This window comes from Actinophytocola sp. (genome assembly GCF_035634895.1).
Classification (GTDB): domain Bacteria; phylum Actinomycetota; class Actinomycetes; order Mycobacteriales; family Pseudonocardiaceae; genus Actinophytocola.
In genome coordinates this window covers 1-57671 of the sequence record NZ_DASQCC010000209.1, presented here as the reverse complement: position 1 = coordinate 57671, position 57671 = coordinate 1, and the positions used below count along the sequence as shown (strand labels likewise).

Sequence of the window (57671 nt, the reverse complement as noted above, 5' to 3'; positions counted from 1 at the left end):
GCCACCAGGTCCGCCCGCACGCCGGGCAGCGGCTCACCCAGCGGGAGCGTCTCCCGTCGCTCGTCGGTGGGGTCGAGCTCGTAGCGGAAGCTGTCGTTGGTCTCGGTGCAGCCGTAGATGTTGTGGAAGCGGGAGTGGGGGAACAGGTCCCGCAACGGGGGAAGCCGGTGGGGGTTCATGGCGTCCCCGGTGAAGATCACGTGCGCGACCGACGGCAGCGTGTGCGTGCCGCCGGCCGCTTCCGTGAGAAGCTGGTAGAACAGCGGCACGGCCTGGACGACGTGCGGCTGTGTCTCTTCGAGGAACGCGAGCAGCGTGTCGCAGTCGGCCGCGATCTCCGGGTCGACGAGCACGGCGCAGCCGCCGTGCCGCAGCGTCGCCCAGATCTCGAACAGGCACAGGTCGAAGTTGAGCGGCGCGTAGTTGAGCACGCGCCGGCCCGGACCGACGTCGAACTCGTCGTGGACCCACCGCGTGAACCGCTCGATTCCCTGTGCCGGCAGGGGAACGAGCTTCGGCACCCCGGTCGAGCCGGACGTGGTGAGCATGAACGGGACGTCCACTTCGGACGGTTCGGCGTCGCCGTCCGTGAAGCGTGCCAGGCCGTCCGCGTCGACGACGGCGCCCGCGCCCGCCCGCTCGAACAGCGCGTCGAGGGTCTCGGGCGGCAGCGTGGGGGAGGGGAGCACGACCGTCCGGCCGGCGGCCAGGCAACCGAGCACGAACGTCACCGCTCGTGCGGACTTCTTGGCGTTGACGCCGATGGGACCGGCCGGGAGCGTCGCCACCCCGGCGGCCGCGGCACGCATGCCCTGGGCCAGCTCGCCGTAGCTGACCACGGTGTCCTGCCAGATGAGCGCCGGCGCCGCCGGCTGGCTCCTGGCGAGCCGGTTCACTGCGCCCGCAAGGGTTTCCGTCATGACCACGCGCCTCCTTGGTAGCCGTCGGTCGCTGGCAGCGCGCCGGCCGGCACGCCGAGCCCGTGCCGCAGCGCGGACTGGTAGAGCTGGTGGGTGAGCCAGACGCCGCCGGCGCCGACGCCGAGCAGGTCGACGAGCAGGACGTCGTCGTGGGCCTCGCGGCCGGGGTGGGTGCCGGCGAGCACCTGGCCGAGGTCCGCGGCGCCGCGCGCGCTGCTCGGCAGCAGCCGCCGGTCGTCGACGAACACCTGGTCGACGGTCGCCTCGAGCGGCACGGCCTGCCCGGTGGCGTTGATGACGACCGCGCCGGTCGGGAGCCGCCAGTTCGCCCGGGGCTGCGGTCCAGCGAGCACGACGAGGTTGGCGCCGAAGACCGCCTCGGCACCGCATTCGGCGACGGTGAGGCCGATCCCCGCGTCGTCGAGCTGCTCGGCGAGGTTGCTCGGCAGCCGGCGCGGCCCGTGGACGGCGACGTGGCTGACACCGGGGACGTGGTTGGCGAGCGCGGTGATGTGCAGCCGAGCGGCGAGTCCGGACCCGAGCACGGAGACGGTGACGACCCGTGGCGAGACGAAGAGCTGGGCGGCGGCCGCGGTGAGCGCGGCGCCCCTGACCGCCTTCAGCCCGGCGGCGGGGAGGAGGAGTCCGGAGTCGCTGCGCTCGCCGTAGAGGAGGGCGAGGTCGTCGCCGACGTCGCCGTGGAGCTGCCAACCGCCGACGTGGCGACCACAGAGGACCGGGTTCGCGGTGGCGATCTCACGCCAGAGGAGCTCGTCGACCACGGCCCGCGGCGCGTTGGAGCCGGCGAGCGCCTCGGGCAGCTCGTGGGCACGCAGTCGCAGCAGGGTGCTCATTCGGGAGTCCTCGTTGGTCGTCGTTCCACCGACGAGACCAACGATGCGGGGACCCGCTTCTGGTCGGCTTCTCAAACGTTTCTCGGCGCGGGCAACTCGCCGCGAAGGCGAAGGGAAGCAACCGAGAAGCCGCGACTCCCTCGTTCCCCGGGAACGTCGATCTCGCAGTGTTGATCTCGCGGCGTCGGTCTCTTGGTGTCGGTCGACGGTGGCGCCTTCGCGGCGATCTATCACCGCCGGTCCGGTCGCCGTCGCGGCGGCCGTGGCCGCGTTCGCCCAGCAGCTCCTCACCTTTGCCTGCGAAGCAGAATCCTCTAGTCGCTATATGGATGTCCGGTTATCTGGTCTGGGTCGGCGAGGCCCGGGGGAGGGAAGGTGAGAAGTTCCCACAGGCGCAAGGAGAGGGGGCAGGCCGTGGCCGGTTCGATCGTGACTTTGTTGGCTCAAGGGTTGGAGCTGGGTGGCGGTGCCGTCCAGGCAAAGGCGAGAAGTTCCCGCGGACGCAGGGAAGGGGAGATCGGGCCGCCGGTTTGATCGTGATTCTGGTGGCGGTGAAGGGTTGAGTGGGTGGCGGTGCCGTCCGCGGGAAGGGCGAGATGTTCCCACGGACGCAAGGAAAGGGAGGGCGGGCCGCGCCGGTTCGATCGTGAGTCTGTTGGCGGTGAACGGTTTGAGTGGGGGTGGCGGTGCCGTCCGGGTGGTGGTCAGGCGGCCCGGTGATCGGTCGGATGGGTGTCGCCAGGGTGGGGTGTCTGCTCAGCGGGAGCGTGGTCGCCGGCGAGGCGCCCGCGGGCCTTCGCGAGCAGGTCCAACGTCTTCTCCTCCCACACGCCCGACTTCAGCTCGACGAACAACACCCGCGCGGCTTCGAGGTGGGTCGCCGCGTCCGCGTAGTCACCTCGGGTCAGCCGGATTTCCCCGATCGTGTGGTGGGCCTTCGCCTCCACCATCCGTTCGTGTACGTGTTCCGCCAGCTCCAACGCGTGCACCAACGTCGTCGAGGCGTTCTCCAGCCGTCCCTCCCGCCGGCGCAGCACCCCCAACGCGTACAACGCGTGCGTCTCGCCGATCTTGTCGCTCGACGCGCGCACGATCCGCAGCACCGAATGCAGTGCCTCCCGCGCCCGGTCGAACTCTCCGGCGGTCAGGTGCAGCTCCGCGAGCGTGTGGACGGCCTGCGCCTCCGCCCGCCGGCACCCCTCCTCCCGGCAGATCACCAGCGCGTCGTCCAGCAACCCCCGCGCCCGCTCCACGTCGCCGCCGTCCAGCCAGTGCCGCGCCTGGTTGCGCAGGATGTGCGCCTCCCCGATCCGGTCGCCCACCGCGCGCATCGTCGCCAGCGCGATGTCGTACTTCGTCAGCATCGCGTCGTGGCGCCCGCAGAGGCCGTCCACATGCGCGGCGTTGCGCAACGCCAATGCGCCGCCGTGCTCGTTTCCCGCCAGGGCGAACGCGTCCACGGCGTCGGCGAAGCACTGGTCGGCCTCGGCCAGCCGCGCCTGGAACATGCACCACGTCCCCATCGAGTACCGCATCGCGCCGACGCCGTTGTGGTCGCCTGCCCGCGCCGACACGTCGTGGGCGAGCAGGGTGACCGCCTTCCAGTCGTCGAAGTAGCCCTTCACCTCGAACAACGTCACGCACGTCAGCGCGAGGTCCCAGCACTGCGCGACGAACCCGGTCCGCGCCGCCTGCCGCACGGCGGCGACCAGTGCCGTGCGCTCCGCGTCCCACCAGGTCAGGGCGGTGCCGATGTACAGCGCGGGGTCGGCGTCGGACGGGCACCAGCGCGCCGCGGAGCTGTGGACGACCGTGTAGTCGCCGCCGTACTCCGCGCGGTGCGCCGCGTCGACCAGCGTCAGCCAGCCGCCGAACATCCGCCGCAGTGCGGCGTCGCGCTCGAACGGGGTGGTCGGCAACTCCTTGGCGTACACCCGGACGAGGTTGTGCAGCCGGTACCGCACGCGCCGCGCCTCCGGGTACTCGACGGCGTCGAGCAGCCGCGCGTCGACCAGGCTCTCGAGCACGTCCTCGGCGTCGGCGAGGCCGGTGTCGAGCAGGGCGGCGGCCGTCCACGCGTGCAGCTCCGGCATGTCGACGAGCGCGAGCAGCCGGAACAGCCGACGCGCGTCGGCACGCAGGTTCTCGCAGGTCAGCGCGATGCTGGAACGCAGGGTCCAACTGCGGTGGGACAGCTCGTCGAGGCGGCGGCCCTCGTCGCGGAGGCGGTGCACGAGCCCGCTGATCCGCCAGCTCGGCCGGGACGCGAGCCGCGCGCCGCCGATGCGCAGTGCGAGCGGCAGCCCCTCGCAGAGGCTGACCAGCTCCTCGGCGTCGGCCTCCTCGGCACGCACCCGCCGGTCGCCGACGATCCGGTTGAGCAGCGCGAGCGCCGTCGCGGTGTCGAGCGGGTCGAGGTCGACGTGGTACGCGCCGGGCAGGTTGCCGAGCCGGACCTGGCTGGTCGTGATCACCGCGCAGCCGGGGCTGCCGGGCAGCAGCGGCAGTGCCTGCTCCTCGGCGGTGACGTCGTCGAGCACGACGAGCACGCGCTTGCCGGCGAGCGTGCTGCGGTACAGCGCGGCCCGCTCGTCCAGCGTCTCCGGCACGGCCCGCCCGGCGATGCCGAGGGCACGGAGGAACCGGGCGAGCTGGGCGGCCGGGTCGCCGTCGCTCTCGCGGAGGTCGGCGTAGAGCTGCCCGTCGGGAAAGCGCGCGGCGACCTCGTGCGCGACCCTGACCGCGAGGCTCGACTTGCCCACCCCGCCCCGCCCGGACACCGCGACGACCGGCACCGCGTAACCGGCCGCCTGCTCGGTGAGGATGGCGACGATGCCCGCGACCTCGGTCTGCCGGCCGGTGAAGTCGGCGATGCTGGCCGGCATCTGCTTGGGCACGGTGGCGACGATGCTCGGTTCCGTGGCCGCGCCTCGCCCCGGCTGGTGCTCGCTCCGCGGGGTCCGGTCGAGCTTCAGCGCCGGGTCCCGGTTGAGGATGGCCAGCTCCAGGTCACGCAGCTCCTGACCGGGCTCGACGCCGATCTCCTCGATGAGGACGTCACGGGCGTGCCGGTAGGCGGTGAGCGCCTCGGCGGGGCGCCCGGAGCGATAGAGCGCGATCATGAGCAGTTCGTGGAGGCGCTCGCGCAGGGGGTGTTCGCCGACCAGGGCGTGCAGCTCGGACACGAGCTGCTGGTGCTGGCCGAGCTGGAGGTCGAGCCGGATCCGCTCCTCGATGGCCGTGAGCCGCCGCTCGTCGAGAGCCGTCGCGCCGCGGCGGACCAGCTCACTGTCGAGCCCGGCGAGTGCTGGCCCACGCCAGAGCGCGAGCGCGGCGTGCAGCCCCGCGACCGCGTCGGCGGTGTCGCCGTGCCCCGCGGCCTCCTCGGCCGTGGCGACCAGGCGGGTGAACTGCGAGGTGTCGATGTCCTCGGCGCCGAGTTCGAGCCGGTACCCGGGCGAGACGGTCCTGATGGACTCCGGATGGCCGGCCTCGGCGAGAAGCTTGCGGAGCCCGGAGATGCACACCTGGATCTGCCCACGCGCCGTCTCCGGCGGATCGTCCCCCCACACCGCGGCGATCAACGCGTCGAAGGAGGTCACCCGCTCGACGTTGAGGCCGAGCATCGCGAGCACCGTCCGCTGCCGAGGCCCACCGACGTCCAACGACCGCCCCCCGGCGACGACCTCGATCGGACCGAGAAGCCGTAGCACGTTGCCACCCCAGTCCCCGACTTGATGTGATTGTCCCTGGCCACACAGAACCCCTCTGGATCATCGGTCCCCGAGTCCGTCTCGAAAAGCCTCCTCGCGGGTATGTTCTGGGAAATTCGAGGTTCGGGTTACCAGACGGTGGGTTGTCCGGCTACTTATGATGCTTGTGAACGTCATCGTGTCTGGTCTGACGGCCGCCGGTAAGACAACACACGCGCTCCTGATAGCGAAGTGGCTGGGGTACGACTACGTGTCGGCGAGCAGTCTCATGCTCGACCGCCTTCGCGTCGAGCACGACGAGACGAACACGCTATGGGCAACCAGGTTCGATGATGTGGAGATGCGCCGGGACCAGGGGCCGGTCGACCGGGACCTGAACGAACATCTCAAGGTGGAGTTGCGCCGGCGAGACCGCACCGTCTTCGACTCGTGGTCCGCCGCCTGGCTCGACCAGACGCCGCGATGTCTGCGAATCTTCATCGAGTCCGACGGAAATTCCAGGGCACGCAAGGCCCGTGTTTCACAGGAACCGCAGGGACCGTATCTGTCCATATCGGCCTGCCGGCAACTGATAGATCGTAAAGATGAGTCCACTGCGGTCAGACTAAATCCGCTGCTCGGCACCGATATTCGCCGCGACAGGTCACCTTTCGACCTTGTTCTGGACAACTCCGCGTTGATCCGGGAGCCCACCGTGGTGTCAGCCAGGCGGGGGATCAAGGTGTTTCACGACCTGCTGGTTCATGGAATCACCAGCCGCTTGGCCGCGCCGGCCGGTCTTCCATGAGCTACGATGCTCCGCTATTATCGGCTTGGAGTGGAGGATCGGCTTTGTGGCCATCAATCAGACTGGCGGGATGTGTAATAAAGGACGATCAAGACCGAGTTCTGCTGCTGCACCGAAACACGCCTAAGCGGAAGCATTGGGAAATTCCCGGCGGAAAGCTGGATCCTGGCGAGGATGAGTCGGAGACTGCCACGCGTGAGCTTCGTGAGGAGACCGGGGTGGAGGTCAATCTGGAACGGGAGCTCGGCAAGGGAATTTTTGTCCAGGATGGTTACATAATGGTGTACACCTGGTTTCTGGCGACCATAGCCAGCGGCACACCCCGTGTTCGGGAGCGGAATATACATGATCGTTGCGAGTTTCTGAAGATCGCCGATCTGAAGGCGATGACCGATGAGTTGTCTCCCAATGCACGGAACTTCGTGGAAGAACTCGATGGTGGGCGCATAAATATATAGCTGTGAGGCATCATGGAGATAGTTACCGAGCGAACCTCGTCGGCGGCGCTTGCCGGGCTGATCGCCCGACAGGTTCATGGTGACTACGTCTACATGTACCCACCGAGGCAGGCGTATCGCTCGTTTGTCGATGATGACGCGCGGCGGCTGCAGGACCTCGTATCCAGTTCGCTCGCGCACTTTCATGATCTGAATCTCTACATCCATGTGCCGTTCTGTCGACAGATATGTAGTTTCTGCAACCTGTACGCGGTGAGCGGTAGCCGTCGGGATCTTGACGGTTACGTGGACGCGGTGCTGGCGGAGGCGGCCAGATACGCCGACCTCATCGACCCCAAGTCGGTCCAGACCCTCTACCTGGGTGGGGGAACTCCGTCGATACTGAGCGCCGGACAGCTCGAGCGGTTGGTCACGTCGATCCTGCTGCTGTTCGCCGTGAACCCTGATGTCGTTCCGCCTGAAACGGCGTTGGAGGTCGACCCGGCGACCGTAGACGTTCGGAAGCTGCGAGACATCCGCGGGGCGGGTATCAACCGCATCAACCTGGGGTACCAGTCGATGGTGCGGGATGAGGTGGTGCATTTCGGGCGCGAGCGGCCTGCCGAAGCCGGAATCGAGTTGCTGGAGCAGGCGCTCGGTGTCGGCTTCGACAACGTCTGCGTCGACCTCATCTACGGCCTGGAAGGTCAGACAGATGAGCGCTGGCGTCGATCCGTGAGTCAGGTGGCGGCCGTCGGGCCGCCGACGGTGTGCGCCTACGCGCTCACCCTGCGGCCGTTCACCGGGTACAGCCGTCGCGGCTACGCCGAGGTGGATGGCGCGATGCTCTACCGCCGGTATGACATCGCGGACGAGACTCTGAGGTCCGCGGGATACCGGCGGGAGAATCACGTACGTTGGGTTCGCGACGGCGGTGGCTATGTGCAAAAGGTCAACCACTGGTCTCTGCGCAACGTGCTCGGCCTCGGCGCGGGCGCCCGCAGCTACCTGTGGGATGTCGATCTTCGCAACGGGTATTCGGTACGGTCCCGCACACGACCACTTCGCGACTATCTCCGGCGTGTCGACGAGGGTGGCTCACCGGTCACCAGTGGATATGTGATGACGCCGGAGGAACGGCGCCGCAAGGCGGCGATACTGAACCTCGTGTCGATGGATCGCGCCTGGTTCACGGACATGACCGGCGGGGATCCGGTAGACATCTTCTCGGACGAGTTCGCGGCGCTCCAGGAACTTGGTCTGTGCGATATCGGGCCGAGTCGGGTCGCGCTCACGGACAACGGGGTGAAATACCGGGATCTGATCGCTCAGTCGCTCTTCAGCCCGGAAGTGCGGGAACGAGTTCGATGGTTCGACTATTCCGAGTGATTCAGAGTCGGCGTCGGACCACGTCGGTGACCTCACGGAGTACGTCGTCGAGTCGCTGGTTCGTGTCGATCGTCACGGCGTGCAGTACATGGGTCCGTGCGAGGTGCGCCTTGTTGGCCGCCGCTGCCCGCGCGATGAAGGCCAGGCGTGCCGGATCACAGTGTCCGTCGCGGGACAGGAGTCGCTCGTACAGGCAGCTTTCCGGTGCGGTGAGATGAATCGTCAACGACGGCGAGGGTAGGTGTGCGAATATCTCGTCCAGCAGACGGCGTGTCGGCATGGGGCCCAAGGTGTTGGACAGGACGACTTCCTGATAGGAATATTTGCTGAGATAGCCTCGGTCACTGACGACGGACACACCCAGATCGAGGCGTGGCGCTACGCTCGACGCGTGAACTTCGAGGAAGTCGGCGAGAAAGACCAGCGACTGACCGAGCGGACTTGACGAGATGTAGTGCGGACTGGCTGCCACCGCGCCGCGAAGGGCACTCCCGAACACGGAGTCCGAGAACTCCGGCGCCGGCTCGACGGGAAGAATCTGAGCCAGATGCGTGGCAATGGTGGTCTTGCCCGTGCCCTCGACACCGTCAACGCTGATCCACGTGCCGAGCCTACCTTTACCAGTCACGAGCCGACACGTCCCCCCACGATGTGTTGACCAACCTGGCGTAACCCATCCGTGCAAGATAAGCCCATTCTGCTCGTTAAGATGGAGTGTCGCAGCACCGAGGAGTGGACAGGTCGTGGGAGGGTGGGGACCACATGGCCAGAGGGGAGAACCCAGCGGTGCACAGACAGCTCGCATTGGAAGCAGCCCTGCAGGCATTCGAGGCAATTCAACTCCGCGACGCGATCTACGTCGCGTGTCCGGTCAGCTCCGGTCGCCGGGAGCTCGCGCTCATGGCGGAATTGCGTCTCTACGACCGCGAGGACGTAAGAAACCAGCATGCCGACCGGTGGCGACGCGAGGTACTCGAACCGAACAAGGCCGACGCGGCGAAATCGGTCACGTCGGCGCGATCCCGACACGCCGGCAGGCTGGTGATCAACCCGGCGACCTTCGAACTCAAGGGGCTCACACAGCACGACTACGACGCATTGTGCGGCAGGATCATCAAGTCACACGTCGGTCACCTCGTGCTCGCGGATGGCTGGCAGTACAGCCGAGGCGCCCGCATCGAGGCGATGCAGGCCATCGAGCAGGGCCTCCGCATTGAGGACGGCGTCGGCGATCCGCTCGACGCCGATGAGATCATGGCGCTGATCGATGGTGTCGTGCCAAGCATGTGCGGTTTGGGGATCCCCCGCAGAGCCGCACAGACGCTGATGCCGGACGTCGTCCACGCGCCAGCCACCGCTCTGGCCTAGGCTGGACAAGCCACCGCGTGCATGGCCTGCAATTCGTGCAGGAACGAGCCTTCGATGCTCGGCTCGTGCCACAGCACGTCGAGCATGGCGGCCGCGATGTGGGCGTCTTCTGTGGACAGTGTCTCCTCGCGCCATATGGCGTAGTCGTACAACAGGTAAAGGTCCAGAAACCGACGCTGAGGTGCAACCGCGTGCAGGTAGTCGGGCTCCGACATCATGTCTATCGTTCGTTCACGGGTGCGCCCCCAGCTTCGCCGCCTTTCATCGTTGTAGGGAGGCGGCACTCGTCGGTCGATGTCGCCGTAGTAGTACATGACGTAGCCGCGGTTCCATGCCCGCCATTCCGCCGATCGCCTGCTTTCCCGTACGAATCTCGCGAGTGCGTCGCGATCGCCCAGGTGGCACAGTCCCCACAACAGCGACTGCTGCAGGAACATGTCCTCCTCCTCTTCGAGCAGCCGGTGCAGGGGTTCGCGTCCGTTCTTGGCCGCCCTGGAGAGCAGGTATGCGATGAGGTTGCACATCGTGCGGGCAGTCGTGGTGCGAGCCGCGGCCGTCCGCATCTGGAGGTAGGCGCGGACCAACGAGTCCACCAAGCCAGAAGCCTGGTGCTCCCGTAGTTCGGCGACGAGGAAATGGCGGATCTCCGGGGAGGGATCGACGCTGAGGCACTTCGCCAGACGGTCGGCCGTGGCGGGCGTCGAGTCGTGCAGCTGCTCGACGTAGTAGCGGCTCACCAGGTACTCGAAGAACGAATAGTGCACAAAACGGCCGCGGACACGACCGCCAGTGCGCCACTGGTCGCAGATCTGGCTCAGTGCCCTTGACAGGCATGGAGCCCGCTCATCGAACGTACCTTCCAAATGTGTCGTCACGGGCTGAAGGTCGAACCGGTCTTCGGTCAGAAGACCGCTACTGAAGATGTGCCAGGCCGCGTCGGTCCAGATCTCTCCTGACCTCGCACGCATGCGGCATCCTGCGCCGGCCAGCGCGGTGTCACTCGCCACCGCGAGTTTGTCGATGTACTCGGCGTAGAGGGACGAGACATCGGTGACAGCCGGCAGCCCTTCCTGGCCGAGGAACGTGAGCATACGCGCGTACAACGGACGCGCGACCATACGCTCCAGGTCGGGTGATCGCGCGATGACGCCGAGCAGTTCGGCCGACTCGAGAAAGCCGGCCGTGACCAGTCGCTGGACGAACTCGGTGAACTGTCCGCGAACGGTCCAGGTGTCGATCGAGTAGATCGCGTCGAAGGCGCCGCTGTCGACCGACGCCGCGAGATTGTCCTCGAACTCCCGGCGCCGACACGTCACGATGATCGAGAAGCGGTCGGACAGTTGAGCCAGCAGCTCCGACAGATCGGCGGCCGACTCGAACTCGTCGAGGGTCTCGTCAAGACCGTCGACAACGAGGACCGGGCGGGTCCCGTCATCGGACAACGTGCCGCGCAGGGCATCGGCGAGGTCGCTTCCCGGCGTCGGATACCCAAGGGCGTCGCGCAGTTTGGAAGCACGTGCCGTGATCGCCGGGATGTGCTGTCGGAGACGGCTCAGGAGCGCGTACGACGCCACGCTCTTGCCGCTGCCCGGCTCGCCGAGGATCAGCAACGACGACCCGCTCTGGACCTGGTCTGCGAGATGTGCGACGCCGACCGCCGTGGCGTTGCGGTCGAGGGTGGAGAAGGTGGCCGGGACGTAGAGGCCGCGGTTGTGCAGTTCCGCGATACTCAGATCCAACGGATAGGCCGTGCGACGGGCACCAAGCCGTTGTACGGACCGTTCGGACGCCGCCCAGAGAGCTTCGGGAGACAGCGCCCTGGCAGGGTCGATGTCCCGCTGTGCTGGACGTGGTGCGTGGTTTTCGGCGCCATCTGGCAGGTGGAGCCACGCGATGGTGTCGGTTTCCTTCTCGGTGACGCGGATTCTCCGGTACCCAGCGGGGTCGCTGCCCGGGCTGTGCCGGACCACCTCGGTGAAGAACCAGTCTGAGGCGACGAGCGCCAGCGTGCCGGAGGACGCGGCGAGTGCCTCCTTCAGGGCAGGCGAGTTGATGAGCCGGTGGGCGAAGTTGACCGCGACGCCTACGACACCGTAGTTGTCGTAGTGAACCTCGCCGGCGTGTATCGCCATGCGTAGCCTGATTCGCGCACCATCGTCGTGCGTGTCGTTGTGGTCGCGTAGGGCGGCCGCCAGCGTGCGCGGTAGGCGCTCGACGAGCAGACTCTTCGCGACGTCGGCAGGAATGAGCACGAGCACACCATCACCGACAACCTCGCGGTGACAGTCCGTGAAAGTGATGCCAACTCGCGCGAGTGCGTCCTCCAGTGCACGATAGAGGCCGTCACGCACCTCGATGCGGTGCGGATTGGTCCGGTCGTGGGCGCCGAAGTGCTCGACGTCGACCACGAGCACGGTTCGGTGGACCGCGGGACCCTGTCGGCCCACATTGCTGTGGTGGGAGTTCCCGAATTCGTCCACCACTCCATCCTCGTCGCGGTCATCCGGATTCGCATACTGATGCCACGATGGGGTCATGGCGTGGACTGGTTGTGAACCGAACATGGATGCTCCCAGTTTGCCGACCGAGCCGTCTCCCAGGGACGGCAAGGGCGATGTCCGGGTAGCGTGCGGAGATCATCCCTGGTTTTCGGGTTGGTGGTCCGATGTTGCCGGAGGACTGATGGAGCGCGACCAGAACGTGCCGGGCTACCAGGGCCGGGTCCTTGTCCGGTCCGATGAGGAAATCGTTGACCAGGGACTGGGGTTCGATGTCGGGACCATTCTGAGCCGGCGGCGGGTCCTGCGGGTTCTTGGGATCGGGGCGGCTGCGGCCGGCGTTGCCACGTGTTCCACCGCGGAGCCGGGTGGGACGGCCGCGACCACGACGGCGGCGACCACGACGGCGGCGAACCAGGCCACGGTCGGGGAGATGGTGACGGCTTCAACGGGGCCGGACGTGCTGGAACAGAGCGGGATCGTGCGCAGTGACATTCGCGCCAGTTTCGGCGGTGCCGGTGGGGTGGCCGGCGATGTGCCGATGACCCTGGAGCTCACCGTCGCCGACCTCGCAGGTGGTGGGTCGGCGTTCGCGGGAGTCGCCGTCTACGTCTGGCACTGCGACCGTGACGGCGGCTACTCGATGTACTCCGACGCCGTCAGGGACGAGAACTACCTCCGGGGCGTCCAGATCGCCGACGCCGCCGGCAAAGTCCCCTACACCAGCATCTTCCCGGCCTGTTATGCCGGGCGTTGGCCGCACATCCACTTCGAGGTCTATCCCGGCCAAGCCGACATCACCGACCCCGCCAGGGCCATCGCGACCTCGCAGGTCGCGCTGCCGGGGGACGTCTGCGCGACGGTCTACGCCGAGGACGGGTACGCGCGGTCCGTCACCAACCTCTCCCGGGTCAGTCTCGACTCCGACAACGTCTTCGGCGACGACGTCTTCGGCGACGACGGCGGTGTCTCACAGCTCGGCACGGTGACCGGCGACGTCGCGAGCGGCTACACCGTCACCCTCGACGTCGCCTTCGACACGACCGGTTGACCGCCAGACACCCGATGACACCAGGAAAAGGACCGGGCGACTTCGGCATTCGCGGCCTACGGACGGGGTACGAAACCGCTCGGTGGACCCAGCGCCTGTTCCGGAATCAGTTCCAACAACCCCAACGCGTGCGCGGCCACCAACGCCCCGGAACGGTTGCGGGCGCCCAACTTCCGGTACAGCCGGGACTGCGTGTTCTCCACCGTCTTCGCCGCGATTCCCAGTGCCCGTGCCGTCTGCCGCACCGTGTTGCCGCCGGCGATGAGCCGCAGGATGTCCAGCTCCCGTGACGTCAGCTCGGGCAGTCCGGCCGACGGCGCCTGGAGCGCCTCGAGAACCGCCCGGGCGGCCTCGGCCTCGACCGTGACGTAACCGTGGGCGGCCAGCGTGCACGCCGGCACCAGGTCGGTGGCGACCCTCTCGGCGGACATCACCACGCATGCCCCGCGCAGCAACGCCGTCATCACCTCCGACCGTGGTGGCGGCTCGCTTCGTACCAGCACCACGGGAACTCCGGTCGACGGCCAGTCCTCGGGCAGTGGGTCCACCAGCACCGTGAGGGACCCGGTCAGCGGCATGTCGGGGCTCACCGCCAGACCACCGGCCAGCAACGCGCTCGTCACCTGCTGGCGCGCCGCGCCGGTCGTGCCGCGCAGCACGACCGGCAACGTGGCGCTCGGGCAGCTGTCGGCCGGCAAATGGTGCGGCGCCCGGGCGACGATGCCGAGCGCGGTCGCCCGGGCCATCGCCTGGCCCTGGCTGCCGACCTCGAGCTTGCGGTAGATACGCCGCTTCGTGTTGGCCACCGACGACGTGCTGACCTCCAGCAGCTGCGCGATCTGGTGCACGGTGTGCCCGGCGCCCACGAGCGTGATGATCTGCCTCTCCAGCTCGGTGAAGCCGTCCTGTCCCGCCACGGTCGTGTCCCGGCCGCTGGTCAGATACCTGCGTAGTACCACCAGAAGCGCGTCGAGCCCGTGCGAGCAGGGGAGGAGCGTGTCGACGCCGACCCGGCACAGGTCGCCGAGGTCGGCGCCGGACAACCGCTCGTAGACGACCACGACCGTCGTCAGCGCCGTGCAGTCACGTAGCCACGCCATGTCGGCGTGCCCCGTCCCCACATCGACCAGCGCCACGTCCGGCTGGCGAAGCCTGCACAAAGCCACCAGATCGTCAAGCCTGCCAACGTGCCCGACGACCGCGTACTCTGGTTGTGCACGTAACCAGGCCGTCAGCGCGTCGCGGAACATCCGTCGCTCTGACCGGATGACCACACGGAGGCTGTGCTGCTTCTGTGCTGGCGCCGTTGCCACGGGGACCTCCGCACTGTTGGGAGCGCTCCCAAAAGGGTCTATCGACGTGGCCGGCGGGCATGTTACACAAATCGGTCCTACTGCCCCCGGCTGTCCGGATCGACCCGGGCGTACGTCAGCAGGTCCACCATCCGGAAGTCGCCCGCCGCGCCGGAACGCCGTGGCAGCGTTGGGGTCCAGCTCGGGTTGGTCGCCAGGTAGGAGGTCGGGTCCAGCTGCAGCAACCCGATGAACACCTCGGCGACGACCCGCGCGCCGACCCCGGCCAGCCGCGTCCCGCCGGCCAGCACCTCGGCCTCCTTGAGCGTGTAGTACCAGAGCGGGGTCGCGCTGGGCAGGCCGTGCCCGAACTGTTGCAGCTCCGGGAAGTTCTCCGCCCACAGCGGGGTGATGCCGATGGCCCTCGCGATGTCCTGGCCCGACGGGAGCGACCAGGTGATGTGCCGCAACAGGTTGCGCTGGGCGAGCGAGGTCGGCGGGTCCGCGGACGGGATGGTGGCCAGCGGCAGGTCGAACAGCGGGGTGGAGATGTTGGTGTCGATCCGCTTGTTCCGCCGCAGGTCCGCCGTGAAGCTGCCGCCGAAGTCGAAGAACGTCTGCCAGCCGATGAACCGGCGGGGCGCCCGTGCTCCGCCACGCAGGTCGACCGGGTCGGCCTGGCCCTGCCCGGCCGGGTCGAAGACCATCCCGAAGAACGCGGGCGCGCCGGTGGCTGCGCTGCCGCCGGGGTCGCCCCGCAGGTTCGCCCGGTAGGACGGGCGGACCATGCTGTGCCCGAACCGGTAGGTGGCGCCCTGGAACTCCACCGGGATGAACTGCTGGCCGGCCGCCGGCCGGTAGATGCGCCTGCCGTTGCGCAGGACGTCGGTCACCAGCGCCTGCCCGACGAACAGCGGCAGGAACTCGTGCAGGATCAGCCATTGGTAGTGCCAGCGGACGAGCTGCTGTGCGGCCGCGAACACGTTCGTCTGGCCCTGGGACCGCAGCTGGTCCACGACCCGGTTGTGGAACAGCAGGAACGCCGCGTGTATCCCGGCGATCATCAGGTTCTCGTCGTTGCGCCGGTCGGCGATGATGGCCGTGTGGTTCGCGTTGCGTGGCAGGTCCTCGAACAGCCCGCCGCTCTCGACGCGGAACTTGTCGCGGTCGCTCGGGTCGTACAGCTGCGGGCTGCCGGTGGGCCCGGCGCCGTAGACGGAGTCGAGGTCGAGCGCGGGGGTGCGGGTGTTGGGCGCCCGCAGCGGGTCGAGTGGCACGCCCAGCTGCGAGGTCTCGTCGAAGGTCATGTCGTGGTCGAAGAACTGGCCCATGAACGTGGTGCCGGCGGTGTGCGTGGCGTTGTCCGGGTTGTTCGCGCTGAGCGCCGGGTCGGCGATGAGCTGGACCGGGCCGGCCGACAGCTGGTCGGCCGCGTCCAGGACGCCGCCACGCTGGCCCATTGCCATCAGGGCCTGTTTCAGCGATGGCGCGCTCAGGTCGGCGAAGGGCTGCAGGGAGAAGATGCGGCCGAAGGTGTCCGACGCCTGCACGGACCCCCCGGCGGCCTCGGTGATGACCGAGGCGAGCGCCTCGGCGGGGCGAAGCGTGGCGGCACCCGCGGCGCCGAGGCCCGCGGCGAGAAAACTTCTGCGGCTGAGTCCGGTAGTCCTGCTGGCCATTGAGATCCCCGAATCGTAGCTTCTTGGCGGAAGTTTCGGGCAGCACGAAGAGTTTTCGAAAATGCGGATTATTCCTCAGGGAGTATTGACCATTTTTTTGCTGAGGTGTCCTCGATAATGGACCGGTTGCAAAATCCGGTCAACAGCTCCTGTGTGTGTTTTTCCCCTAGGGGTTGAGATCCGACGTTCCACGGCCGGACGTGCCGCGCCCGTGCAAACGGGCCCGGCACGTCCGGCGCGGACTTCCGCGGTCAGGTGGAACAGGCGGTCGTGTTGAGGCTGACCCTCGTGGGCGGGCCGTTGGTCACGTTGTTCCACGTGGCCGTGAACCCGATCCCCGTGACCGAACCACCGGCCGGGATGGCCGCGTTCCACGACTCGTTGACCATGGGCACGCGGGCTTCGTCCTGTGTCGTCACCCCGTTCCAGTCGTCGGTGATGACCTGGCCGTTGGCGAACACGAACCGCAGCGTCCAGCCGGCCGGGATCGCCGTGCTCCCGGTGTTGTTGATGGTGATGCCGGCGTTGAAGCCACCCGTCCAGCTCCCGGTCACCTGGTACTGGACCCGGCAGCTCGTCGGCGGGACGTTGCCCCCGACGAAGAACACGTTCCGCGCCAGGTCCGACCTCGGGATGTCGGTGTTCGAGGCGATGATGTCGCCGAGGTTGCGCCGGAAGTCGATCCCGTAGGTGTTCCTGATGAAGGTGAGGCCGGGGTCGTTGGCGTAGAAGAAGCGGTCGCCGTCACGCAGCCGCTGGAACTCCCGTGCCCAGATGGCCCGCTGCAGCTCGCCGAGGTCGCTGCCCGGCGCGTGCGGCTCGGCCACCATGCCGACGAACGCGTCCACGTTGTTCACGTTCTGGTACAGCGCGCGCAGCCGCGCCGCACGGGTCGTGTTGCGGACGGCCCGCACCGGGTCGCGCTCCTCGGTCAGCCCGAAGTTGACACCGAAGAGGTCGGTCAGCTGCGAGAAGGTGAGGCTGTTCGGGTTGTCGATGCCCATCCCCGTGGGGAACTGGTCGGTCGACTCGCCGGTGATCGCGGTGAACGACGTCTTCGGCGCGAGACCGTAGGCGGCCCGCAGCTGGTTGTAGCTCGGCATGCCGTGGTCGCGGCCGCGCTCGATGTCGATCGCGCCGAGGTCGACCACCCCGTTGAAGCACTCCGGCAGGGTCGGCCCGTCCAGGCACTCCGGGTTGCCGGAGACGGGAACCTGGAACAGGACGCTGCGCAGCTGGTTGTCGATCTGCTCGTCGTTGTTGTACTCCGACTCGTCGCCGATGGCCTCCATCAGCGGGCCCAGCTGCAGCTGCTCGACCAGGTCGGGGTTGAAGAAGCCGACACCCAGCGGCACGGCGATGTCCGCCGTCCCGTCCTCGACCGCGACCTCGACACCCTGCGCCGTGAGGGCATCGAGCGTGGCCTGGCTGTACCGGGACGCCTCGGTCTCCAGCTCGACCTCGCCGTGGATCTGGCTGTGTGCCCGGTACCCGACGGTCGCGAACTCGTTGGACAGGGTCGCGTCGACGTTCGGCTGGTAACCGTTGTAGGCCGGCAGGTTCACGCCCATCGCGGGCAGGAACTCCGTGTAGGTGACGTACTGCTCCTCGGCGATGACGATCCGCCGCGCGATCTGGAACCGGTCCTCCTGGCTCAGCGAGCTGGGCAGGAGGTTCACGATCCTGTTGTGCTCGCGGGCGAACAGCGTCTGGGTGCCCTCGAGCGCCATGCTCTCGTTGGCCCGCACGTCACCGGCCACGGCCGCCCGGTTCGGCTGCCCGAGGAGCCGGCCGTCGACGTCCATGGCCGGTGCGGCCGCGGCGTTGCCACGCGCGTCGCGGCGGGGGAGGTACCCGTTCGGCAGCATCAGCAGTGCGCTGTTGTTGGCCATGTTGCCGTCGACGGGACCCTGGCGCAGCCACTCCAACCGGCTCGTCGAGCCGCCGTAGACGAGGGCCGCGTCGATGTAGGAGCTGATCGAGTTGACCTGCTGGCGTGGGTTGTCGACCCCGGTGCCGGGAGCGGCCACGGAGCGGTTGAACCCGATCGAGCCGAAGTCGTTGCGGAAGGACTCCATCGGGTCGGCCGGGTTGAACGCGATGTTCGCGCTCTCGCCCTGGGGGTCGTTCTGGGCCCCGCCGAGACGGAGGCCGAAGGTGTGGTCCAGGAACTGTCCCCAGGTGAAGCCCCACTGCGTGACGCCGCGCTCGGAGAAGATGTTCTGGTGGACGTCGTTGAACATGCGGTTGCTGATCGCGCGTGAGTTGGGACCCGCGACGGGAGCGCTGCGTCCGTCGGTGTAGCGGGCCGGCGCGACCCGTGCGTAGGGTCTGCCGGACTGGCCCCAGGTCGGGTTGGCGACGTTGTTTCCGGAGCCGTCGAGGCTCTGGATCTCGAACGGCACGGCCGCGCTGGCCGGCCAGTCGGCGCTCACCAGGGTGGCGAGCACCATCGCGGTGACAGCGGAGAGCGCGAGCGGAAGTCGCACGCGCGTGGATTGAGGTGCGCAGAACATTGGGCTCTCCCTTTTTCTCCCCCGCGGAGATTGGAGAGTGCTTTCTTCTCGAAAGTTCTTCCGTTTTGTGTTTGCTCCCACGCATTTGACGACCCAATACTGGGCGCGGTGAAATCAAACGTCAACGGACCGTGCCTGCGTATATCCCCTGGGGGTTGCCGGCGGCGCGGCTGTCGCGCTGGGTGACCGATACTTTCGCCGGCGGTCCAGGAATGCCGGCCACGGCGCCGGGTGGATGATCACGGGAACGTCCCTGCTGGCCTGCTCCGCGGATATGCCTTGACACATTCCAAGAAACTAGTTGTTCGGGGAAATCGATGGTGTATCCCCTGGGGGTCTGGAGAAATTCCGCCACGTTGTGTCATGGTGATTGAACTATCGAGTTCGCATTTCGCGGGTGTGCGGGCTTCTCTTTCCTTCGAGAACCGAGGAGCTGTTCGTGAGTACTGTCCCGTCCGCGCTGCAAAAGTTCCGAACCGTCGAGGCGCAGGTCACCGAGGAGCTGCGGAGAATCAGTCTGCCGCTGCTGCGTTACGCGTTCGGCGTCGTGTTCGTCTGGTTCGGCATGCTCAAGGTCGTCGGCGCGTCCCCGGTCAGCGACTTCGTCGCCGGCACCCTGCCCTGGTTCGACCGGGCGTGGCTCGTCCCGGCCATCGGCCTGCTCGAGGTGGCCATCGGGATCGGCATGGTCGCCGGTCGGAGCATATTCCTGATGTGCGCCGTGCTCGTGGCGCATTTGGCCGGCACATTCCTGTCGCTGATCATGCAGTCCGGGGTCACCTTTCAGCACGGAAATCCGCTGCTGCTGGCCGCGGCCGGTGAGTTCGTGGTCAAGAACCTCGTGTTCATCGCCGCGGCACTCGTGCTCGCCGCGCGGTTCGACCGCGCGGAATGAGCCAACCTGAGGAATGCGTGAGGAGGCGCGCCACCGAAAGGCGACCGCCTCCTCGCTTTCTCCGCATTCCGGCCGCGATTTCGCGGGTGGGTCACGGACCGTGTACCGGACGGGACTTTTGCCCCGAACGGCACATTGCCGGCGAACCTACTTCAGGCCGGTGGTGGCGATTCCCCGCACCAGGTACTTCTGACCGAACAGGAAGATCAGGAACACCGGCAGTAGCGACACGACGGAGTCCGCGAACAGGGCACCCCACGCGCTCTCGGACTGCGAGTCGACGAACGTGCGCAGTGCCACCGGCACCGTGTACATGTCCGGGTCGGTCAGGAAGATCAGCTGGCTGAAGAAGTCGTTCCAGGTCCAGATGAACGTGAAGATCGCGGTGGTGACCAGGGCCGGTATCGACAGCGGCAGCATGATCTGGAAGAAGATCCGGCCGTGCCCGGCGCCGTCGATGTTGGCCGCCTCGGTCAGCTCGCGCGGGATGCCGCGGAAGAACTGCACCATCAGGAAGATGAAGAACGCGTCGGTGGCGAGCATCTTCGGCACGACCAGCGGCAGGTAGGTGTTGATCCAGTCCAGCTGGGAGAACAGCACGTACTGCGGCACGATCACGACGTGGATCGGCAGCATGATCGACATCAGCATGACGGCGAACCACACCCGGCGCCCACGGAAGTTCAACCGCGCGAACGCGTACGCGGCCAGCGAGCACGACACGAGGTTGCCGAGCACGGCGCCGGCCACGACCACCACGGAGTTGAGCAGGTACCGCGTGAACGGGTGCGCGAGCGCGTGCCAGCCGATCGAGTAGTTCGACAGGTCCAGCTCACGCGGGATCAGCGACGGGTCCCGGAAGATCAACGCGTCCGGCTTGACCGAGCTGGCGACGAGCCACAGCAGCGGGTACAGCATCACGAACGCGGCGACCACCAGGACCGCGTGCTTGGTCAGGCGGCGCAGCCGGGTGACGAGCCCGCGGCGTGCACCATCGGCGCTAGTCATCGTAGAAGACCCAGAATTTCGCGAGGAAGAAGTTGACCGCCGTGAGCCCGCCCACGATGAGCAGCAGCAGCCATGCCATGGCCGACGCGTAGCCCATGTGCAGGCTCGCGAAGCCCTCCTTGTACAGGTAGAGCGGGTAGAGGAGCGTCGAGTCCACCGGCCCGCCGGTGCCGCCGCTGACGATGAACGCCTGGGTGAACGACTGGAACCCGTGGATGATCTGCAGCACCAGGTTGAAGAAGATGATCGGCGTGAGCAGGGGCAGTGTGATGCTGCGGAACTGCCGGAGCTTCCCGGCGCCGTCGATGGCGGCGGCCTCGTAGTAGGTCACCGGGATCTGCCGCAGCCCCGCCAGGAAGATGATCATCGGCGAGCCGAAGGTCCACACGTTGAGCACGACGAGCGTGCCGAGCGCGAACCGCGGGTCGGCGATCCAGCCGGGGCCCTCGACGCCGAACCAGGACAGCACCTGGTTGATCAGCCCGTCGTTGCCGAAGATCCGGCGCCACAGGATGGCGATCGCCACGCTCCCGCCCAGGAGCGAGGGCAGGTAGAAGATGGACCGGTAGATCGTGAGGCCCCGCAGCCCGCGGTCGAGGAACAACGCGAGCGCCAATGCCAGGGCGAGCTGGGCCGGCACGGACAGGAACACGTACTCGAACGTGACCCGCAGCGAGGTGGCCAGCCGGTCGTCCGCGAGCATCTCGACGTAGTTGCCGAACCCGATCCACTTCGGCGGGTCCAGCAGGCTGAAGTCGGTGAACGACAGGTACAGCGACGCCACCATCGGCCCCGCCGTGATCAGGAACAGCCCCGCGAACCACGGCGCGAGGAAGAGGACGGCCGCCTTGTTGTCCCCACGCTCGGCGGGTTTCGGCCGGACCGGCCGCGCGTGCCCGCCCTTCGCGGCCGCCGGTTCCTTCGGCCGTGCGAGCTCCTGGATGGCCGTCATAGTCCCGGCAGCTCCATCTCGGCGATCCGCACCCGTTTCCCGGTCGTCATCGACGTGTTGGCCGCCAGGCCCACCGCGACCGAGGCGAGGCCGTCGCGGATGCCGGCCTGCCGGCCCAGCCGGTCCGCGCCGTCCACGCCACGGAACACGTCCGCCAGCAGCAGGGCGTCGCCGCCGCCGTGGCCGCCGCCGCCGGCCTCGGGGATCGGCACGGACTTCGCCGGCTGCCAGTGCTTCTGCACCGTCAGCCAGGCGCCGCCCCGCCGGCCGTCGTCCCCGTCGTCCACGACCGAGCTGGCGTCCAGCACGATCCGCCCGTCCGGGCCGGGCAGGACCGCGGCCCGTTCCACCACCTCCAGCTCCACCCGGCCCCCGGTGCCGTTCACCGTCACCCGGTAGCCCTCCCAGGGGCTGTGCGCGTTCAGCGAGTACGTCAGGACCGGGCCGCCGCCGTAGCCCACCATGACCGACAGGTTGTCCTCGATCGTGACGCCGGGCGCGAACACGTCCCGGTCCCGGAGGTACCCGTCGTGCCGCTCCGCCTCCCAGTACAGCGACCGCAGCGTCGGGTCGGCCCGCAGGTCCAGCGCGAACGGGTCCGTGCTCGGCGGGTCGACCGTGCCGCGTGCCGGCCGCGGGCCGAGGCCCCTGGCACGGGCGTTGTCGGCGCCGTAGAACTTCAGGCCGCCGCTCGCGAACACCCACTCCGGGACGTCGGCGAGCCACCAGTTCATCAGGTCGAAGTGGTGCGAGGCCTTGTGCACCGCGAGACCCGCCGAGTGCTCCTTCTCCCGGTGCCAGCGGCGGAAGTAGTCCGCGCCGTGCATCGTGTCCAGCACCCACTCGAAGTGCACCGAGGTCACCTCGCCGATCTCGCCGGACGCGATGACCTGCTTGAGCGCGGCGTTGCGTGGCGAGTACCGGTAGTTGAACGTCAGCACCAGCGACCGGCCCGTCTCCTCGATCGCGGCGACGATCTCGCCGCAGCCGTCGACGGACGTGGTCAGCGGCTTCTCCAGCACCACGTCCGCGCCGGCACGCATGGCCCTGCTGGCCATCTCCGCGTGTGTCCAGTCAGGACTGGTGACCACGACCGCGTCGAGGCGCTGTTCGGTGATCATCCGTTCGAGGCCGGCGGGCGCGTAGCGGGCCGGGCGGGCGCCGGCGAGACCGTCCGCGTGGTCCATCCGCGCCGGGTTGGGCTCACACCACGCCACCAGCTCGGCCACGTCGGTGAAGTCGCCGGCCAGCGCCCGGATGTACATCCGCGCGCGGGCTCCCGTGCCCACCACCCCGTACCGCCGCATGCCGCCCTCCGTCCCTCATGGTGCGCGCACGAAACCCTCGTGCCGCACCGACCAGCCGTCCCGGGGAAAGCCGGGACACTCCGGGCCGCCGTCCCAGCCCGCCGCCATCAACGCGAGCGCCGCGAGCAGGCCGCCGTTGCCCGGCAGGTAGACCGGCAGCGCGTCGGTCTGCCGGTTGTGTCCATTGTGGAGATAGACGTTCTTGGGGCTGTCGCGGAGCAACAGGTCGACCGCCGGCTCGCCGAGCCGGGTCGCGGTCATGGCGAGCGCGGGGTAGTCCCAACCCCAGGTGCCCGGCCAGTCCCAGTCCGCGAGCACGTCGTCGAGCGTCGCGCGCAGGACCGCCGGGTCGACCAGGCCGGTCGCGGGTACCGGGCCGAGCGCGTAGACCATCGACGGGTGGTCGGTGCGCACGGTGTACGGCTCGACGGCGATCGCGGTGTACCGGCCGTCGCGGACCAGCGGCCGCGCCATGCCGTGCCGGACCTCGTCCCACGCCGGCTCGGGTGGCTTTCCCGCCCGGGCCCGCCATTCCTGTGCCACGCCGAGCGCCCACACCCAGTACGCCAGCTCGAACGGCGGGTCGCGCACCCGGTCGCGCATGTCCGCATAGGACTCCTGCGCCGGCACGAGCGGGGGACCCAGGCTGAACCCGTCCGGTCCCGGCCCGGCCACGTCGGCCATGAAGTGCGCGGTCTCCTCGACGATCTCGCTGTAGTCGCCTGGGTCGCCGGCGCGGCGCAACAGCTCCGCGAGGTGGATCGGATGCGGTTGCTGCCACAGCAGGAACGGTCCGATGTGGCTGGGGCTCTCCCGGCCGTCCGGGCCGACCTGCTTGGGCCAGCGCGCGCCGGCACAGCCCTGGGCCGCGGCCGTCGCCCGTGCCGCGGGCAGGATCCGCCGGTAGAAGCCCATGCTGCGGCGCAACAGCTCCGGCCGGCCCCACAGCGCGAAGTGCGCCGCGTGCCACCAGTGCATCTCCAGGTGAAACCGGCCGCGCCAGCTGTTGCAGGTCAGCCCGGTCTCCTGCGGGGGCAGCGAACCCGCGCACTGGATGGCCGTCAGGTACTGCGACAGCACCGCCCGGCGCTCCAGCTCGTCGGCGCGCGGGTCGGTGCTGCCCGACAGGTCGAGCGCGGCACCGGTCGACCAGAACCGCGGCCAGTGCGCGCGGCTCGCGTCGAACACGGCCGGCGCGTCGACCTCGGAGGGATCGGCCACCGCGAACGACACGACCACGTCGAGCACCGGGCCGCCCGCGCGCACGACCAGCTCGTGCGTGCCGACCTGCCACACCTGCTCGCCACGCACCCGCACCCGGTACGCCGGCTCGGTGCCGCCGTCGAAGTGCCGCCACACCAGCACGCCGTGCGGCGCCGGCTCGACGTCGGTCTCGTGCGCGCCGGGCCGGGTCCAGTCCGCGGCGTCGTTCCACGCCGTCGACCCGTAGGGAAAGGCGATCCGCACGCCGAGTTCGCCCGCCGGCGCCTCGACACGCACGGCCACCGCGTCCTCGGCCGGGTGGCACGCGGTCGTCACCCGCAAGGGCCGGCCGCCGAGCGTCAGCTCGCTCGTGACCAGCCCCGTCCACAGGTCGAGGACCTGCCGGCACGCGCCCAGCTCGCCCGGCTCCGGTGTCCTGAGCCCGTCCAGCCACACCAGGCCCGTCCGCGCCAGGTCGAGCCGGTGCGGGTTGGCCCGCAGCCACCGGGTCCCCTCGTCCATGCCGGCGTCGTCCGCGCCGGTCATCCTCGGTGCGTCCACATAGGACATCGGACCGCGGGCGGTCCGGTAGGGCCGGGTCGGCAGCGCGCCGCCGCCCGGGGTGCTGTGCCAACCCCACTGGGACTGCGTGCCGAGCAGGGTGCCGGTGCCGACCGGGTAGCACCGCGGGAACGTCTGCAGGCCGGTGACGTCGACCGTCATGCACAGCTCGCCGTTGCCGACCGTCAGCGCCGAGCCGGGGTCGATCCCGGTCACCTCGACGGCGTGCCGTGCCACCACGGCACGCCGGTCGATCGGTGCCCGGTCGGCGCCCTCAGGAAACGGCATTCGTCAGCTCGGTCACGAACCGGTCGGCCCCCTGGTCCGGAGTGGACTGTCCGAACAGGACGGACTGGTTGGCGCGGGTGAGGATGTCCGGCGACTCCGTCGAGCCCGTCGGGCCGATCACGAACTCGCCGTCGACGAGCTTGCTCATCCGGTCCACGAAGTCGTACTCCGCCTTGGTGGACGGGTCGAGGTTCTCCTCGAGGTGCGTGCGGATCTCCTCGTTGGCCGGAATGCCGCGGTCCGCCTTGATGAGGTCGGCCGCCCGCTCGTCGGAGACGAGGAAGTCGATGAGCTTGGCCGCGGCCTCCGGGTGCTTGCTGTGCTTGCTGATCGTGTACAGCTGCGAGGCCTGCAGCCACATCCCGGTGCCCTTCTTCTCCGTGGTCTCACCGGGTGCGCGCAGCATGACCAGCCTGGTGCCCGCCGCCTGCTCGTAGGCCGTGAGCAGGTTCGACCAGCCGAACATCATCGCCGCCTTGCCCTGGGCCAACAGGGTCTGCTCGGGTGCGGACTGCGCGTCCTGCTCCGCGCTCACGTCGGCCGGGGGAGTGGCGCCCCTCTTCATCAGCCCCGAGGTCATGGTGAACCAGTCCCGCACGGTCTTCTTGTCGATGGCGATGCCGCCCTTCTTGCTGTACAGGCCCTCGCCGGTCCTCTGGTTCGCGTACAGGTCGAGCGTCTCCGGTGCGGTCGGGTCGTCGGAGCCGTAGGTGCCCTTCGGGCTCTTGGCCGAGATCTCGGTGGCGATGCGGACGTAGTCGTTCCAGCTCCACTTGTCGTCGTTCGGCACCTTCACGCCGGCCGTCTTGAAGATCGCCGGGTTCACGATCACGCCGTAGGTGTTGACGCCGGTCGGCACGCCGTACTGCTTGCCGCCGAAGTTGCCGTTCGACAGGGCCGGCTCGTCGAGCTTCGACAGGTCGAGGTCGCCCGCGACCGCGGTCATGTCGAGCAGCACGCCCCGGTCGGCGTACTCGCGGGGGTAGGCGCCGCCCATGGTGATCACGTCGGGCTCGTCGCCCGCCGCGACGGACGTGGCCAGGCGGTCGAAGTAGGAGTTGAAGTCGATCGACTCCGTCTTGACCGTGATGTTCGGGTTGGCCTTCTCGAAGGCGTCGACGGCCTGGTTGGTGATCTTCGCCCGGTCGTCGTTCCCCCACCAGGAGAAGCGGATCGTGACGGGTCCGCCGTTGTCGGCGTCGTCGTTCCCGCAGGCCGTACTCAGCATGAGCAGCAGGGTGGCCAGGAGGCCGATGGTGATGCGCATGAGTCTTGATTACTCCCTCGCCACTTCGTTGAGGTCGCCGAGAGGGGTATAACCGCGTTTACACCGGTGTAATTGGAGCACGGGGCACGCCCGGGGTCAACGGGCAACTCAGCGTCCCTGGCCGGTCGACTCCCGGACCAGGAGCCGGTGGGCGACCACGACCTCCTCGCCCGGCGGCCGCGCGGGGTTGTCGGAGAGCCTGTCCATCAACAGGTCGACGGCGGTACGGGCGATCTCGGCGCGGCCGGGCTGGACGGTGGTGAGGCTGGGTCGGGCGAACCGGCCGTCCTCGATGTCGTCGAACCCGGCGACCGCGACGTCGTCTGGCACCCGCAGGCCGCGCTCGAACAGGACACGCATGGCGCCGAGCGCCAGCACGTCGTTCAGCCCGAAGACGGCGTCGACCTCGACGCCGCGGTCGAGCAGCCGGCGCATGGCGTCGGCGCCGGTCGCCCGGGTCCACTCGAGCGCCGCGCCGGTGCCGGCCGGGTCGTGCTCGAGGCCCGCGGCGTGCAGGGCGTCCAGAAACCCTTGTGTGCGCAGCGATCCCGCGCCGGCGCCGCGCTGGTCGTAGGACCCGACGAGCACGATGTGGCGCCGGCCGCGGGCCAGCAGGTGCTCGGTGACCGCCCGCGCGCCGGCGACGTTGGCCATCGCCACGTGGTCGACGTCGCCGTGCAGGGGGCGCTCGCCGAGCAGGACCAGCGGGTAGCCGACCTCCAGCCGCGGCTCGTCGCCGGGGCGCAGGCCGAGCGGGGAGAGGATGAGCCCGTCGGTCATCCTCCGCCGGTCGCTGGAGAGCACCTCCAGCTCGCGTTCGTGCACGCCCCCGGTCTGCTCGACCAGCACGGTGTAGCCGCGCTCGCCGGCGGCCAGGATGACCTCGTCGGTCAGCTCGGCGAAGTACGGCAGGCGAAGGGAAGGAACGGCGAGCGTGAGCATCCCGGTCCGGCCCTTGCTCAGGCTGCGGGCCGAGAAGTTCATCTGGTAGCCCAGCTCGGTGATCGCGGCCAGCACCCGGGTCCTCGTCGCCACGCTGACGTGCGGGAAGTCGTTGACCACGTTGGACACGGTCTTGACCGACACGCCGGCGAGCCGCGCGACATCGCGCATCGTGGCGGACACGGCACCTCCCACAACCCGAAACTTACGGCAAAGGGTAACCGGTTACTCTCCCAGGTCCTACCCGGGCCGCTCGCACCGCCCGACGACCGCGGACTCGCTCTGAATCACAGTCATCGCCCGGTGACGTCGTCGACCGGTGCACCCGATGTGGGCGATCATTGGGGGATGTGGGCCCTACGCCAGCCGGCGCCGTACGAGTTCGAGCGGATCGAGACGCCCCACCCGGATCCGCGGGCGCTGGCGCCGGGCGAGGTGTTGGTGCGCTTCCGTCTCGGCGGCATCTGCGGCAGCGACCTCCCCACGTTCGCCGGTGTGCGCAGCAGCGACGTCGCACGCACCGGCGCGGTCGGCGCGTCGCTGCACGAGATCGTCGGTGACGTCGTGGCCTCCGCGGACGACCGGCTCCGCGACGGTGACCGGGTGGTCGGCAAGGTCCTTCGGTCCGACGGTCTGCAGGAGGTGATCCTGACGGCGGCCGAGCTGCTGCACCCGCTGTCGGACACCCTGCCGGACAGCGAGGCGGTCGTCGCGCAGCCACTCGCGACCGTGCTGTGCGCGCTGGGCCGGGTGGGGCCGCTGCCCGGCCGGCGCGCGGCCGTGCTGGGCCTCGGGCCGATCGGGATGCTGTTCTGCGTCGTGCTCAAGGCCCGCGGCTGGCATGTCACCGGCGTGGACCGCGTGGACCGCACCGCCGAGGCCGCCACGTTCGGCATCGACGAGCCGGTCGTCGCGCAGACCGGCGAGTGGGCGGCCGGGCTGGCCGGCGCGGACCGCCCGGACCTGGTCGTCGACGCGATCGGGCACAACCAGGACGTGCTGGCCGACTGCGTCGCGGCGGCGGGGCCGCACGGGGAGATCTACGCGTTCGGCCTTCCCGAGGAGCACTACGTGCTGCCGATGCGTGAGTTCTTCCGCAAGACGCTGGTGCTGCGGGCCGGCGCCACGACGAACTGGCCGGCGCACCTCGCCGCCGCGGAACGGTTCCTCGTCGAACGCCGTGACCTGGCCCCGGCCTACGTCACCCACACCTACCGGCTCGCCGACGCCCGGGACGCGTACCTGTCGGCGCTGCGCCCGGCGGCGGGCCGGCTCAAGATCTCCGTGGTGCCCTGACACCGGTGGCGTCGCCCGGGCGTGGTGACCGCTGATCCGGCCATCCCCTGTGGCAAGATCACGCGGTGCGTTTTCATGCCGATCTGCACATCCATTCGAAATACTCGCGGGCCTGCAGCCGCGACTGCGACCTCGAACATCTGACGTGGTGGGCCCGGCGCAAGGGTGTCACGCTGGTCGGCACCGGCGACTTCACGCATCCCGCCTGGTTCGAGCACCTGCGGGAGAACCTCGTGCCGGCCGAGCCCGGCGTGTTCCGGCTGCGCGAGGACCTCGACGCCGAGATCGCGCGCCGCCTGCCGCCGAACCTGGCCGGCCGCGCCGTGCGGTTCATGCTGTCGGTCGAGATTTCCACGATCTACAAGCGCGGCGAGAAGACGCGGAAGGTCCACCACCTCGTCTACCTCCCGGACTTCGACTCGGTGGCCACCTTCAACGCGAAGCTCGGCAGGATCGGCAACCTCGGCTCGGACGGACGGCCGATCCTCGGCCTGGACTCCCGGGACCTGCTGGAGATCACCCTGGAGTCGAGCGAGCACGGCTACCTCGTGCCGGCACACCTGTGGACGCCGTGGTTCGCCGTGCTGGGCTCCAAGTCCGGCTTCGACGCCGTCGAGGACTGCTATGCCGACCTGGCCGACCACATCTTCGCCGTGGAGACCGGCCTGTCCAGCGACCCGGCCATGAACTGGCGGGTGTCGTCGCTCGACCGGTACCGGCTGGTCAGCAACTCCGACGCGCACTCGCCGCCGATCCTGGGCCGCGAGAGCACGGTGTTCGACACGGAGCTGGACTACTTCGCGGTGCGGTCCGCGCTGGAGACCGGTGACGGCCTCGCGGGCACGGTCGAGTTCTTTCCCGAGGAGGGGAAGTACCACGTCGACGGGCACCGCAAGTGTGGTGTGCGGCTGGATCCCGAGGAGACCCGTGCGCTCGGCGGCGTGTGCCCGGCGTGCGGGAAGCCGGTCACGGTCGGGGTGCTCAGCCGGGTGGAGGAGCTGGCCGACCGGCCGGACGGGCACCGCCCGGACGGGGCGCCGGAGTTCCACAACCTGGTGCCGCTGCCCGAGATCATGAGCGAGATCGTCGGCACCGGCCCGAAGAGCAAGAAGGTGCTGGCCGAGATCGACAAGCTGACGGCGACCTTCGGGCCGGAACTGTCGATCCTGGCGGAGGTCCCGCCGGCGGAGTTCGAACGCGGCTGGCCACTCCTGGCCGAGGCGGTGACCAGGCTGCGTCGCGGCGAGGTGATCCGGGACGCCGGCTACGACGGCGAGTACGGCGAGATCAGGCTGTTCGAGCCGGGGGAGCTGGTGAGCCGGCGGCTGGTGGCGGCGCCGGACCTGTTCGCGGGGTTGTTCGACGAGCCGCCGGTCCCCGACGAGCTCGTCGCCGAGCCGGGCCTGTTCGACGACGTGCCGGAGCTGGCCGCCCGCCCGGCGCCGCCGGAACCCGAGCCGGAGCCGGTGGTGGCGCCCGAGCCCGAACCCGAGCCGGCGCCCGCGGAGCCGTTCGACGGGCCGGGCCTGTTCGACGACCTGCCCGAGTCCGTGTTCCACAGTCCGGCGGCGGCCGGGTCCGTGCTCGACGGGCTCGACCCGGACCAGCGGGCGGCGGCGGGCAGCGGTCCCGGACCCCTGCTGATCATCGCCGGCCCGGGTACCGGGAAGACACGCACGCTCACCCACCGGATCGCGCATCTTGTGCGTGAGCGGGAGGTGCCGCCGGAGCAGTGCCTCGCCATCACGTTCACCCGGCGGGCGGCCGAGGAGATGGCCGAGCGACTGGCCGTTCTCGTGCCCGAGCAGGCGCCGGCGCTGACCGTCGCCACGTTCCACTCGCTCGGCGTGCGGATCCTGCGTGAGCAGCACGCCAACGTGGGGCTGTCCGCGGACTTCGGGATCGCCGACCAGACCACACAGCTGGTCATCGCGGAGGAGATCGCCGGCGCCGAGGCACGCGGGCTGCTGGCCGCACGCCGCGGTGGCGAGTCGGACCACGCGGTGGAGCAGTACCTCAAGGCCCTGCGGCAGCGGGATCTCGTCGACTTCGACGACCTGGTGAACCTGCCGCTGGCGCTGTTCGAAGCCGATCCCGCCCTGGCCGCCCGGTACCGCGAGCGGTACCGGTGGATCTGGGTCGACGAGTACCAGGACGTCGACGACCGGCAGTACCGGCTCCTGCGCCAGCTCGCGCCGCCGGCGGGCAACCTCACCGCGATCGGCGATCCGGACCAGGCCATCTACCGGTTCCGCGGCGCGGATGTGGGGTTCTTCCTCCGGTTCGCCGAGGACTTCCCGACCGCGCGGACCGTCACGCTGACCAGGAACTACCGGTCCAGCGCACACATCCTCGCCGCGGCGGTGAGCATGATCGCGCCGACGACCCTGGTCCGGGACCGGGAGCTGCTCCCGATGACCGACCACGGCGACGCGCTCGTCGGCGTGCACCACGCCGCGTCCGAGCGGGCCGAGGCCGAGTTCGTGGCACACACCATCGACCGCCTGCTGGGCGGCGGGGCGTTCCACTCCTTCGACAGCGGCCGCGTCGAGTCGCACAGCGACGCGCGGGGCCTGGGGTTCGCCGACTTCGCCGTGCTGTACCGGACGGACCGGCAGGCCCGGGTGGTCATGGAGGCGCTCGGCCAGGCCGGTTGGCCGTGCCAGAAGCGTTCGCACGACCGGCTGGCCGACCGGCCGGGGGTGGAGCGCCTCGTCGCGGAGCTGCCGTACGTGCGCGGCCCGATCCGCGACCGGCTCCACACGGCCGCGCGGAACCTGGCCGACGACGAGCTGTACCCGGCCGTCGAGCTGCTGACCCCGCTGGCGGAGCGGTGCGGCGACGACCTGGAGCGGTTCCTGACGGAGCTGTCCCTTGGCGTCGAGGTCGACACGTGGGACCCGCGCGCGGACCGGATCTCGCTGCTGACACTGCATGCGTCGAAGGGCCTGGAGTTCCCGGTCGTGTTCGTGGTCGGCTGCGCGGACGGGCTGCTGCCGCTGCGCTGGCCCGGCACGAAGCCCACCGAGGAGGAGCTGACCGAGGAACGGCGGTTGCTGTTCGTCGGCATGACCCGCGCGCAGCGGCACCTCTACCTCAGCCACGCGGGCGACCCGTCGCCGTTCCTGGCCACAGTGGACAGTACGGAACGGGTCGGCGACCGGCAGAAGCGCCGGCCGCGCGACGCCCAACTCCGCCTGCTGTAACCGGTCCACGCGTCGGGCGAGGCGTGGTCGCGGGAAAATCTCGGTATCGCCGGCAATCCGCGCCGGCGGGTGACTCGAATGCGTGGTGGAGGGCGAGGAGCGCCCCCTACCGGCAAGGAGTTACCCCATGCCTCACGAGCAGCAACCCACCCTTGCGCCCGAGCCGGGGACGGTGTCCCGGCGCAAGCTGATCGTCACCGGCGCGAGCCTGGCCGCGGCGGGCGTGGCCGTCGGTGCCGCCGCGTCGATTCCCTTCGCCGCCGCGGAAAGCGCCCCGCAGGACGCGGTGGCCGCCGGGGACGGCCCGAAGCAGCCGGTGATGGTCCACCTCCGCCCGGGCGGCAGGTTCGACGTCTTCGTCGGTCAGGACCGGATCCAGCTCACCGACCACGCGTTCGCCGCCCGTCTGACCGACGCCGTCAAGGCGCTCTGAAAGGTACACCGCAATGTCCTCTCACCGCGAAGCCCCGGAGATCGCCAAGGACCCGGTCGCCGACTCCACGGACGTCTACGCGTTCGTCAGCCCCGACAGACCCGACACCGTCACCCTGATCGCCAACTACGTGCCCCTGCAGGCCCCCGCGGGCGGCCCCAACTTCTACGAGTTCGGCGACGACGTCCTCTACGAGATCCACGTCGACAACACCGGTGACGGGAACCCGGACGTCACCTACCAGTTCTGGTTCACCACCGAGGTCCGCAACCCCAACACCTTCCTCTACAACACGGGCCCGATCCGCACCCTCGACTCCCCGAACTGGAACCGCCGCCAGTTCTACTCGGTCACCCGCAAGGACGCCCGCGGCCGCACCCAGCAGCTCGCGAAGCGCGTCCCGTGCCCGCCGTGCAACATCGGCCCACTGTCCACACCGAACTACGGCAGGCTCGCCGACGCCGCCGTCCGCGACCTCGGCGGCGGACGCCGGGTGTTCGCCGGGCAGCGGGCCGAGGGCTTCTACGTCGACCTCGGCGCGGTCTTCGACCTGCTCGACCCGCGCCCGTTCGCCGACGCGCACGAGCACTTCGGGCTCAAGAAGTTCCCGCAGTCCGGCCCGGGTGTCAACGCCACCAAGAACTTCAACGTGCACACGATCGCGCTGCAGGTGCCGAGGGCCGACCTGACCAGGGACGGCTACCACGGCGAGGACGTCAACGACCCGCGCGCGGTCATCGGCGTGTGGACCGCCGCGAGCCGCCAGCGCGTGCGCATGCTGGACACCGAGCAGAACAACACCTGGGCGACCGGCCCGTACCGGCAGGTGTCGCGGCTGGCCAACCCGCTGTTCAACGAGGTCATCAACCCCATGGGGCAGAAGGACTTCTGGAACACCCAGACCCCGGCCGGCGACAGCCGCTTCGCGAAGTTCGTCGCCAAGCCCGAGGTCGCGCAGCTGCTGCCGGGCCTGTTCCCCGGCGTCTTCCCGAACCTGGACGTGCTGAACAAGTCCGGCAAGCCACGAGCCGACCTGCTCGCGATCCTGCTGACGGGCATCCCGGCCGGGCTCATCCCGGGTTTCCAGAACTTCACCGGCCAGACCCAGGCGGACGAGATGCGGCTCAACACGGCCGTTCCGCCGGCGGGCAAGCCCAGCGTCCACGGTCTCCTCGGCGGCGACCTCGCCGGCTTCCCCAACGGGCGCCGCGTGTTCGACGACGTCGTCGCGATCGAGCTGCGGGCCATCGCCGGCGCCACGTACGCGCTGGTGGACAAGAACTACACGCCCGACCCGGCCGCCACGCAGGTCGACGACGGGGTCACCCCCGACAGCCTGGACATCCCGTACCTGAACCGGTTCCCGTACCTCGGCGTGCCGAACAGCGGGTTCCTCACCCCGTCGGCCTGAACGGAGGTTCCACGATGGACAGCCTGGTCCTCGACATCGGCGGCGACATCGGCGCACTGGTGATCCACGCCGGCCCGGAGCTCGCCGAGCAGGAGATCGAGATCAGCCCGGCCGACGCCGACCCGGCCGCGCACCGCGAGCACAACGTGGTGCACGCCAGACGGGACCGCCACCGGACCGCGTACACGGCGGTGTTCCCGAGCGTGGCCTCCGGCGACTACACGGTGTGGCAACGCGACGGCTCCCCGCACGCCGTCGTCACGATCCGCGGTGGGGAGGTCACCGAGCACCACCTGTGACCACCTCGGTGAGAACGGGGTCCTTCCGCACGCAGGTGTTGTGGAAGGACCCCTTCACCGCGGCGGCGGCGATTACTCACCAGCCATTTCATGACATCGTCACTGTCGGCCGGCTGTCGGTCCGGAATACCGTGGTCTAGCCGATAGCGAGGTTCCGAAAATGGTCACGAACTTAGATGAGCTCGGATTACTGACCCACGAGGAGAAGCTCGCCCTCCTCACGACGCTGCTCGAGTCGACGGCACGCCAGGAACCGCACGACGCCGTGCCGGGTGCGGCGGCGCCGACCCCGCTGGCGGAGCTGCGTTTCGAGCTGCTCGGCCCGCTGGTCATCCGGCACGGGGACACCGACGTGGCGCCGAGCGCGCCCAAGCTGCGGCTGATCCTCGCGACACTTCTGTTCAACGCCAACAAACCCGTCGGCGCGTCGGTGCTCGCGAGAGAGCTGTGGAACGACGGGGCGCCACGTACCGCGCACTCGACGCTGCAGACCTACATGTTCAAGCTGCGCAGGCTGTTCCAGTCCGTGCTCGGGCTCTCGGTCGAGCACGTGACCCGTGAGGTGCTCCAGACCTGCTCCGGCGGCTACGTGTTGCGCGTGGACGCGTCCCAGCTGGACATCACCGAGTTCGACCACCTGGTCACGACCGGCTCGACCGCCATGCACGCCGGTGACTACGAGAAGGCCGCCACCGACCTGCGCCGCTCGCTCGCGCTGTGGCGCGGCCAGGTCGTCCACCACGGACAGTGGGGCACCCTGCTGCGTGCCCAGGTCGCGCGGCTGGAGGAGCGGCGTTTCTACGCCCACACCACGAGAGTCGACGCCGACCTGTGCCTCGGCCGGCACCGCGAGATGATCAGCGAGCTGGCGTCGCTGGTCGTGGAGCACCCGCTGCACGAGTCCGCGCACGCGATGCTAATGGTCGCACTGTACCGGGCCGGGCGCGCGTCCGCCGCGCTGGAGCTGTTCATGCGCTTCCGCCAGCGCATGCTGCACGAGCTGGGGATCGAGCCCTCGGACCGGATCCGGGCGCTGCACATGGCTTTGCTGGCCGCCGATCCGTTGCTCGTGGACCGTTCGCTCACCTCGGAGATGCTGCTCGACCGGCTGACCCACTCGCGGCTCGGCGGTTCGTCCACTGTTACCGGTGGGTGACCCTCCCGCGATTATGTTCGGGGTGCCGCGCATCAGGAGGAAATCATGAACTTAGACACCGGGAAACAGCACTTCGCGAACGACCCGGAACTGCTTTCGAGAGTGCTGGCGCCGTACGCGCGCCCGAAGACCCAGTACCTCAGGTCCGCGACGGTCGAGGTCGCGGGCGGCCTCGCCAGCGCGGAGGGCCGGTTCTCGATTCCCTTCCCGTGCTACATCGACGACACCGGCCACCTGAACTCGGTCGAGGTGAACATCTGCTTCAACCAGCTGATGTACTACCTGATCGCGAAGTGCGTGCAGCAGCAGGTGGTCGCCGAGTTCGACGACTGGACGATGGAGGACTACTGGGCCAAGCAGCTGCCCGACATCCTCATCGCGAGGTTCGAGAGCCACTTCAAGCGGCCCATCGACTCCGCGGACTTCTCCGGCGAGGTGTCCTTCGCCGAGTTCCGCCGCACCAACCGCAGCCGTCCCGTGCAGATCGTCGAGATGCCGTGGCGGTTCTGGGACGCCGCCGGAGGCCACGCCCAGGGCGAGGTGCGGATGGCGCTCGTCGACCCGCCGGGCATGACCGTCCGAGCGGACGCCGCGTGAGTGGGCAGCCGGTGTCCGGACCGAAGAGCAGGCCCGGGGGCCGGACCGCACCGAGGAGTTCGTTGTGACACCTCCGTTACGCACGCTGGTCGACGTGGTGCGCACGCATGCCCTGCGGCGCCCCGACACGACGGCGATCGTCTGCGAGGGCAGGCGGATCGACTACGCCGGTCTGCACCGGGTGACCAACCAGGTGGCGCACGGCATCCAGGCCGCGGGCGCTCGCCCGGGCGACCGGATCGCCTATCTCGGCAAGGAGTCCGAGCACTTCTACGAGCTGCTGTTCGGCGCGGCCAAGACCGGCACGGTGCTGGTCCCGATCAACTGGCGCCTGGCGGCCGACGAGGTCGAGCACATCCTGCGTGACTCCGGCACCACACTGCTGTTCGTGGACACCGACGCGGCGATGGTCGCGGCCAGGCTGGCCGGTGAGCTGCCGAAGCTGTCCAAGGTGGTCCAGCTGGACGAGCAGGGCAGGCCGGGTGCCGGGTTCCTGTCGTGGCTGTCGTCCCAACCGGACGTGAACATCCTCGCCCGCGTCACTCCGGACACGGCGCTGGTGCAGATGTACACGAGCGGCACCACGGGCCTGCCGAAGGGCGTGGTGCTCGCGCACCGGAGCTTCTTCGCGGTACGCAACGCGCTGGCCCGGTCCGGCCTGGACTGGATCGACTGGCATGACGGCGACCGCAGCCTGATCGGCATGGCCGGCTTCCACATCGGCGGCATCTGGTGGGCGACACAGGGTTTCGCGGCCGGGGTGACGAACGTCGTGATGCGTGAGTTCACCACGGCCGGCGCGGTCGAGCTGATCAGGACGCTGGGCGTGACGACCGCGTGCATGGTGCCCGCGATGCTGCGCCTGCTGCTGGCCGAGCCCGGCGTGTCCACAGCGGACTTCAGGACGCTGCGAAAGATCATCTATGGCGGCGCCCCGATCTCCGCGGCACTGCTGGCGAAGTGCGTGGCGGGCTTCGGCTGCGACTTCGCCCAGATCTACGGGCTGACCGAGACCGGCAACACGGCGATGTGCCTGCCGCCGGGCGACCACACACCGGACAGCGGGAAGATGCAGGCCGCGGGGCGGCCCTACCCCGGGTTCGAGGTGAAGGTGGCCGACAGCGAGGGCAACCCGCTGCCCGCCGGCGAGATCGGCGAGGTCTGGCTGAAGACTCCGGCGGCGATGCTGGAGTACTGGAACCTGCCGGACGCGACGGCGAGGACGCTGGTCGACGGCTGGGTGGTGACGGGCGACGCGGGCGTGCTGGACGAGGACGGCTACCTGTTCATCCGCGACCGCATCAAGGACATGATCATCGTCGCGGGGGAGAACGTGTACCCGGCGGAGGTCGAGCACGTGATCGGCCGCCACCCGAAGGTGGCGGAGTCCGCCGTGGTGGGCGTCCCGGACGAACGCTGGGGCGAGGTCGTGCACGCGTTCGTCGCCCCGGTGGAGGGGGAGACGCTGACGGAGCGCGAGCTGGCCCTGTTCCTGAAGGGCAAGCTCGCGACCTTCAAGCAGCCCCTGCGGTACGAGTTCATCGAGAAGGTGCCGAGAAACCCCAGCGGCAAGATTCTCCGGCGCGAGCTGCGCGAGCGTTTCTGGCAGGGCCACGAACGCCGTGTGAGCTGAGCGCGTCCCCCACGAGGCCCACCGGTTCCCGCGCCGGTGGGCCTCTCGCGTGCCCGCGCCACGACGCGGCGGCGCTCCGGAACCGCGCTCCCGGAGCCGCGCGCTCGGCGACCGCGGCGCATCCGATCCGGTTGGGCTCTCCGGACGAGCGTGCCCCGGAAGCCGCCGGCTTCCGGGGCACGCCCTCGGTCCGCTCGTCAGGCCACGTCGCCCAGTTCGTCGTCCAGGAGGTCGAACAGGTCGTCGGCCGTGATCGAGTCCAGGTCGTCCTCCGCGGCCGGTTCGGCGGTGGTCCTGTCGCGCCACTTCGTCAGCAGGCGCTGGAGGGTGGCCGCCACGTCCGTCTCGCCGGTGTCGGTGGGGGCCAGCTGGTCCAGCGTCGTCTCCAGCTTCGCGATGGCCTCGACCAGCGTGCGCAGGCGTAGCCGCGACTGGCTGCCGCCCAGCTCCGACAGCAGGTGGTCCACCAGGGCCTGCGGCGTCGGATAGTCGAACGTCAGTGTCGCGGGGAGCTTCAGTCCTGTCGCGGTGTTCAGGCGGTTGCGCAGCTCCACGGCCGTCAGCGAGTCGAAGCCGAGCTGCTTGAACGCCTGCTCCGCCGGGATCGTCTCCTGCCCGCCGTGTGCCAGCACCGTCGCCACGTTCGCCCGCACCAGGTCCAGCAGCAACGCTCGCTGCTCCTCCGCCGTGCGGCCCGCCAGCTGTTCGGCCAGCGCGACCGTGGGCTGCTTCGACGCCGTGCGGCGGGGCCTGGTGAACGACCGCAGCGGCGCGGCGACGTCCGTCGCCGTGCGCAGGGCCGCGTGGTCCAGCCTGATCGGCACCAGGTGGGCCTCGCCGGCACGGCACGCGGCGTCGAACAGGGCCAGGCCCTCCTCGACCGTGTGGGCGTGCACGCCGCCCCGGTTGATCCGGGCCAGGTCGGCCTCGCTCAGGTGGCTCGTCATCGCGCTGTCGTTCGCCCACAGGCCCCACGACAGGGACACGGCCCCGGGGCGGGACATCGCCAGCGCGTCCAGGTACGCATTCGCCGCCGCGTAGTTCGCCTGGCCCGCCGTGCCCAGGATGCTCGTGGCCGACGAGAAGAGGACGAACAGGTCGACCTCGCCGACCAGGTCGTCCAGGTTTCGCGCGGCGTCGACCTTGGGACGCAGGACCCGGTCCAGCTTCTCGGGCGTCAGGGACTCCAGCGTGCCGTCGTCGACCACGCCCGCCGCGTGGATCACGGCCGCCAGCGACGGGATGCCCGCCAGCAGCGACTCGAGCGCGGCGCGGTCGGCGGCGTCGCAGGCCACGACGTCCACGCGTGCGCCCAACGCGGCCAGCTCCTCCACCAGTTCGGCCGCGCCGGGGGCCGCCGGGCCGCGGCGGGACGTCAGCACCAGGTGCCGCGCGCCGTGTTCGACGATCAGGTGCCGGGCGAGCCCGGCGCTCAACGACCCCGTGCCGCCGGTGATCAGCACGGTCCCGGCCGGGTCGAACAACCTGCCGTCCGAAGTGGACGACGCCTTCGCCAGGCGCGGTACGGTGATCGTGCCGCTGCGGACGGCCAGCTGGGGCTCGTCCGGCAGTCTCGTCATCGCCTCCTCGGCGGCCGGTGTGCCGTCGAGGTCCACCAGCGTGAAGCGGTCCGGCTGCTCGGTCTGTGCCGAGCGCACCAGGCCCCACACGGCCGCCCCGGCCAGGTCCTCGCCGGTCGTGGCGCCCTGGGTGACCACGACCAGGTCGCCGGCCGCCGACTGCAGCGCGGCCAGCGTGTCGTGCAGCACCGCGTGGACGTCGCCGCCCGGCTCGATCCGCAGCACCTCGCCGTGCGACGCGGTGCCGGCGGGTGCCGGGACCCAGTCCAGGCGGTACAGGGAGTCCGGGCCCGTGCTCAACGCGTCGGCGCTCACCGGGCGGGCCACCAGCGTGTCCACCGACGCCACCGGGGCACCCGTGCCGTCCACGAGCGACAGCGCGTAGGCGTCCTGGCCCGTGCGGGTGATCCGCACCCGCGCCGACGTCGCACCCGTGCCGAACACGCGGACACCGCTCCAGCTGAACGGCAGCACCACCTGCCCGGCCGGCCGTTCCGGCACGAACAGCACATGCAGCGCCGCGTCCAGCAACGCCGGATGGATCCCGTACCGGTCCGCGGCCAGCTCCGCCGGCAGCGTCACCTCCGCGAACAGCTCGTCGCCCTGCTGCCACGCCGCGGTCACGCCCTGGAACGCCGGGCCGTAGTCGACGCCCAGCGCCGCGATCCGGTCGTACAGTTCCTCGACGGCCACCGGGGTCGCGGCCGCGGGCGGCCACTCGCCGACGTCCACCGCGGACGGTTCGGCGGCGGCGAGCAGGCCGGTCGCGTGGAGCGTCCACGGCTCGTCGGTGTCCTCGCGGCGGGAGTGGACGCGGACCGGGCGGCCCGACTCCGCCGGCTCGCCGACCTCGACCTGGACGTGCACCGCCTTGTCCGCCAGCACCAGTGGCGCGTGCAGGGTCAGCTCCTCGACGGCGTCCAGCCCGGTGTGCTCCGCGGCCCGCCGGGCCAGCTCGACGAACGCCGCGCCGGGCAACAGGATCGTGCCGTGCACCGCGTGGTCGGCCAGCCACGGGTCGTCCCGGACGGACAGCCGGCCGGTCAGCACGACCCGCTCCGAGTCGGCCAGGCCGAGCGCGGCGCCGAGCAGCGGGTGGCCGGTCGTGCCGAGCCCGAGGCCGGTCGCGCTGCCCGCCGACTCCGGGGTGATCAGCCAGTACCGCTGGTGCTGGAACGCGTAGGTCGGCAGGTCCACCCGGCGCGCACCCGGGAACAGTGCCGGCAGGTCGAGCCGGAGCCCGCGCGTGTGCAGCCGGCTGGCGGCCTCGGTCACCGTGGCCACCTCGTCGCGGTCGCGCCGCGTGGTCGGGACGAACGCGTCGCCGCCGAGCGCGGTCAGCGCGGCGTCCGGGCCGACCTCCAGGAAGGTCGCGACGCCGGTGGCCGCGAGCGTCGCGACGGCGTCGGCGAACCGGACCGCCTGCCGGACCTGGTCGACCCAGTACTCGGGGTCGGTCCAGTCGGCGGCCTGGCCGGTGACGGTCGAGACGGTCGGGATCGCCGGCTCCGCGTAGGTGATCGTGGCCGCCACGGCCCGGAACTCGTCGAGCATGGGCGCCATGAGCGGCGAGTGGAACGCGTGGGACACGGTGAGCCGCTTGGTCTTGCGGCCCTGCTCGGCGAAGATCGCGGCGACGGCCTGCGCGGCCTCCTCGGCCCCGGAGATCACCAGCGAGTCCGGCCCGTTGACGGCGCCGATGCCGACCGATCCGGAGAGGTGCGGGGTGACCTCGTCCTCGGTGGCCTGGATGGCGATCATCGTCCCGCCGGCCGGCAGTGCCTGCATGAGGCGGCCGCGAGCCGTGACGAGCCGGGCGGCGTCCGCCAGGGACCACACCCCGGCGACGTGCGCGGCCGCCAGTTCGCCGATGGAGTGGCCGGCCAGCACGTCCGGCCGGACACCCCAGGACTCCAGCAGCCGGAACAACGCCACCTCGAACGCGAACAACGCGGGCTGGGTGTTGCCGGTGTCGTTCAACCCGTCGCCGGAGGCGATGACGTCCCGCAGCCCGGGGTCCAGGTGTGCGCAGACCTCATCGAACGCGGCCGCGAACACCGGGAATGCCTCGTACAGCGCGGAACCCATGCCGGCCCGCTGCGCGCCCTGCCCGGTGAACAGCACGGCGAGCTTCCCGCCCACCGGAGTCCCCGTGACCACACCCGGCGCGGACAGGTCCGCGAGCCCGGCCAACAGCTCGGCCGCGGACGCGCCGGTCACCACGGCCCGGTGGTCGAAGGTGACCCGGGTGGTCGCGAGCGACAGTCCGACGTCCGCGGGCGAGGGCTGCTGTCGCTCCACGAAGGACTTGAGGCGCAGCGCCTGGTCCCGCAGCGCCTGCTCGCTCCTGGCCGACAACACCCACGGGATGATCGGCGGCGCCCCGCCCGCCGGGACGGCGGGCTGGTCCGGGGACTCCTCGATGATCACGTGCGCGTTCGTGCCGCTGACACCGAAGGACGACACGCCCGCCCGCCGCGGCCGCGCGTTCCGCTCCCACGGCACCGGCGACGTCAGCAGCTCCACCGAGCCGGCCGACCAGTCGACCTTCTGGCTCGGCTCGTCGATGTGCAGGGTTTTCGGCAGCACGCCGTGCCGCATGGCCAGCACCATCTTGATGACCCCGCCGACTCCGGCGGCGGCCTGCGTGTGCCCGATGTTGGACTTCAGCGAACCGAGCCACAGCGGCCGGTCGCGGTCCTGGCCGTAGGTGGCCAGCAACGCCTGCGCCTCGATCGGGTCGCCCAGCGTGGTGCCGGTGCCATGTGCCTCGACCACGTCCACATCGGACGGTGCCAGCCCGGAGCTACCCAGTGCCGACCGGATCACCCGTTGCTGCGACGGCCCGTTCGGCGCGGTCAGCCCGTTCGACGCGCCGTCCTGGTTGACCGCCGACCCGCGCAGCAGCGCCAGCACCGGGTGACCGTTGCGCCGCGCCTCCGACAGCCGCTCCACCACCAGCACGCCGACGCCCTCGGCCCACGCCGTCCCGTCCGCCGACGCGGCGAACGCCTTGCAGCGGCCGTCCTTCGCGAGGCCGCGCTGCCGCGAGAACTCCACGTACAGGCCCGGCGTGGCCATCACCGTCACGCCACCGGCCAGCGCGAGCGAGCACTCGCCCGACCGCAGCGCCTGTGCGGCGAGGTGCAGCGACACCAGCGACGACGAGCACGCCGTGTCGATCGTCACCGCGGGGCCCTCGAAGCCGAGCGTGTACGCGACCCGCCCGGACGCGACGCTGCCCGCGGTGCCGGTGCCCCAGAAGCCTTCCACGCCGTCGGGCACGGCACTCGACCGGGCCGCGTAGTCGTGGGTCATGAGCCCGGTGAACACCCCGGTCGGCGAGCCACGCAGCGCGGCGGGATCCAGGCCGGCCTGTTCCAGTGCCTCCCAGCAGGTCTCCAGGAACACGCGTTGCTGCGGGTCCATGGCGAGGGCCTCACGCGGGCTGATCCCGAAGAACTCGGCGTCGAACCCGGCGGCGTCCAGCAGGAACCCGCCCTGGCTGACGTAGCTCGTGCCGTGGTGGTCCGGGTCGGGGTCGAACAGGGTGTCGAGGTGCCAGCCGCGGTCGGCCGGGAACCCGGTCACCCCGTCGCGGCCGGCCGTCAGCATGTCCCACAGTTCGTCCGGTGTGGACACTCCGCCCGGGTAGCGGCAGGCCATGCCGACGATCGCGATCGGCTCGTCGTCAGTCCGGACGGGCTTGTCCGGCACAGTCACCGTGACCGGCTGTTCGTCGGCCTTCTCGCCCAGCTCGCCGAGCAGGTGGTCGGTCAGGGCTTCCGGCGTCGGGTAGTCGAACGTGAGCGTGGCCGGCAGCCGCAGGCCGGTCGCGGCGTTGAGCCTGTTGCGTAGCTCGACCGCGGTGAGTGAGTCGAAACCCAGCTGCCGGAACGCGTTCGTCGCCGTCACGGCGTCCGCGTCCGGCAACGCCAGCACGGCCGCGACCTGCGCGCGCACGGTCGCCAGGAGGTGCTGGCGGCGTTCGTCGCCGGACATGCCGGCCAGTTGCTGTGCCAGCGCGGACGCGGTCGGCCGGCCGGACGCCCGCCTGCGCGGCGTCCTCGCCAGTCCGTGCAGTGGCGGGGGAGCGCCGGCCGACGCCCGCAGCGCGGCCAGGTCCAGCTTCACCGGCACGAGGTGCGGCCTGCCCGTGCGGCACGCGGCGTCGAACAGCGCGAGACCTTCCGCGACGGTGTGGGGGAGGACGCCGCCCCGGTTGAGGCGCGCGAGGTCGGCCTCGGTGAGGTTGGCCGTCATGGCGCTGTCCTGGAGCCAGAGGCCCCACGACAGCGCGACCGCCGGCCTGCCCAGCGCGTGCCGGTGTGCGGCGAGGCCGTCGAGGAACGCGTTGGCGGCGGCGTAGTTCGCCTGGCCCGCGGTGCCGAGGACGCTCGCCACGGAGGAGAACAGCACGAACAGCTCGACGTCGCCGGCGAGCTCGTGCAGGTTGAGCGCGGCGTCGACCTTGGGGCGCAGCACGGCGTCCATGCGCTCGTCCGTGAGCGACCCGAGGACACCGTCGTCGAGCACCCCGGCCGCGTGGACCACGGCGGTCAGCGGGTGCTTCCTGGGGATCTTCGCGAGCACCGCGGCAAGGGCGGCCCGGTCGGCCGCGTCGCACGCGACCACCTGCACCTCCGCCCCCAGCGCCGTCAGCTCCTCGACCAGCTCGGTGGCACCGGGGGCGGCCGGGCCGCGACGGGAGGTGAGCAGCAGGCGCCGGGCGCCGTGCTCGGTGACCAGGTGGCGGGCGAGCGCGGTGCTCAGCGCGCCGGTGCCGCCGGTGACCAGGACCGTGCCCGTGGGGTCGAACAGTCGTCCGTCTGATGTGGACGGTGCGGCCTTCGTGATGCGAGGCACCGAAAGGGCGCCGGCACGGATGGCGAGCTGTGCCTCACCGGTCGCGAGGGCGGCGGGAAGCGCACGCTCGGACTCCTCGGTCCCGTCCGTCTCCACGAGCACGAACCGGTCCGGGTGCTCGGTCTGCGCCGACCGCACCAGCCCCCACACGGCCGCGCCCGCGAGGTCGCCGCTTCGGGTGACCACCGCCAGGCGGCCGGTCCCGTCGAGTGCGTCCCGCAACGCGGTGAGCGTCCGCCGCGCGGACTCCCGCACCCCGTCGGCATTCTCGGCCGGCTCGACCGTGAACACCTCGGCGGTGTCCTGCTCGGCTGGCGCCGGCACGCCGGCCCACTCGATGGCGTACAGCTCGGCGGTCGGGGTCGCGGCGCCGCCGAGCTGTTGCGTCGAGACCGGCCGGAGCGCGACGGACTCGGCGTCCAGCACCGGGTTGCCCTCGCCGTCCGACGCGCTGACCCGCACCGAGCTGGTGCCGTCGGGGGTCAGGCGCACCCGCAGCTCGGCCGCGCCGGGCCGGTGCAGCCGGACTCCTCGCCACGAGAACGGCAGCCACGCCTGGCCCCGCCGCTCGCCGTCGTCCAGGTGCAGGACGACCGAGTGCATGGCCGCGTCGAGCAGGGCCGGGTGCACGCCGAACCTGACGGCGCCGGGCCGTTCCTCCTCACGCAACGTCACGTGTGCGAACAGCTCGTCGCCGCGGCGCCACACGTCCTGCACGCCCTGGAACGCCGGGCCGTAGCTGAACCCGCGGGCCAGCAGCCAGTCGTAGAAGTCACCGATCCCGGCCGGTTCCGCGCCGGCCGGCGGCCACTGCGCCTCGGCTCGTGTGTCCGATGTGGACGGTGCGGCGGGAAGGTCCGTAAGGGTGCCGGCCGCGTGACAGGTCCACTCGCCGCCCTCGGCCGGGCGCGAGTAGATCTCGACCGTGCGCCTGCCGTTGTCGTCCGGGCCGGTCCAGACCTGGAGGTCGACCGAGTGGTCGGCGGTCAGCGTCAGTGGGGCCCGCAGCGTCAGCTCCTCGATCGCCGTGGCACCGGTGTGCTCGGCGGCCCGGCCGGCCAGCTCGACGAACGCCGTGCCGGGCAGGAGAACCGTGTCGAGCACGGCATGGTCGGCGAGCCACGGCTGCGACCGCGGCGACAGCCGGCCCGTCAGCACGTGCCGGTCCGACTCGGCGACGCCCAGGAGCGCGCCGAGCAGCGGGTGGCCGGTCGCGGTGAGCCCGACCGCGCCGAGGTCGGCGGTGCCTGCCGGGCGCAGCCAGTACGACCGGCGCTGGAACGCGTAGGTGGGCAGCTCGACCACCGCGGCGCCGGCGAAGAACGCCGAGGTGTCCACGGGGGAGCCGGCGGCGGCGAGCCGGCCGAACGCCTCGGCGACCGTCCTCGTCTCGTCCCGGTTCGCCCGCAGCAGCGGAATGGCGGTCGCGGCGTCCGGGTCGGCGAGGCACGCCTCGCTCGCGGCCGTGAGGACACCGTCCGGGCCGGCCTCGACGAACGTGCGGACGCCGGCGGACTCGAGAGTCCGGACGGCGTCGGCGAACCGGACGGCCGAGCGGACCTGGTCGACCCAGTACTCGGGGTCGCACAGCTCGGCGCCGGCCACCTGGCCGGTCACCGTCGAGACGACCGGGATCGCCGGCTCGGCGTAGGAGACTTCTTCCGCCACGGACCGGAACTCCGCGAGCATCGGGTCCATCAGCGGCGAGTGGAACGCGTGCGACACGGTGAGCTGCTTGGTCTTGCGGCCCTGCTCGGCGAACACGGCCGCGACGGCCTGTGCGGCCGTCTCGTCGCCGGAGATCACGATCGAGGTGGGTCCGTTGATGGCGGCGATGCCGACGGCGTCGGTGAGGTGCGGGCGCACCTCGTCCTCGGTGGCCTGGATGGCGACCATCGCACCACCGGCCGGCAGTGCCTGCATGAGCCGGCCGCGCGCGGTGACCAGCCGGGCCGCGTCGGCCAGCGAGAACACGCCCGCGATGTGCGCGGCGGCCAACTCGCCGATCGAGTGGCCGGCCACGAAGTCCGGCCGGACGTCCCAGGACGCCAGCAGCCGGAACAACGCCACCTCGACGGCGAACAGTGCCGGTTGGGTGTTGCCGGTGTCGTTCAGCCCGTCGCCGGAGGTGATCACGTCCCGGAGTCCGGGGTCGAGGTGTGCGCAGACCTCGTCGAACGCGGACGCGAACACCGGGAACGCCTCGTACAGCGCGGAACCCATGCCGATCCGCTGCGCACCCTGCCCGGTGAACAGCACCGCGAGCTTGCCGCCGGCGGCGGTGACCGTGGTCAGGTCGTCGAGTCCGGCCAGCAGCTCGTCCAGCGACGTGCCGGTGACCACCGCACGGTGGTCGAACAGCACACGCGTGTCGAGCAGCGACCGCCCGACCTCCGCGGGCCGCGACCCCGGCCGGCCGGCCGCGAAGGCCCGGAGCCGGGCGGCCTGGTCCCGCAGCGCCTGCTCGGTGCGGCCCGACAGCACCCACGGGACCGCCCCGGCGGCCTCCGGGGCATCCGCCGGGGCCTCCTCGGGGGCTTCCTCGATGATCACGTGCGCGTTCGTGCCGCTCATCCCGAACGACGACACGCCGAACCGGCGCGGCTTGTCACCGGCCGGCCACGCGGCGGGCTCGGTCAGCAGCGAGATCGCACCGGCGGACCAGTTCACCTTCGTCGACGGCTCGCCGACGTGCAGTGTGCGCGGCAGCAGCTCCGCGCGCAGCGCCATCACCATCTTGATGACCCCGCCGACGCCCGCCGCGGCCTGCGCGTGGCCGATGTTCGACTTGAGCGAACCCAGCCACAGCGGCCGGTCGCGGTCCCGCCCGTACGTCGCCAGCAACGCCTGCGCCTCGATCGGGTCGCCCAGCATCGTGCCGGTCCCGTGCGCCTCGACAACGTCCACATCGGACGGAACGAGTCCCGCGTTCGCCAGTGCCTGCCGGATGACCCGCTGCTGCGCCGGCCCGTTCGGCGCGGTCAGCCCGTTCGACGCGCCGTCGGAGTTGATCGCCGTGCCACGCAGCACGGCCAGCACCCGGTGCCCGTTGCGCCGCGCGTCCGACAGCCGCTCCACGACCAGCATGCCGGCGCCCTCGGCCCAGCCCGTGCCGTCCGCGGACGCCGAGAACGCCTTGCACCGGCCGTCCGGCGACAAACCGTTCTGCCGCGAGAACTCCGTGAACGTCTCCGGCCCGGACATCACCGTCACACCGCCGGCCAGCGCGAGCGAGCACTCGCCGTTCCGCAGAGCCTGCGCCGCGAGGTGCAACGCCACCAGCGACGACGAGCACGCCGTGTCGACCGTCAGCGACGGCCCCTCCAGGCCGAGGACATAGGAGATCCGCCCCGACGCCACGCTCGACGCGATGCCGGTCAGCAGGAAGCCGTCGACACCGTCGGACTCGGCATGACCACCCCGCCCGTAGTCCTGCACCGGCAGTCCGGCGAACACACCGGCGTCGCTGCCGCGCAACGAGGTCGGGTCGATGCCCGCCCGTTCGAGGGCCTCCCACGCCGTCTCCAGCAGCAGCCGCTGCTGCGGGTCCATGGCCAGCGCCTCACGCGGGCTGATCCCGAAGAACTCCGCGTCGAACTCCGCCGCGTCGTGCAGGAAACCGCCCGCCCGCGCGCTGATCGTGCCGGGCCCGTCGCCGTCGAACAGCGCGGCGAGGTCCCAGCCGCGGTCGGCCGGGAACTCCGAGATCGCGTCGACACCGTCGGCCACCAGCCGCCACAGGTCGTCCGGCGAGGTCACGCCGCCGGGGAAACGGCAGCCCATGCCGACGATCGCGACCGGCTCGTCCAGCCGCACCGCCGCGGTCGCCGTCGCCGCGGTCTCCTCGGCGACGCCCAGCTCCCGCAGCAGGTGCTCGACCAGCGTGTCCGGGGTGGGGTAGTCGAAGATCAGGGTCGCGGGCAGGTCCAGGCCGGTGACCTCGCACAGCTGGCCGCGCAGCCGAACGGCCGACAGCGAGTCGAAACCCAGCTGCCGGAACGGCTCCTCGGCGCCGACGGTCCTCGGGGCGTGGCCGCCGAGGACCGCGACGGTCTCGGCGAGCACCAGGTCCAGCATGACCCGCGCGCGGTCGGCCGTCGGCGTGTCGAGGAGGCGCGCACGCAGCGCGTCGGTGACCTCCGCGCTCGCGGTGGCCGCGGGGACCGGCTGGGCGGAGATCAGGCACGGTGCGCCGGCGGCGAGCAGCCGGTGCCGGATCACCTCGCCGTGCGCCGTGCGGGGGATCTCGGGCACCGCGTAGATCTCGACCGGGACCGCGGCCAGTGGCAGCCGTTCCCGGCAGGCGGACAGCAGCGCCGCCGGGTCGCAGCCGGGCGCCACCACGAACGCGATGGGCGTCGCGCCGAGGTCGTCGTCCCGGCGGGCCGCGACCGCGGCGTCGAACACGCCGTCGATCGTCCGCAGCACCGCCTCGACCTGCGCCGGGCGCACCTGCTCGCCGCCGACCGGGATCAGGTCGGCGACGCGGCCGGTGATCGTGAGGTAGCCGGACTCGTCGCGGCGGGCCAGGTCTCCGGTGCGGTACCAGCCGTTGCGCAGCACGGACGCGGTCGCGTCGGGCAGGTTGTGGTAGCCGCCGGCCATCACGTTCGGGCCGCTGACCCACAGCTCGCCCTCCTGACCGGTGCCGAGGTCGACGCCGGTCAGCGGGTCCACGATCCGCACGCTCAGCCCGGGCACCGGCAGCAGACGCGGGTCACCCGGCCAGGCCAGGGCGATCGGGCCGCAGGTCTCGGTGGTCGCGTACAGCGCGATCTCTCCGTCGACGACCCTGGCGTCGGCGACGACCGTCGCCGCCTCGTCGGCGGTCAGCCGGACGGACGCGCCGACCGCGATGGCCGCCACCAGCCAGCTCAGGCCCTCGTGCACCGGACGAGACCACTGTAGGCAGTCCTCTTCGGACAGTCCGAGGAGTGGGGCGTACGCGGCGGCGGCCGCCCACAGCACGTTGCGTTGCGTGGACAGGACACCCTTGCGGGGACCGGTCGTGCCCGCCGTGTAGGTGAGGAACGCCAGGTCGTCCAGGCCCAGCTCGTCGCCGGCCGGCTCCGCGGGCTCCGTGGTCGCGAGCTTCTCGAGCGACGCGGCCTCGATCACGTTGAGCGGCACCGGATCGAGGGCGGTGACCAGCGGCAGCCGGGCCGCGTCGGTGATCACCGTGTCGGCGCCGCTGTCCTCGACGAGCCGTGCCAGCTCCTCGGCGTCGAGCGCCGGGTCGAGGGGCACCGCGATCGCGCCCGCGCGCACGATCGCGAGGATGCTCTCCACGGCCGGCACGCCGTCGAGAAGGACCACCACCCGGTCCGACGGCCACACGCCGAGGTCGGTGAGGTGACCGGCGACGCGCGCGGTGCGTTCGTCCAGCTCGGCATGCGTCACGGCCAGCGCCGCGTCGGCGAACGCGACCCGGGTCCCGAACCGGTGCGCGCCGGCCCGGAGCAGTTCGGGTAATGGCCGTAACAGGTCGGTACGCGGCATGCTCGTAGCCTGCCTCCGGCACGTCCACCGCCGGGTAAGTGCTCGCTAGACGCTGGTGCTCGCTAGACGTTGTGGTCGAGAATCCGGCGCTGCAGATCCTTCAGCTCGTGCCCCGGCTCGACGCCGAGTGCGGCGCGGGTGCGGTGGTAGACACGCAGCGCGTCGGCCTGGCGGCCCGACCGGTAGAGCGCCAGCATGAACTGGCGGCACAGGCGTTCGCGCGGTGGGTCGGTCGCGGTGAGGACCTCCAGCTCGGAGGTGATCTCCCGGTGGCGGCCGCACGCCAGCTCCGCGTCGAGGCGGTCCTCCATGGCGGACAGGCGTTCGTCCTCGACGGCCGCCAGCTCCGGCCAGCGGGCACCGCTCTCCACCAGGTCGGCCATGGCGCGGCCGCGCCACAGGTCGAGGCCCGTGCGGAGCAGGTGCGCGCCGCGGGCCTGGTCGCCCTCGGCGATCGCCGTGCGGCCCTCCCGCGTGAGGCGGCGGAACTCGAACAGGTCGACGTCGTTCGGGTCGACGTGCAGCTGGTAGCCGGGTGGGCTCGTGCGCAGCGCCGACTTCGAGAGTGCCCTGCGCAGTGCCGAAACGGCGTTCTGTACCATTTTGCGCGCGGTCGGCGGCGGCTCGCCGGGCCACAGGGCGCCGAGCAGCCGGCTGGTCGGGACCACGCTGTTGGCGTGCAGCACGAGGTAGCCGAGGATCGCCCGCTGGCGGACACCGCCCAGCTCGACCTGGTGGTCCCCGGCGGTGACCTCGACACTCCCGAGAACGGCCACCTTCATGGCTTGAATCGTCGCATCTGGACACATCGCTTGGAAATTCGTGTGCGTCGCGAACTATCCATGAACAATTCACCCGCGACCGATGAGTGCGCCACTCGACCTTGCCGGGGCGTGCCGCTACCCCCCAAGATTGGAGAAATGACGGACACGGATCTGTGGATACGCCGGTTCCACCCGGCGGACGGCGCCATGACACAGCTGCTGTGCCTGTCGCACGCGGGCGGCTCGGCGAGCTACTTCTTCGGCGTGTCGAAGGCGTTGTCGCCGGACATCGACGTGCTGGCCGTGCAGTACCCGGGCCGGCAGGACCGATTACGCGAACAGTGCCTGACCTCGGTACAGGAGCTGGCCGACGGCCTCGTCGCCGCGCTGGCACCGCTGACCGGCCGGCCGATCACCATCTTCGGGCACAGCCTCGGCGCCACCCTCGGGTTCGAGGTGGCCGTGCGGCTGGAGCGCGCGGGTATCACGCCGACCGGCCTGTTCGCCTCCGGGCGGCCCGCGCCGTCCCGCAGCCGGCACGAACGGACGCACCTGCGTGACGACGCCGGCCTGATCGCCGGCATGAAGGAGCTGGGCGGCACCGACACGGCGCTGCTGGCGGACCCGGACGTCGTGAGCATGGTGCTGCCGGCGATCCGGGCGGACTACATCGCCGCGGAGACCTACACCTACCACGAGAGCCCGCCACTCTCGTGCCCGATCATCGCGCTGACCGGCGACCGCGACCCGAAGGTCACGGTCGACGAGGCCGACGCCTGGCGCGACCACACGAGCGCCGGCTTCGAGCTGGCCGTCTATCCCGGCGCGCACTTCTACCTCAACGACCAGGTGCCGGACGTCCTGCGCCGGATCAAGGAACACACCCGGTCGATCACCGCCCGCACCGCCTGACCGCGACTTGACCAGCCACGGTCGCGAGGTTGCCGGTGGTGGTGTTGTGCGCCGCGCCGGCGCACCCGAGCGCCGCGTGGGTGCCTTTCGCGGCGCCAGGTGCCGCGAGGTTGCCGAGGGTGGTGCGCGCCGCATGGGTGTTCTTTGCGGCGCCCGGGCGCCGGCATCGCGGTGGCGGTCGGTTCTTGCCGCCGGGTGCCGCGAGGTTGCCGCCGGCGGTGTTGTGCGTTGCGTGGGCGTCCTGGGCGGCAGCGTGTCGCCGGCGCGGCGGCGGTCAGGTCTCGGCGTCGGGTGCCGCGAGGTTGCCGCCGGCGGCGTTGTGGGTCGTGGGGGTGTTCCGCGCGACGGCGGGGCGTCGGTATCGCGGTGGCGGTCAGCTCTCGGCGCCGAGGAGTCTGGTCGACTCGGCCTGGTGTGCGAGGCGGCGCAACGCGGTGACCAGGGTGTCGCCGAGGGCGGTGCCCACCACCACGCCCTCCAGCATGGCGTCCATCTCCTCGATGCCCTCGATGTAGCTCAGATCGGCCGCCGCGATGCGCTCACACGCGTCGGCGTACGCGTCGAGGGTCCCCGTCCACACCCCGTGTCCGAGCTGCCGCGCGCTGACCAGCACGGCCACCACCGTCTGCCACGCCCTGCTGTCCGGCTTGACCTGCCACCCGCGCCGCTCGACCAGCTCCGCCACCCGCGCCTCCGCGAAGTCCCAGTCCTCGTCACGCGGCAGGGCGGGATCGGCGCTGATGCTCTCCTGGGCCGCGTAGAAGATCCGCGGCACCGTCTCGTCCGGGGTGTCGGCCGCGGACAGCACCTGCCGGACGGCCGTGATGGTCAGCCCACCGATGTCCACCAGCGCGCGGATCAGCCGCAGCCGCCGCAGGTGGGCATCGTCGTAGCTGGCCTGGTTCGGGCTGGACAGCTTGCCGGGCGGCAGGAGGCCCTCGCGCAGGTAGTACTTGATCGTCGGCACGGACACGCCACTGCGGCTGCTCAGCTCCTTGACGCGCATGGCCACTCCCGTTTGTGAAGTCTTCCTTGACCAGCGAAGCCGACCATATCACTATGGATAGCGGATAGTAACGCTATCTGGTCGACCAGGAGGATCCGATGGCAACCGTCTCCACGCTGGTTCGCAGAGCCTTCGACTGGCACCGGCCGCTGATGCTGTTCGCCGCCTTCGCGGCGTTCGTGGTCGTGGTGTCGGCCATCGGGCTCGTCGTCGACCACCGGATGCTGGTCGGCGCCCCGATCTGGGCCAAGCCGTGCAAGTTCGCCTTCTCGTTCGGGCTGTACGCGGCGACGTGGGCGTGGATGCTGTCGCTGCAACGCCGGCACGTGCGGCTCGGCCGGGCGCTCGGCACCGTCGCCGCCGTGGCCTGCGCCGCCGAGGTGGGGGTCGTCTTCGTGCAGACCATCCGCGGCCACCGCAGCCACTTCAACGTGGCGACCCCCCTCGACGCCGCCATGTGGGCGATCATGGGGGCCAGCATCGTGGTGCTGTGGGTGGCCAACCTGCTCGGCGCCGTCCTGCTCATGCGTGAGCGGCGCGCCGACCGGCCGGCGCTGTGGGCCGTGCGGTTCGGCACGGTGATCACGCTGGTGGGCATGGCCATCGCGTTCCTGATGACGTGGGGAACCGACGAGCAGCGCGCCAACCGCCCCATGAGGATCATCGGCGCGCACAGCGTGGGCGTGCCGGACGGGGGACCGGGCATGCCGGTCACGGGGTGGAGCACCACCGGCGGCGACCTGCGGGTGCCGCACTTCATCGGCGTCCACGGCCTGCAGGTGCTGCCCCTGTTCGCCCTCGCGGTCGCGCTGCTGGCGGTGCACCTGCCGCGGCTGCGCGACGAGAAGCTCCGGCTCCGTCTCGTGTGGACGTTCGCGGGCTTCTACGCCGGACTGATGGTGCTGACCACCTGGCAGGCGCTTCGCGGGCAACCGGTCGCGCGGCCGGACTTACCGACCATTGGTGCGCTCGGTGTGCTGGTGGCCGCCACCATGGCGATGGCGGTGTGGGCAGTGCGCGCCGCGAGAAGGCCCGTGCCGGCACGGGCCCGCGAGGAGGTACTGGTCTGATGTCGACTGCGTTCACCCTGGTCTTCGTCGCCGCCGCACCGTTCTGGGCGCTGATGATCCTGGCCCCGAAATGGCCGCGCACCAAGGCGATCATGTCCACGCCGTGGGTCGCGACCCCGCCGCTGGTCTTCTGGTTCGTCTTCGCGGTTCCCCGGTTCGGCGACGTGCTGCCCGCCGTGGCGAAGCCGACCCTGGCCGGCTGGCAGGACCTGCTGACCGACCCGGCGGTGCTGACGTTCATGTGGGCGCAGATCATCGCGTGGGACCTGTTCGTCGGGCGGTGGATCTACCTGGACAGCCGCGAGCGTGACGTGCATCCGTTGGTCATGGCCCCGATTCTCGTGCTGACCATCATGCTGTCGCCGATCGCCGTCCCGCTCTACCTTCTGCTCCGCCCGGTGCTGGGCCGCGCCGGGCAGCGCGAGCCGGAGCGGGTGGACCGCCCGGCCGTGCCCGTGTAGCTCCCGGACGGGAAACGCCCCGGTGGACCCCTTCCGGAGGGGTCCACCGGGGCGTTTCCTTTCTTCGCACGGAATTACCCGGCAGTGGGTGCGGAATTGACCGTAGGCGACCGGGAAAAAACCTGCTCGGCGGCATACTTGGCCTCGCCGGTGTCCCGCGTGGGAAAAGGGGGTAGCGATGTCTACCGAACGTGCTCTGCCGTCCTACTGGACGGTGGTGCTGACCGCGTCAGGCGCGAACTTCCTGGCCATGCTGGACTCCACGGTCACGATGCTCGCCGTTCCGGCCCTGCACAAGGAGTTCCCGGCGGCGACCCTGCCCGACCTGTCCTGGGTGATGAGCGCCTACGCCATCCTGTTCGCCGCGCTCCTCGCACCCTCCGGGCGCCTCGCCGACACCCTCGGCCGCAAGCGGATCCTGCTCGGCGGGATCGCCCTGTTCACCGTGGCCTCGCTCCTGTGTGCCCTTTCGCCCACCCTGCAGCTGCTGATCGCCGCGCGTGCCCTGCAGGGCGTCGGCGCCGCGATCATGGTGCCGGCCTCGCTTTCCGTGCTGCTGCTGGACTCCCCGCCGGCACGCCGGGTGATGTCCATCTCCCTGCTGAGCGCCGCGGGCGCGGCCGCCGCCGCGGTCGGGCCGAGCCTCGGCGGGCTGCTCGTCGAGGCGTTCAGCTGGCACGCCGTGTTCCTGATCAACGTCCCGATCGGCATCGCGCTCGTCATCGCCGGGGCCCGGGTGTTCCGGCCGGCGCCGGCGACCGGCGGCGCACCGGACCCGGTGGGCACCCTGCTGCTCGTGCTCGGTATCGGCGGCCTCACCCTGGGCATCACCAACGGCACCACCTGGGCATGGACCTCCGGCCGGACGCTGGCCTGCCTGGTCGGCGGCGCGCTGTGCCTGGTGCTCGCGGTGCTGCGGTCGCTGCGCCACCGCGCGCCCGCGTTCGAGTTCTCCCTCTTCTCCGGCAACCGGATGCTCACCGGCGCGAACCTGGTGGGGCTGCTGTACGGCACGGTCATGTACGCGTGGCTGCTCGGTAACGTGCTGTTCCTGACCGAGATCTGGCGCTACAGCGAGCTGGAGGCCGGGCTCGCGCAGACGCCCGGCGCGATACTCGCCGCCGTCGGCGCCGTGCTGATGGGCAAGGTCATGGGCCGGTTCGGCGGGCCGCGGTTCGCTGCGGTGCTCGGCATGATCGCGCACGCCTCGGTGCCGGCGGTCATGCTGTTCGTCCTGACCGACGACCCCGCGTTCCTGGAGCTCTGGCTGCCCGCCAGTGTGTTCGTCGGGTTCGGTATCGGCGCCACGATGATGGCCTCGATGTCGGCGGCCGCCACGTCCGCGCCGCCGACCAAGTACGCCAGCGTGAGCGCGTTGAACAGCACCGCGAGGCAGATCGGCGGCGCGCTCGGCGCCGCGGCCGTGGCCACCATCCTGCAGTCCGGCACGGCCGCCGACGGCACCCGCGACGTGCAGACCTACCTCAACGTGTTCACGTTCTGCCTCGTCCTGACAGCGGTCACGATCGTGGTCGCCATCGTCGGGCTCAAGAAGTCCAACTCGGAGGATGAAAATGGTGGACAAGTGCCCGATGCACGGCCACAGCATGCTGTTCGATGAGGAGTACTGGCAAGCGCCGTTCGACATCTACGCCACACTGCACGAGAAGGGCCCGGTGCACCGGGTCTGCCTGCCCGACGGGATCCCGGTCTGGCTCGTCACCGGATACACCGAGGTGTACGACGCGTTACGCGACCAACGCCTTGCCCGGCACCGGAAGTACGCTAACGACGACTACACCAACCACCTCCCGCCGGAGGGCCTCGCGGAGGCCCGGCTGGTGATGGAGGACCCGCCGGACCACACGAAGTCCCGCAAGCTCGTCAACCACGGCTTCGTGCCCCGGCGGATGCGGTTGCTCAAGCCGGTCATGGAGAAGCTCGTGTCCGACCTGCTCGACGACGTCGCGGCGAAGGGCGCCGACGGCGCGATCGTCGACCTGATGGACACCTTCTGCGCGCCGCTGCCGATCACCGTGATCTGCGACCTGGTCGGCGTGCCGGACGAGGAGCGCGTGCACGTCCGGGAGTGGGGCGAGCTGGTGTTCTCCCACAACCTGGTGAACCCGCAGGGAATCGGTGCCGCGATGGCGCGCGCACTGGTGGCACGCCGGACCGACCCGAAGGACGACCTGCTGACGGTGTGGGCCGAGGTGGCCGACGACGACGGGAACCTGCTGCCGCCGGAAGACCTGTCGCACATGGCGCTGATCATGTTCGCCGCCGGCTACGACTCGACGATGGGCATGCTGTCCTGCAGCACGCTCGCGTTGATGCAGCGGCCGGACCTGGCGAAGCGCCTGGCGGACGCCGGCGAGGACGAGCTGCACCGGATCATGGAGGAGATGTTCCGGATGTACAGCCCGACCCAGCGCGGGTTCCGCCGGTTCGCCCGTGAGGACATGGAGATCGGCGGCCAGCGGATCTCCGCCGGTGACACGGTCCTGCTGTCCATCGGTGCGGCGGACCGCGACCCGTCGGCCTTCCCCAACGCCAACGACCTGGACTTCGACCGGGCACAGAACAAGCACCTCGTGTTCGGCCGCGGCCCCCACGCCTGCCCCGGCGCGGAGCTGGCCCGCATCGAGAACGGGATCGCGCTGCAGCAGCTGTTCCGCCGCTTCCCGGAGATCTCGCTGGCCGTCCCCGAGGACGAGCTGCCCTGGCGTGAGTCGACGCTGATCCGGCTGCCCTTATCGCTGCCGGTCACCATTTCCTAATTTCACACGAGGAGTGTCCCCAGGTGGCGGACGAAGAGAAGTACCTGGCCTACCTGAAAAGGGCGACGGCCGAACTGCGTGAGGCACGCCGCCGCCTGACCGAGGTCGAGGGCAAGGCCCGCGAGCCGATCGCGATCGTCGGCATGGGCTGCCGGTTCCCCGGCGGAGTGTCCACACCGGACGAGCTGTGGGACCTCGTGGCCGGCGGACGTTCCGGCATCACGGAGTTCCCGGCCGACCGCGGGGACGCGTGGGCCCTTGACGGCCTGTACGACCCCGACCCCGAGGTGCCGGGCAGGTCCTACACCCGCCACGGCGGTTTCCTGCGGGAGGCCGGGCTGTTCGACCCGGAGTTCTTCGGGATCAGCCCGCGCGAGGCGCTCACCATGGACCCGCAGCAGCGGCTGCTGCTGGAGACCTCCTGGGAGGCACTGGAACGCGCCGCCGTCGACCCGCGCACGCTGCGCGGGTCGCGGACCGGCGTGTTCGTCGGCGTGATGTGCCACGACTACATCCCGTCGCTGGCCGAGCTGCCCGAAGGTGCGGAAGGCTTCTGGGGCACCGGAACCGCGGCGAGTGTCGCGTCGGGGCGGATCGCCTACCTGCTCGGGCTCGAGGGCCCGGCGGTCACGCTGGACACCGCGTGCTCGTCGTCGCTGGTGGCGCTGCACCTGGCCGTGCAGGCACTGCGGGCGGGGGAGTGCGACCTGGCGCTGGCCGGCGGCGCGACCGTGATGGCCAAGCCGGACACGTTCGTCGAGTTCTCCCGACAGGGCGGCCTTTCCGCGGACGGGACGTGCAAGTCGTTCGCCGAGGCCGCCGACGGCACCGGCTGGGGCGAGGGCGCGGCCGTGCTCGCGGTCGAGCGGCTGTCGGACGCGCGGCGGCTGGGGCACCCGATCCTCGCGGTGGTGCGGGGTTCGGCGGTGAACCAGGACGGCGCGTCGAACGGGCTGACCGCGCCGAACGGGCCGTCGCAGCAGCGGGTGATCACGCAGGCGCTGGCGTCGGCCGGCCTCGGACCGTCCGATGTGGACGTCGTGGAGGCGCACGGCACCGGCACCAGGCTGGGCGACCCGATCGAGGCGCAGGCGTTGATCGCCACCTACGGTCAGGGCCGGCCGGCGGACCGGCCACTGTGGCTTGGCTCGGTCAAGTCGAACCTGGGACACACCCAGGCGGCGGCCGGCGCGGCCGGCGTGATGAAGCTCGTGCTCGCGATGCGGCACGGGCAGCTGCCGCCCACGCTGAACGTCGACGCGCCGACCTCGCAGGTGGACTGGGACGCCGGCGCGGTCCGGCTGCTGACCGGGTCACAGCCGTGGCAGCCGGGGGATCAGCCCCGCCGAGGCGGCGTGTCCTCGTTCGGGATCAGCGGCACGAACGCGCACGTGGTCATCGAGGAGCCGCCCGCGACCGAGGACGCGGCCCCGGCCGACGGGCCGGTGGTGTGGCCGGTGTCGGCGCGGAGTGCGGAGGCGGCGCGGGCTCAGGCCGACCGCCTGCGATCCGCCGCGGCGGGTCTGCGGCCGGCGGATGTCGGCTTCACCCTGACGGCGGCCCGCACGAGGTTCGACCACCGGGTCGTCCTCGACCCGTCGGGCGTGGAGCTGGCGGCCGGATCGGTGGCCGAGGGCAAGCTGGCGTTCCTGTTCACCGGGCAGGGTGCGCAACGCGTCGCCATGGGTCAGCAGCTTTACGAGGCGTTCCCGGTGTTCGCGTCCGCGTTCGACGAGGTCTGCGCACACCTGGACCCCACCCTCCGCGAGGTCATC

Annotated in this window: 36 protein-coding genes and 1 pseudogene (1 of these 37 running past the window's edge); 20 read left to right on the top strand and 17 right to left on the bottom strand. The window is 70.6% G+C overall.

Annotated elements, in window-relative coordinates:
• From VET29_RS31400 to VET29_RS31390, 3 genes are all read right to left on the bottom strand, one after another.
• The coding region annotated (locus VET29_RS31400; protein WP_324927368.1) for an AMP-binding protein crosses the window boundary (this coding region is incomplete at its 3' end): on the bottom strand, positions 1–920 show 920 of its 1030 nt. The annotated region extends 110 nt beyond the left edge of the window.
• Positions 917–1774 carry a hypothetical protein gene (locus VET29_RS31395; RefSeq protein WP_324927366.1) on the bottom strand — a complete coding sequence of 286 codons (858 nt, stop codon included), beginning with the start codon at positions 1772–1774 and terminating at the stop codon, positions 917–919. The genes VET29_RS31395 and VET29_RS31400, both read right to left, overlap by 4 nt.
• 704 nt (positions 1775–2478) lie before the next feature.
• Complete coding sequence (locus VET29_RS31390; protein ID WP_324927364.1) at positions 2479–5487, bottom strand: AfsR/SARP family transcriptional regulator; 3009 nt, start codon at positions 5485–5487, stop codon at positions 2479–2481.
• Positions 5488–5653: 166 nt separating this feature from the next.
• On the opposite strand from VET29_RS31390, the gene VET29_RS31385 reads away from it, so the two are divergent.
• Genes VET29_RS31385 through VET29_RS31375 form a run of 3 tightly spaced genes read left to right on the top strand, consistent with a single transcriptional unit; the run spans position 5654 to position 8100 of the window.
• A complete protein-coding gene (locus VET29_RS31385; protein WP_324927362.1) occupies positions 5654–6274 on the top strand; it encodes an AAA family ATPase in 621 nt (206 codons plus the stop codon).
• Positions 6271–6732, top strand: a complete 462-nt coding sequence (locus VET29_RS31380) for an NUDIX hydrolase (protein ID WP_324927360.1) — start codon at positions 6271–6273, stop codon at positions 6730–6732. Before VET29_RS31385 ends, VET29_RS31380 begins: the two co-directional genes overlap by 4 nt.
• A 12-nt stretch (positions 6733–6744) precedes the next feature.
• The gene (locus VET29_RS31375; protein WP_324927358.1) at positions 6745–8100 is read left to right on the top strand and encodes a coproporphyrinogen-III oxidase family protein; all 1356 of its coding nucleotides are present in this window, start codon (positions 6745–6747) and stop codon (positions 8098–8100) included.
• A 1-nt stretch (position 8101) separates the two neighbouring features.
• On the opposite strand, the gene VET29_RS31370 is transcribed toward VET29_RS31375, so the two are convergent.
• The gene (locus tag VET29_RS31370) at positions 8102–8728 is read right to left on the bottom strand and encodes a hypothetical protein (protein ID WP_324927356.1); all 627 of its coding nucleotides are present in this window, start codon (positions 8726–8728) and stop codon (positions 8102–8104) included.
• Between the two features lie 134 nt (positions 8729–8862).
• Between VET29_RS31370 and VET29_RS31365 the strand changes: the two genes are divergently transcribed.
• A complete protein-coding gene (locus tag VET29_RS31365) occupies positions 8863–9468 on the top strand; it encodes a DUF4406 domain-containing protein (RefSeq protein ID WP_324927353.1) in 606 nt (201 codons plus the stop codon).
• On the opposite strand, the gene VET29_RS31360 is transcribed toward VET29_RS31365, so the two are convergent.
• A complete protein-coding gene (locus VET29_RS31360; RefSeq protein ID WP_324927351.1) occupies positions 9465–11948 on the bottom strand; it encodes a hypothetical protein in 2484 nt (827 codons plus the stop codon). The two genes, VET29_RS31365 and VET29_RS31360, sit on opposite strands and share 4 nt — an antisense overlap.
• Before the next feature lie 202 nt (positions 11949–12150).
• Between VET29_RS31360 and VET29_RS31355 the strand changes: the two genes are divergently transcribed.
• Positions 12151–13017, top strand: coding sequence for a 3,4-dioxygenase subunit beta (locus tag VET29_RS31355; RefSeq protein WP_324927349.1), 867 nt, complete (start codon positions 12151–12153; stop codon positions 13015–13017).
• A 56-nt stretch (positions 13018–13073) separates the two neighbouring features.
• Here VET29_RS31355 and VET29_RS31350 read toward each other — a convergent pair whose 3' ends face one another.
• The 3 genes from VET29_RS31350 to VET29_RS31340 form a co-directional block, all read right to left on the bottom strand.
• Positions 13074–14153 (bottom strand): LuxR family transcriptional regulator, encoded by a 1080-nt coding sequence (locus tag VET29_RS31350; protein WP_324927345.1) that lies wholly within the window; start codon positions 14151–14153, stop codon positions 13074–13076.
• Between the two features lie 254 nt (positions 14154–14407).
• A complete protein-coding gene (locus tag VET29_RS31345; protein WP_324927342.1) occupies positions 14408–15988 on the bottom strand; it encodes a heme peroxidase family protein in 1581 nt (526 codons plus the stop codon).
• A 251-nt stretch (positions 15989–16239) separates the two neighbouring features.
• Positions 16240–18477: a peroxidase family protein gene (locus VET29_RS31340; protein WP_324927339.1), complete on the bottom strand. Its 2238-nt coding sequence runs from the start codon at positions 18475–18477 to the stop codon at positions 16240–16242.
• A gap of 466 nt (positions 18478–18943) precedes the next feature.
• Here VET29_RS31340 and VET29_RS31335 point away from each other — a divergent pair, with 466 nt between their 5' ends.
• Entirely contained in the window at positions 18944–19399 is a 456-nt protein-coding gene (locus VET29_RS31335) for a hypothetical protein (RefSeq protein WP_324927336.1), read from the top strand.
• Between the two features lie 147 nt (positions 19400–19546).
• On the opposite strand, the gene VET29_RS31330 is transcribed toward VET29_RS31335, so the two are convergent.
• The 6 genes from VET29_RS31330 to VET29_RS31305 all read right to left on the bottom strand — a co-directional run bounded on the left by VET29_RS31330 (position 19547) and on the right by VET29_RS31305 (position 27110).
• Positions 19547–20407 carry a carbohydrate ABC transporter permease gene (locus tag VET29_RS31330; protein WP_324927334.1) on the bottom strand — a complete coding sequence of 287 codons (861 nt, stop codon included), beginning with the start codon at positions 20405–20407 and terminating at the stop codon, positions 19547–19549.
• Positions 20400–21359 carry a sugar ABC transporter permease gene (locus VET29_RS31325; RefSeq protein WP_324927332.1) on the bottom strand — a complete coding sequence of 320 codons (960 nt, stop codon included), beginning with the start codon at positions 21357–21359 and terminating at the stop codon, positions 20400–20402. The genes VET29_RS31330 and VET29_RS31325 overlap by 8 nt, the downstream gene beginning before the upstream one ends.
• A complete protein-coding gene (locus VET29_RS31320) occupies positions 21356–22666 on the bottom strand; it encodes a Gfo/Idh/MocA family oxidoreductase (protein ID WP_324927329.1) in 1311 nt (436 codons plus the stop codon). The genes VET29_RS31325 and VET29_RS31320 overlap by 4 nt, the downstream gene beginning before the upstream one ends.
• Before the next feature lie 15 nt (positions 22667–22681).
• Complete coding sequence (locus tag VET29_RS31315; protein ID WP_324927327.1) at positions 22682–24718, bottom strand: hypothetical protein; 2037 nt, start codon at positions 24716–24718, stop codon at positions 22682–22684.
• Positions 24705–25985, bottom strand: a complete 1281-nt coding sequence (locus tag VET29_RS31310; protein ID WP_324927325.1) for a sugar ABC transporter substrate-binding protein — start codon at positions 25983–25985, stop codon at positions 24705–24707. The genes VET29_RS31315 and VET29_RS31310 overlap by 14 nt, the downstream gene beginning before the upstream one ends.
• A 108-nt stretch (positions 25986–26093) precedes the next feature.
• Entirely contained in the window at positions 26094–27110 is a 1017-nt protein-coding gene (locus VET29_RS31305; protein WP_324927323.1) for a LacI family DNA-binding transcriptional regulator, read from the bottom strand.
• 165 nt (positions 27111–27275) lie between these two features.
• Here VET29_RS31305 and VET29_RS31300 point away from each other — a divergent pair, with 165 nt between their 5' ends.
• The 8 genes from VET29_RS31300 to VET29_RS31265 all read left to right on the top strand — a co-directional run bounded on the left by VET29_RS31300 (position 27276) and on the right by VET29_RS31265 (position 36958).
• A complete protein-coding gene (locus VET29_RS31300) occupies positions 27276–28223 on the top strand; it encodes a zinc-binding dehydrogenase (RefSeq protein ID WP_324927321.1) in 948 nt (315 codons plus the stop codon).
• A 65-nt stretch (positions 28224–28288) separates the two neighbouring features.
• Positions 28289–31429: a UvrD-helicase domain-containing protein gene (locus VET29_RS31295; RefSeq protein WP_324927317.1), complete on the top strand. Its 3141-nt coding sequence runs from the start codon at positions 28289–28291 to the stop codon at positions 31427–31429.
• 127 nt (positions 31430–31556) lie between these two features.
• Positions 31557–31862, top strand: coding sequence for a hypothetical protein (locus tag VET29_RS31290; protein WP_324927314.1), 306 nt, complete (start codon positions 31557–31559; stop codon positions 31860–31862).
• Between the two features lie 13 nt (positions 31863–31875).
• The gene (locus VET29_RS31285) at positions 31876–33273 is read left to right on the top strand and encodes a DUF4331 domain-containing protein (RefSeq protein WP_324927311.1); all 1398 of its coding nucleotides are present in this window, start codon (positions 31876–31878) and stop codon (positions 33271–33273) included.
• A gap of 14 nt (positions 33274–33287) precedes the next feature.
• Positions 33288–33572, top strand: coding sequence for a hypothetical protein (locus tag VET29_RS31280; RefSeq protein ID WP_324927308.1), 285 nt, complete (start codon positions 33288–33290; stop codon positions 33570–33572).
• 160 nt (positions 33573–33732) lie between these two features.
• Positions 33733–34728, top strand: coding sequence for an AfsR/SARP family transcriptional regulator (locus VET29_RS31275; RefSeq protein WP_324927302.1), 996 nt, complete (start codon positions 33733–33735; stop codon positions 34726–34728).
• A 45-nt stretch (positions 34729–34773) separates the two neighbouring features.
• Entirely contained in the window at positions 34774–35325 is a 552-nt protein-coding gene (locus VET29_RS31270; RefSeq protein ID WP_324927298.1) for an FcoT family thioesterase, read from the top strand.
• Between the two features lie 64 nt (positions 35326–35389).
• Positions 35390–36958 (top strand): long-chain-fatty-acid--CoA ligase, encoded by a 1569-nt coding sequence (locus VET29_RS31265; RefSeq protein WP_324927295.1) that lies wholly within the window; start codon positions 35390–35392, stop codon positions 36956–36958.
• Positions 36959–37155: 197 nt separating this feature from the next.
• Here VET29_RS31265 and VET29_RS31260 read toward each other — a convergent pair whose 3' ends face one another.
• Positions 37156–48903 carry an SDR family NAD(P)-dependent oxidoreductase gene (locus tag VET29_RS31260; protein WP_324927290.1) on the bottom strand — a complete coding sequence of 3916 codons (11748 nt, stop codon included), beginning with the start codon at positions 48901–48903 and terminating at the stop codon, positions 37156–37158.
• A gap of 62 nt (positions 48904–48965) precedes the next feature.
• The gene (locus VET29_RS31255; RefSeq protein ID WP_324927286.1) at positions 48966–49685 is read right to left on the bottom strand and encodes an AfsR/SARP family transcriptional regulator; all 720 of its coding nucleotides are present in this window, start codon (positions 49683–49685) and stop codon (positions 48966–48968) included.
• 138 nt (positions 49686–49823) lie between these two features.
• Between VET29_RS31255 and VET29_RS31250 the strand changes: the two genes are divergently transcribed.
• On the top strand, positions 49824–50579 hold the full coding sequence (locus tag VET29_RS31250) for a thioesterase II family protein (protein ID WP_324927280.1): 756 nt from the start codon (positions 49824–49826) through the stop codon (positions 50577–50579).
• 373 nt (positions 50580–50952) lie between these two features.
• Here the strand turns inward: VET29_RS31250 and VET29_RS31245 are convergent, their stop codons facing one another.
• Complete coding sequence (locus VET29_RS31245) at positions 50953–51585, bottom strand: MerR family transcriptional regulator (protein WP_324927273.1); 633 nt, start codon at positions 51583–51585, stop codon at positions 50953–50955.
• A 98-nt stretch (positions 51586–51683) separates the two neighbouring features.
• Here VET29_RS31245 and VET29_RS31240 point away from each other — a divergent pair, with 98 nt between their 5' ends.
• The 5 genes and pseudogenes from VET29_RS31240 to VET29_RS31220 all read left to right on the top strand — a co-directional run.
• On the top strand, positions 51684–52655 hold the full coding sequence (locus tag VET29_RS31240; protein ID WP_324927267.1) for a hypothetical protein: 972 nt from the start codon (positions 51684–51686) through the stop codon (positions 52653–52655).
• Positions 52655–53116, top strand: coding sequence for an ABA4-like family protein (locus VET29_RS31235; RefSeq protein WP_324927261.1), 462 nt, complete (start codon positions 52655–52657; stop codon positions 53114–53116). Before VET29_RS31240 ends, VET29_RS31235 begins: the two co-directional genes overlap by 1 nt.
• 178 nt (positions 53117–53294) lie before the next feature.
• Positions 53295–54737 (top strand): MFS transporter, encoded by a 1443-nt coding sequence (locus VET29_RS31230; protein WP_324927255.1) that lies wholly within the window; start codon positions 53295–53297, stop codon positions 54735–54737.
• Positions 54724–55896, top strand: coding sequence for a cytochrome P450 (locus VET29_RS31225; RefSeq protein ID WP_324927249.1), 1173 nt, complete (start codon positions 54724–54726; stop codon positions 55894–55896). Before VET29_RS31230 ends, VET29_RS31225 begins: the two co-directional genes overlap by 14 nt.
• Positions 55897–55919: 23 nt before the next feature.
• Positions 55920–57671, top strand: a pseudogene (locus VET29_RS31220) (type I polyketide synthase); the annotation flags it as partial.

Coding starts and splice junctions, on each gene's coding strand:
- VET29_RS31395 (WP_324927366.1), bottom strand. CDS start 1,774: ATGAGCACCCTGCTGCGACTGCGTGCCCACGAGCTGCCCGAGGCGCTC.
- VET29_RS31380 (WP_324927360.1), top strand. CDS start 6,271: ATGAGCTACGATGCTCCGCTATTATCGGCTTGGAGTGGAGGATCGGCT.
- VET29_RS31375 (WP_324927358.1), top strand. CDS start 6,745: ATGGAGATAGTTACCGAGCGAACCTCGTCGGCGGCGCTTGCCGGGCTG.
- VET29_RS31365 (WP_324927353.1), top strand. CDS start 8,863: ATGGCCAGAGGGGAGAACCCAGCGGTGCACAGACAGCTCGCATTGGAA.
- VET29_RS31355 (WP_324927349.1), top strand. CDS start 12,151: ATGGAGCGCGACCAGAACGTGCCGGGCTACCAGGGCCGGGTCCTTGTC.
- VET29_RS31345 (WP_324927342.1), bottom strand. CDS start 15,988: ATGGCCAGCAGGACTACCGGACTCAGCCGCAGAAGTTTTCTCGCCGCG.
- VET29_RS31330 (WP_324927334.1), bottom strand. CDS start 20,407: ATGACTAGCGCCGATGGTGCACGCCGCGGGCTCGTCACCCGGCTGCGC.
- VET29_RS31325 (WP_324927332.1), bottom strand. CDS start 21,359: ATGACGGCCATCCAGGAGCTCGCACGGCCGAAGGAACCGGCGGCCGCG.
- VET29_RS31320 (WP_324927329.1), bottom strand. CDS start 22,666: ATGCGGCGGTACGGGGTGGTGGGCACGGGAGCCCGCGCGCGGATGTAC.
- VET29_RS31315 (WP_324927327.1), bottom strand. CDS start 24,718: ATGCCGTTTCCTGAGGGCGCCGACCGGGCACCGATCGACCGGCGTGCC.
- VET29_RS31310 (WP_324927325.1), bottom strand. CDS start 25,985: ATGCGCATCACCATCGGCCTCCTGGCCACCCTGCTGCTCATGCTGAGT.
- VET29_RS31300 (WP_324927321.1), top strand. CDS start 27,276: ATGTGGGCCCTACGCCAGCCGGCGCCGTACGAGTTCGAGCGGATCGAG.
- VET29_RS31290 (WP_324927314.1), top strand. CDS start 31,557: ATGCCTCACGAGCAGCAACCCACCCTTGCGCCCGAGCCGGGGACGGTG.
- VET29_RS31285 (WP_324927311.1), top strand. CDS start 31,876: ATGTCCTCTCACCGCGAAGCCCCGGAGATCGCCAAGGACCCGGTCGCC.
- VET29_RS31280 (WP_324927308.1), top strand. CDS start 33,288: ATGGACAGCCTGGTCCTCGACATCGGCGGCGACATCGGCGCACTGGTG.
- VET29_RS31275 (WP_324927302.1), top strand. CDS start 33,733: ATGGTCACGAACTTAGATGAGCTCGGATTACTGACCCACGAGGAGAAG.
- VET29_RS31270 (WP_324927298.1), top strand. CDS start 34,774: ATGAACTTAGACACCGGGAAACAGCACTTCGCGAACGACCCGGAACTG.
- VET29_RS31260 (WP_324927290.1), bottom strand. CDS start 48,903: ATGCCGCGTACCGACCTGTTACGGCCATTACCCGAACTGCTCCGGGCC.
- VET29_RS31255 (WP_324927286.1), bottom strand. CDS start 49,685: ATGAAGGTGGCCGTTCTCGGGAGTGTCGAGGTCACCGCCGGGGACCAC.
- VET29_RS31250 (WP_324927280.1), top strand. CDS start 49,824: ATGACGGACACGGATCTGTGGATACGCCGGTTCCACCCGGCGGACGGC.
- VET29_RS31245 (WP_324927273.1), bottom strand. CDS start 51,585: ATGCGCGTCAAGGAGCTGAGCAGCCGCAGTGGCGTGTCCGTGCCGACG.
- VET29_RS31240 (WP_324927267.1), top strand. CDS start 51,684: ATGGCAACCGTCTCCACGCTGGTTCGCAGAGCCTTCGACTGGCACCGG.
- VET29_RS31235 (WP_324927261.1), top strand. CDS start 52,655: ATGTCGACTGCGTTCACCCTGGTCTTCGTCGCCGCCGCACCGTTCTGG.
- VET29_RS31230 (WP_324927255.1), top strand. CDS start 53,295: ATGTCTACCGAACGTGCTCTGCCGTCCTACTGGACGGTGGTGCTGACC.
- VET29_RS31225 (WP_324927249.1), top strand. CDS start 54,724: ATGCTGTTCGATGAGGAGTACTGGCAAGCGCCGTTCGACATCTACGCC.